The following is a 47,306-nucleotide window of genomic DNA, read 5'->3' on the forward strand; positions in this document are numbered from 1 at the left end:
GGCCTCCTGCGTGATCGGACGTGCTGTGAGCGTCCTGGTCATGTCGAGAACTTTTCTTCGAGCCGTAGCTCGGCAATCCGTTCGACCTGACGGCAGGCCTCGGCAAACTCGGTGTCGCGGTCGCTGTTGATCCGTTTGTGAAACGCGTCGAGGATCGTCGCCTTGGTGTTGTCTTTGACAGCGATGATGAACGGAAACCCGAATTTCTGTGTGTAGGTTTCATTCAACTCGGTAAACGTGGCGCGCTCTTCATCGGTCAGCATATCAAGTCCGGCCCCCGCCTGTTCGGCAGTGCTCTCAGCCGTCAGTCGACCAGCGGCGGCCAATTTCCCGGCAAGGTCCGGGTGCGCATTCAACACGCCCAGCCGTTTGTCATCATCCGCTGACCGGAAAATCCGTGCCAAGGCCGAATGCACGCCCGCGGCCGTGTCATGCGTCGGCCCCAGTTCCAGCGCGTGAGCACCTTCGGCAATCCAAGGGCTGTGTTCAAACACGCCGCCGAATTCAGCCACAAAGGTGTCACGGTCCATGTCGGAAGGTCGTGTTTCACGCACCGGTGGATGCTCCTTTGCCCAGTGTTCGGCAATCTCAAGACGGGTGGCAAACCAGACGCCCCCGTGAGCTTGGAAGTACTCAAGAACACGCTTCAAGGCCGCGATGCGGCTGGGGCGACCGATCAGGCGACAGTGCAGGCCGATTGACATCATTTTAGGCGCACCGCCCAGACCTTCGGCATAAAGCGTGTCAAAGGCGTCTTTCAGCGTCGATTCAAACTGATCGCCATTCGTGAATCCCGCCTGAATCGCAAAGCGCATGTCGTTGCAATCCATTGTGTACGGCACGACCAGCTGATCGCGGTCGCCGTAGCGGACCCAATAGGGCAGATCGTCGGCATAGCTATCAGCGACATAGGCAAACTGGCCTGTTTCGGCGACCAGCCACTCGGTGTTCATCGAACATCGGCCCGTGTACCACCCCTGCGGTGCCGTGCCGGTCACCTCGGTGTGCAGGCGGATTGCCTCGTCAATCTGCGCCTGCTCTTCCTCGGCAGACATGTCCTTGTGCTCGATCCATTTCAGGCCGTGGCTGGCAATCTCCCAGCCCGCGTCCTTCATCGCCTTCACCTGCTCGGGCGCACGGGCAAGCGCAGTTGCGACCCCATAAACGGTAATCGGCGTGTCCTTCAAAAGACGATGCACACGCCAGAACCCTGCGCGCGCGCCGTATTCATAGATGGATTCCATGTTCCAATGGCGCTGACCGGGCCAGGGTTGAGCACCCGTGATTTCGGACAAGAACGCCTCGGATGCGGGATCACCGTGAAGGATGTTGTTTTCGCCGCCCTCTTCGTAGTTCAGGACGATCTGAACAGCGATCTTTGCCCCACCGGGCCAGTTGGCCACAGGGGGTCTCGCGCCGTATCCGGTCAGGTCTCTTGGATATCGGGTCACAGGTCGATCCTTTTCGTTCACCGAGGCATAAACCAAATAATCCCAGATTTTTTTCAAAAAAAACGAAAAGGAGCCTTCGGGCAGACCGGCTTTGTTTCCATCGGAGCTTTTGTCCTAGAAGCGGAGCATTCCTCAGGAGACGCTAACGATGACCGGTTACCTCACCACGCATGTCCTTGATACCGCACGCGGCTGCCCAGCCGAGGGGCTGAAAATCGAGTTGTTCCGTCTTGATGGCACAGGCCGCACGTTGCTGAAAACGCTGCACACAAATGATGACGGCCGCACGGATGAACAAATCCTGCCCGCCGATGCCTTTGAAATCGGGGAATACGAGCTGGTGTTTCACGCGGGCGCTTATCTGGACGCAAGCGGCACCCCACCCGAGGACCCAAGGTTTCTGAACATCATTCCAATCCGCTTCGGGATGTCAGAGCAGTCGCATTACCACGTGCCACTGCTGCTCTCGCCATTCGGGTATTCGACGTATCGCGGCAGCTAAGCCTAGAGCGCCTGATCCGCGGCCTTGATGGTCCGCGCAACGCGGTCGATCATGAACTCCATAAAGAGGCGCGTTTTAGGGTCCTGCCTGCGACGGTGGGTAAAGAGGCACGCCATTTGGATGGGTGCGGGTGGTGAGTTTTCCGCCACAGGCACCAGCGCACCCGACCGCAAATGGTCTGCAATTTCAAAGACCGGCTTCATCACAACCCCATGTCCCGCCAGTGCCCAATCCGTCAGGACATCGCCATCGTCGGACTCGTAATGCCCCGTGACGCGGAACCGTTTGGGTCCCATCGGCGTCATCAGCCGCCAGTGAAATTCAGTGGCCCCCGGAAAGCGCAGGCTCAGACACTCATGTCCATCAGAGACAAGGTCATTGCCGTCCGCAGGCATACCCCGCCGCGCGATATACTCGGGAGCGGCGCATAGGATGCGTTCGACATCCGCAATCTTGCGGATGCGCAGATTGCTGTCCTCGGGTTCTCCCAGAAAAAACGCCAGATCCAAACCTTCGGTCGTCAGATCAACCTTCCTGTCCGTCAGCCGCAGACGCACGCTGACCTCTGGATAGTCCTTGAGGAAATCAGGCACCTGCGGCGCAATCAAACGCCGCCCGACGCCCAGCGGTGCAGCGACGTATAGCGAGCCTTTCAGGTTTTCGGTGATATTGACGATCTGCGCTTCGGCGCTCTCGACAGCTTCGAGGATTTCCGACGCGCCGCGATAGAACGACTTGCCCTGCTCGGTCGGTGCCAGACTGCGTGTGGTGCGTTGAAACAGACGCACGCCCAGATGCTCTTCCAGCTGCGAAATCCGCGAGGACGTGACAGCCGGTGAAATCCGCAGGTCGCGCCCGGCGGCAGACATGCTTCCTAACTCATAGACACGGACAAATGTGCGGATATTGTCGAGATAGGACATTATTCTGATTTTTTTGATGCTGCTTGGTCTTTGGCAGCAATACCAGAACAAACCGCACGCGCCTAGGGTGCCGGAAACGACGAATCTTGGGGGAACCGCATGTACGATCTGGCAATACTTTGGGACTGGATCGCCTTTTCCGTCCGTTGGTTGCACGTCATCACCGCGATGGCCTGGATCGGGGCGTCGTTCTATTTCATCGCGCTCGATCTGATGCTGAAGCCGAACAAGGCCCTGCCAGAAGGCGCGCATGGCGAAGAATGGGAAGTCCACGGCGGCGGCTTTTATCACACCGTCAAATACATGGTCGCTCCTGCCGAGATGCCAGAGCACCTGACATGGCACAAATGGCAGAGCTACACGACATGGCTGTCCGGCGCGGCGCTCTTGATGATCGTTTATTGGGTGGGGGGCGAGCTCTTCCTGCTGGACCCGACCAAGGCCGATCTCGCCCTCTGGCAAGGTATCCTGATTTCAGGCGGGTCGCTGACGATCGGCTGGCTGTTTTATGACCAGATGTGCAAATCCAAGCTGGCCGAGACGCCAACCCTCTTGATGCTTCTCTTGTTCGTGATCCTCGTGATTATGTCCTGGGGCTACAATCAGATCTTCACCGGACGCGCTGCGCTTTTGCATCTGGGCGCGTTCACGGCGACGATCATGACCGCCAACGTGTTCTTTCAGATCATGCCGAACCAGCGGATCGTTGTCGCCGATCTCAAGGCCGGGCGCACGCCCGACGCCAAATACGGCAAGATCGCCAAGGTCCGGTCGACCCACAACAATTACCTGACCTTGCCGGTCGTGTTCCTGATGCTGTCGAACCACTATCCTCTGGCCTTCGCCACCGAATATGCGTGGATCATCGCGAGCTTGATCTTTTTGACCGGCGTCACGATCCGCCACTACTTCAACACCATGCACGCCACCGGCAAGGGACCGCATTGGACGTGGGGTGTCACGGCGCTCTTGATGGTGTTGATTGCGTGGCTGTCGACGGTTCAGACCGGCGAGACATGGGAAGACGCAGAGGCGCGCGCGCTGACGCCTTATGAAGAGAAATACGTGTCAGCGGCGTCGTTCGAAGAGGCGTACGACGTGGTCATCGGCAACTGTTCGATGTGCCATGCCCGCGAACCGGTCTGGGGCAATATGCAATGGGCGCCCAAGGGCGTGTACCTCGAAAGCCCCGGCGACGTCGCCCGTCACGCGGATCAGATCTACTTGCAAGCCGGGGTGAGCCACGCCATGCCTCCTCCGAACGCAATTCAAATGGACGAAGACGCGCGGCGCACATTGGTTGCGTGGGTGCGCGAGGTCCGCAACCAGTAAGGCAACGGTGTCATGCACATCGCATTGATCGGGTTCGGCAGCATTGGCCGCGAACTACATGCCAGGTTTGCGGACACAGAGGGCATGACCCTCTCGGCCCTGACGCGATCCCCCATCACCGACGCACCGCCTGAACTCCGACAGGTCCACAGTTTGAACGCTCTTCTGGAAGGGCGACCGGATCTAGTTGTCGAATGCGCCGGACAAGGCGCTGTCCGCGAATTTGGAGCGACGGTGCTGAATAGCGGCACGCCTCTGTTGATCGCCTCCGTGGGGGCCTTGGCGGACCCGACTCTGGAACGCGACCTCCACACCGCGGCCAAGGCCGGTCGCGCGCAGCTGATCCTGCCCTCCGGCGCCATTGGTGGCCTCGATCTCTTGCGTGCCGTGTCCGCCGAGGGAGACACAACCGTCTCTTACATCGGAACCAAACCGCCCGCCGCATGGAAGGGCACGGCAGCAGAAGACCGGGTTGATCTGGATACCCTCGAACAGCCTTCTGAATTCTTCAGCGGTTGGGGCCGCGAAGCCGTCAGCATATTTCCCAAAAACGCGAATGTCGTGGCGGCGCTTGCGCTTGCCGGGCCGGGATTTGAACGGGTGAAGGTATCGCTCGTGGCTGACCCGTCCGTCTCGGGCAACATCCACAGCTATCAGGTGACCTCGCCTGCCTGCTCTTACGAGATGAAGATCATCGGCGCTCCCAGCAGCGGGAACGCCAAGACATCTTTGACAACCGTCCTCAGCATCGCCGACGAAATCCGTCGCTTCGCGCGCCTGAGTTAATGGAGTGACACTTTAGCCATGACCCATCCCTTGCTGACCGTTGATGACATAGACACTTTCCAAAAGGACGGTGTGGTCCTGATCAAAGGACTGTTCCGCGATCAGGTCGATCTCTTGCGCGCTGGCGTGGAACGCAACATGGCTGAGCCGGGACCCTATGCCGCCGAAAACCTGAAAGAGGGTGAAGGCGGACGCTTCTTTGATGACTATTGCAATTGGGAGCGCATCCCGGAGTTTCGCGAGGCCATTATGGCCTCCCCTGCCGCTCCGGTCGGCGCGGAGCTAATGCAGTCCAAGACGGTGCAGCTTTTCCATGATCATGTTCTGGTCAAGGAACCCGGCACCTCGAAGCCGACGCCATGGCATCAGGACGGGCCCTATTACTTTGTCGAAGGGCGTCAGACGATCAGTTTCTGGTCGCCCCTTGATTCTGTCGAAGACGCAACACTGCGCTGCGTTGCCGGATCACACCTTTGGGACAAGCCCGTGCTGCCAACCCGCTGGCTGGCCGAAACCAGCTTTTATCCAAACGAAGAAGACTACATGCCCGTGCCGGACCCAGACGCAGAGGCGATGGAAATCCGAGAGTTCACCATGGAGCCGGGCGACGCGGTTGCCTTCAACTTCATGATCCTGCACGGCGCACGCGGCAACACGACCGAGAAACGACGACGCGCCTTTTCGCTTCGCCTAGTCGGGGATGACGCCCGATACACAGAACGGCCGGGCCGCACGTCGCCACCGTTTCCGGGGCACGATATGGTCCAAGGGCAGAAGCTGCGCGAAGATTGGTTTCCCACGCTGTTGGATCAATCGGCAGGTGAGTCCGCATGACCTCACAGGTCCTTGCCGGATAGAGATATCCACTCGGAAAACAAATCTGCCTGAAATTTGAGCACACTGCGCGTCGAAGCGACCGATTTTAGATCGATTTCCCTTGAGGTTCCGCGCGTCGAGTTACAGTTAACACACAACTTTGGTCGGGTTAGGAGCGCGCGTGTCCCTTTTTCTCATCGTTGCGGTGCCCTTTTTGGGTGCCTTGCTGCCTGGGTTGATGAATTCGGCGGGTCGAAAGGCCTGTGCCGGGGTCACGTTCATGGTCACACTTGTTGCCTTTGTCGGGTTGTTGTCCCAACTCCCCGCAGTTTTGGCGGGCGAAGTTGTGCAGGCGCGGGTCGAATGGCTGCCCGCGCTTGGGTTGAATGTGAACCTCCACCTTGATGGTCTGGCGTTCTTCTTTGCCGCCCTCATTTTGGGCATCGGTCTTTTGATCATCGCCTATGCCCGCTCTTACCTCGCGCGCGGCGACAATATGGGCGAGTTCTTTACCTACCTGCTCCTGTTCCAAGGCGCGATGGTCGGGATCGTCCTGTCGGACAACATCCTTCTCCTGCTCATCTTCTGGGAAATGACCTCGCTCGCGTCGTTCTTGCTGATTGGCTACTGGAAACACGTGGTCGAAGGTCGCCAAGGCGCACGGATGGCGCTGACGGTCACGGGCATGGGTGGTCTGGCGTTGATCGGTGGTTTGCTGATCCTCGGACAGATTGCCGGGTCCTATGACCTGTCCGTCATCCTTGAAAATCGCGAGGCCATTCAGGCATCGCCGCTTTATGTCCCTGCCCTATTGCTGATCCTCTTGGGCTGTTTCACCAAATCGGCGCAGTTCCCGTTCCATTTCTGGCTGCCCCGCGCGATGGCGGCTCCGACACCTGTGTCGGCCTACCTGCACTCTGCTACCATGGTGAAGGCTGGTATCTTTATGATGGCCCGCCTCTGGCCTGTGTTGTCGGGCACGACCGAGTGGTTCGTGATCGTGACGACGGCGGGCCTGCTGACCATGGTCATTGGGGCGCTGATCGCGCTTTTCAAACACGACCTGAAGGCTTTGCTTGCCTATTCGACCGTGTCGCATCTGGGCCTGATCACCATGCTTCTGGGGACAGGCACGGCCTTTGGCGCGATGGCGGCGATGTTCCACATCCTGAACCACGCGACGTTCAAGGCCGCGCTCTTTATGTCAGCAGGGATCGTCGATCATGAGGCCAAGACACGCGATATTCGTCTGTTGGGCGGTCTGCGCAAACTCATGCCGATCACCTTTGTGATTGCCACCATCGCGGCGTTGTCGATGGCCGGTATCCCCTTTCTCAACGGTTTCTTGTCCAAGGAACAAATGCTGGAAGAAGCAAACCGCACAGTCCTGTTCGGGGCACCCTGGCTGGTGCCTGTTTTGGCGACGGTCGGCTCGCTTTTCTCAGCCGCCTACTGCTTCCGTTTCATCGGTCACACGTTCTTTGGACCAGTCCGCGACGACTATCCTGCAAAGCCGCATGATCCGGGCGCGGGCTTGTGGCTGCCGCCTGCGATCCTTGTCGTTTTGGTGATTGTCATCGGTGTCGCGCCGTTCCTTGCCGAACCTTTCGTGAAACTTGTGACCGCAGACGTCCTAGGCGCGGCTGCAGAGGTGCCAAAAGCTTACTTCAAGATTTGGCACGGGCTGGTGCCTGCCTTGTTCATGTCAATCATCGCTGTTGTTGGCGGGTTCCTGATGTATCTGGTCTTTGCGCCGCTTCTGCGGGCATGGGACGCGACCCCGCGCCCGGATGCCAAACCCATGTTCGATGGCGTCATCGCAGGTGCTGTGGCTCTGGCCCGCGGGCTGATTGCGCCAATCCATGACGGAGCTTTCACACGCTATGCAGCGGTCATGGTCTTGGCGGTTCTGGGGGCCGGTTATTACGCCTTTGGCACGGGTGTTGTCGGCGCGACTGCGCGTGAGATGCAGCCGATGACCCCGATTGCCGTCGGCGGTTGGGCCATGGTCATTGCCGCAACGGCGGTTCTGGTCGTGATGCACCGCTATCGCCTGTTTGCTTTGGTGATGATCGGCATCGTCGGTCTGATGGTGTCGGCTGGCTTTGTCTTCTTCAGCGCGCCTGACCTTGCGATGACCCAGTTCACGGTCGAGGTCGTGACGATCATCCTGCTGCTCTTGGCCTTGAATTTCCTGCCCAAGCGGACCCCGGATGAAAGCGGCGCGCTGCGCCGTATTCGCGATGCAGGCATCGGGATCATTGGAGGGATCGCGGCCACTGCATTGTCGTTTCACTACTTGATGCGGGACGCCATCGAAGGCCCGATTTCGGCCTTCCATGTCGCCAACTCGTACAAAGGCGGCGGCGGCACCAATATGGTCAACGTGATCCTTGTCGATTTCCGGGGCTTTGACACCTATGGCGAGATCATCGTTCTGGGCATCGCAGCCCTGCTGATCTACGCGCTGACGGAAACTCTGTTGAGCGGCCCCGTCCGCGCGCGGCTGCTGAACCGGAAACCGGATCAGGCCTTTGCAGGTGACGCCCATCCGATGATGATGGTGGTCCTGACCCGCGTGATCATGCCCATTGTGCTGATGGTTGGTTTCTACATCTTCCTGCGCGGTCACAATGAACCCGGCGGTGGGTTCATCGCTGGTCTGATCGTGTCGATCGCTGTTGTGATGCAGTACATGGCGTCTGGTTTTGGCTGGACCTCGGCGCGGCTGCGCTATCCCTACCATGGTGTGATTGGCGCGGGTGTGCTGGTCGCGGGCCTAACGGGGATTGGCTCCTGGTTTGTTGGCAAACCGTTCCTGACATCTGATTTCACCTACGTGCGTATTCCGCCTTTCCAAGAATTCGAACTGGCCACAGCCGCGCTGTTTGACGTGGGTGTGTTCCTTGCGGTCGTCGGCGCTGTGATGCTGTCGCTCGAAAGCTTCTCGCGCCTCGCGCGCCGGGTCGACATGGTCGAATCCGAACACCCCATGGAAATCAACCCGGCCCGTGACGATCCAGCAGAAGACCCGCTGAACGAATTACGCAAAGCCAGGACGGAGACAGCATAATGGAGCTTTTGGTTGCCTCTGCCATCGGTGTTCTAACCGCCGGTGGTATCTATCTGGTGCTGCGCCTGCGGACCTTTCCGGTGATCCTCGGGATCTCGCTTTTGACTTATGCGGTGAATGTATTCCTGTTTGCCTCGGGTCGTCTGACCATTGGCGCAGGTCCGATCCTGAACCGCTACGAAGACCTGACCTACGCGGACCCCTTGCCCCAAGCGCTTGTGCTTACGGCCATCGTGATTTCCTTTGGCATGACTGCGGTTGTCGTGATGATCGCGCTCGGCGCGTTTCTTGGTGCGAATGATGACCATGTTGACGACATTGACGACACCGAGGAGAGCGCCCAATGACCCATTGGCTGATTGTCCCCGTTGTTCTGCCGGCACTCATGGCCCCGTTTATCGTCCTGGCCGCGCGCTATCACCTGTCGATCCAGCGTGTGATGTCGGTTGCAACGATGCTGGCGCTTGTTGCTCTGGGTGCGGGCCTGATGTGGCAGACCTCTGACGGCACCGTCCTTTTGTATCAGCTGGGCGACTGGGCCGCGCCATTCGGCATCGTTCTGGTCGGCGACCGGCTGTCGACGATGATGGTGCTTTTGACGGCCATTCTGGCTCTGTTCGTGCTGATCTATGCGATTGGGTCTGGCTGGGACACGCGCGGTAGACACTTCCACGCGCTTTATCAGTTTCAGTTGATGGGCATCCTCGGTGCGTTCCTGACGGGTGACCTGTTCAACCTGTTTGTCTTCTTCGAAGTGCTGTTGATCGCCTCCTATGGCCTGATGATCCACGCGGGCGGCAACGAGCGCCTGAAAGCGGGCGTTCAATATGTGCTCTTTAACTTGCTGGGTTCGACGCTGTTTCTTTTCGCGCTTGGCTCGATCTACGCGGAAACAGGCACGCTCAACATGGCAGATCTGGCAATCCGTGTTCAGGGGCTGGAGCCGGGTGCGGAGACCGCTGGTCTACGCGTGGCTGCTGTCTTGCTGATCCTCGTTTTCGCGATCAAGGCGGCGTTGGTGCCGCTGCATTTCTGGCTGCCGTCGAGCTATGCCGAGGCCCCTGCCCCGGTGGCAGCGCTTTTTGCGATCATGACCAAGGTCGGCGCCTATGCCATCATCCGCGTCTACACGATGGTCTTTCCTGCCGAAATCGAGGCGACAGCAGGGTTGCACGGGACATGGCTTCTGCCGTTGGCACTGGTGTCGGTTGCTGTGGGCGCTCTTGGTATTCTGGCCGCGAAAAAGCTGGATCGCCTTGTGACCTTTGCCGTGATCAGTTCGATGGGCACGGTTCTGGTCGCGGTTGGCATGTTCAGTCAGGTCGGCATCGCTGCCGCGCTTTATTACATGCTGCATTCGACGTTGGCAGCAGCCATCCTGTTCCTTGTCGTCGACCTCACACGTCATGGCCGGGACACATTGCAACTGATCACGCGCGCTCCGGTCGCGGGGGCTGCACTAACGGCGGGTCTGTTCTTTTTCGGCGCAATCGCGATGACGGGTCTGCCGCCGCTTTCGGGCTTTCTGGGCAAGATCATGGTGTTGCAGGCAGGATTTGCCCAACCGGCCGCGGTCTGGATTTTTTCCGTGATCCTCATCTCAAGCCTTGTGAGCGTCGTTGGCTTTGGCCGCGCAGGAAGCACGGTCTATTGGAAGGCCAATATCGTGGAGCCTGACCCGGAGTCCGAGGCCACGGCCCCGTCGGTCATGGCCTATGCGGGCGTTGGTGGCTTGGCCGCTGTCCTGATCCTGCTGACCGTCTTTGCCGGGCAGGTTCACAGCTATACGCAGGCCACATCGGCACAGCTATTCGCGCCGAACACGTATCTAAGCGTTGTGCTTGAGACACCCGGCAAGCTGAGCGATCCGAAGGGAGGAGAATGAGATGGAAAATAGGTCTCTGTTCCAGCGGATTGTACCGCATCCCTTCCTGACGATCCTGTTGGCCATCGTCTGGATTGTGCTTCAGAACCAGTTCTCTTGGGGCATGGCGGTGTTCGGGCTGATCCTTGGCATCATCATTCCCTTTGCCACCGCCCCATGGTGGCCGCTGTCGCCACAATCGTTCCGCATGGGCAAGATGTTTAGCTACGCGGTGATCGTGCTTTGGGACATCATCGTCGCGAATATCGAGGTCGCATGGATCGTTCTGACGGTTCCAAATGAAAAACTGAAACCCGCATGGATTTCGATCCCGCTGACGCTGAAACAGCCAGAGGCGATCACGATGCTGGCCGGGACGATTACGCTGACCCCCGGCACGGTGTCGGCGGATATGTCGAGCGGGGGGCACTCTCTCTTGGTCCATATCCTGCACACAGACGACCCTGATGGTGTCCGCGATGAAATCATGTCGCGCTATCAGGCCCGGCTCGAGGAGATTTTCGCATGATTGATCTTTTCAACCTGCCCGTCGGCGACGGACCCGGCGCGACCTTTCTCGCTTGGTCTGTGGCCATCAGTTTCGCTGTGGTGGTCATATCCCAGATCCTTGCCATGGTGCGGGTGGCGGTCGGACCGGGTTCTGGCGACCGTATCCTTGCGCTTGATACCATGGTGGTGAACGCCATCGCATTGATCGTCCTTTTGGGCATTTCCCAAGGCACTTCGATCTATTTCGAAGCCTCGTTGATCATTGCCATGCTGGGCTTTGTATCCACCGTCGCGCTCGCGCGCTTTATCTTGCGGGGGGACATCATCGAATGACCTGGACTGTGATTGGAACCTACGCGACCGCCATCTGTCTTTTGATCGGCTCTGCCTTTGTCATGGTCGGCACCATCGGGCTTGTGAAGCTGAAAGACAGCATGACCCGCCTGCACGCCCCGACCAAGGTCGGCACCGTCGGTGTCGGTGCCGTGCTCGCGGCATCGATCATCCATAACTTCACCTTCGGGTACGGGTCCTACCATGAGGTCCTGATCATGGCGTTCCTGTTCGTCACTGCGCCCGTGTCAGCGAATTTCATCGCCAAGGTGAACATCCACGAGCGCGAATGCGACACGCCGCCCAAACCCACGGTGGACGAACACTGGGCAACGTTGAAGCCCAACGGCATCGAAAAGATGCCGGATCAGCCCGCACAGCCCAGTAATGGGGGCTAAATTCGAAATGCCTGGCTAGATCGGGTTCGCCTCGGCGAATTTGCGAAAGAACGCCAGAAAAGCCCTGTCGGCATCCTCCGGCGGGGCCTTTCCTTTCATCCAGTCGCGCCACTGCCCTTCGACGTGGTAAATATCGTAGCCAGCGTGGCGCAGGCGGGCGGTCTCATAGGTTTCCGACCGCAGAGACGGCCCTTTGTCATCCAACCACGCTGGACGCGCCTTCACGGTCTCGGTCGTACCTTGGGTCCGTGCCTTGCGGCCGACCTTGCTGAACTGAAGTTCACGCTCGGCGGCGGCCGTGCCGCCAGCATCCTTGGACCACCAGCGCAGCTCAACATGGGTGACGCGGCGCCCCGTCTTGATCGGCTCAATCGCCACGACGTAGTCGCTGAGCGCATTGACCTCGGCCATAGCCGGATCAATCGCGCGCAGCTTGAGGTTGGACCAAGACCCGAGCTTACCCTTGGGCACGCCCAGGACCCCGCGCAAATCCTCAAGGCTGAACTTTTCCGATGACCGCCAACGCAGCTTGCCGCGTTTCTGGATCATCTCGTAGAGCGTCAGCGCGTATTTCGACGACAGCGCAAACATGACCTCACGCTGAAGACGCGCAAAGACGGTGCTGTCCTTGATGATGTTGCGCAGGCGCGGCGGGATTTCATACTCCAGCAGCCCGTCGCGCCGGGTTGTCTCGATGTTGCCGCCCAACAATTGCACCCGCTCAATCGCAGGTTCGCCGTCATGGGTCACGCGCACCTTCACGATGGATGACATCAGCCGCTCAATCGACTCCCCCACCCTGTCGTTGGAATTATGCGACCCGCGCAGATCAGATTTAGCGATGACATGAGTCACCGGCTTGTCGATGGCATCCCAAGCGTTTTCGAGGAGTTGGTTGTAAATGCGCCGGTCAGCCAGCGTCAGCGGCGTGACCTCGACCAGATCGACCAGCTCACCCGGCTTGACCAGCGTTTCCGCATTCGGGCGTGCATCGACGGTACGGATCGGTCTGTCTGCTGGGGCCATGTCGAAATCTCTTACCTGCTCTGGCTTACTTTTGTAGGCTCTTTGGCGTAAGTTATCACGAAGGCAGGTTTCGGTAAATCACCCAAAACGTAAGCCTTACGAATCGGGATCAGGCCCTACCGATTCGCATCTCACTGAGAAGACTAGCCTTTTTCGGCACAAAATTCCCGCTTGATCCCGCACCCGAAAGGTAAGCTTTCAGAGCCCACCCCATCCGTAAGTGCTACCGCCCCAGAACGTATCGCGAGCCATCCCAAGATGTAGGTAAATCCGACCCAATACGTAAGCTTTCAGGAAATTTTCCAAGTAATTTCATGGGCTAACGGGCCTTGAATCAGAACCATATGAACAAGGAACCAAGACGTTTCTGTTTATTTGGTTTTTGAGGGTTTTTGGGTGCAGGTTCGACCCCACGTTTTCAGCGAACACCGTTACTCTTACATATCGGGACGAAGGCGACAGTTTCCTCTAAACATCGGCTTCAATTTGCTAGTGAGCCATCTAGATACCAAAACCTGAAACCCTGATGCGCAGGGTGCGGTTTTTGAGGCGTACTTCCGCAAACTTCGCACTTTACCCCACAAGCGTTTACCAGCATGATTCTCGAAAACGTTTGAGGATCGTAGCACACATGGACAACTCCGCACTGCCACCAGTGACGTTGGAGGATCTGGAAACACTCGCCAACCGCGCTTCGACAGTCATTTCCCGCTTGCGCGAACGGGTCTATGCCCCCGGCGCGGACAAGCAGCTGGACCTGCGTTTCAACATGCGCTCCGCCGCTGAGATGGTTGGACGCAGTGAGAAAGCGATCCGCGATGCCGAGGATGACGGTCGTTTGCCGACCCCGGATAAGGACCCAAAAACCAACCGTCGAACGGGCTATGCCCTGAGCGACATCAACCGCATGCGCGAGTTGTTCGGCACGCAACCGCACCGCGCTGAGACAGACCGGGCGCTGGTGCTGGCGATCCAGAACTTCAAAGGCGGTGTCGGGAAATCGACCGTGGTCTGTCACTTGGCCCAGTATCTGGCCCTGAAAGGCTACCGCGTCTGCGTCATTGATTGCGACAGTCAGGCCAGCACCACCAGTGTCTTTGGCCTGAACCCTGACGTCGATGTCGATGAGGACGAAGACACCCTCTATCCCTTTTTCCGTCATGGTGGGCCGACGTCACTGCACTATGCGCTGCGGGCCACGTATTGGCCCGGTGTGGCGCTGATTCCGGCGAATTTGGGTCTGTATGATGCGGAGTATGAGTTCGCAGCGCGCATGGTGCGAGAACAGACATTTGTCCTAGACCGGCTCCGTTCAGGTATCGACACCATCAGGGATCAGTTTGACGTCATCCTTCTCGATCCGCCCCCTGCCCTCGGGATGCTGTCACTGTCTGTGCTTCGGGCTGCAGATGCGTTGGTGATCCCGGCGCCGCCAAACAACATTGATTTCGGGTCGACCGCGCATTTTCTCAAGATGATGGGCGCAACGCTCCATGAACTCGCAGAAGCCGGCGGTGCGCGTGATTACGCCTTCCTTAAGATTCTCGCCACCAAGATGAATGACAACAAGTCGGCGCATGTGGCGATCAAACGGATGATGGAGGCTGTGTTCCCGATGGACATGATGCAAGCCGTTCTCAAGGACAGCGCCGAAATCGACAATGCCTCGGCCAATCTGTCGACGGTCTATGAAACCACCGGGCCGGGCACTCGAACCGAAACCTATAAACGCTGCCGCGCCTACCTGGACGCTGTGAATCGAGAGATCGAAATCCTGATCCGCAAGACATGGCCCAGCCACCACCCCGCGCTCAGAAAGGAAGGCCTGCTATGAGCAAGAAACACAGTCACCTTTATGACGATGTTCTGGGCGGATTGGATGATGTCCCGGCAGAGCGGCCCTCACAACGCGGCAGTCGGTTTTTGAAGCGGTCCACCACGATTGCCGACCAGTTATCTGGTGAGGTCGAAGAAAAGACCTTGCGCTGGGTCGACCCGGCTGAGTGCAAGATGTGGGCGCGCCACAACCGCGACTACGGGCTTCTGACCGAAGAGAATTGTCGCGATTTGATTGACGGCATCCGTGCCCAAGGGCGTCAGGAATTTGCAGCCATCGTGCGGCCCATCGACGACCCCAACTATAGCTATGAGGTGATCTGTGGCGCGCGACGGCACTTTGCCGTCAGCTGGCTACGGGCCAACACCTACACCCAATTCAAATACCTTATCGATGTTCGCGAGATGAGCGACGAAGAGGCGTTTCGCCTCGCCGATATCGAAAACCGCGATCGCGAAGACATCAGCGATTTTGAACGCGCCATCGACTACGCTGACGCGATTGAACGCTATTATGGCGGCAAGCAGAAGGCGATGGCGGAACGGCTCGAAGTCAGCCCGCCATGGCTGTCCAGATACTTGCAGCTGGCAAAATTGCCTGCCGATATTGTCAACGCGTTTGCAACGATCCGGGACATCAAGGAACGGCACGCGCGCGATCTGAAACCCATCATCTCTGATCCTGAGGCCAATACCCGCGTGCTGGAAGCAGCGCGTGTGCTGGGTGCCGAACAAGCCCGCGCGCGCAGCGGGAAGGGCCGCTTGCTTGATGGCCCAGAGGTGATGAAACGTTTGAAAGCGGCGGCGAGGCCCCCTGCCCCACCCAAACAGGAAGACGGCACGGAATACAGCCGCTCGACCCATGACACGCCCATCCTCGTGCGGCATCGAGGCCGCAAAACAGTGATCGAGTTTGACAGCACCTTGTCGAACGATGCGCTGAGTGCCGCACTTGGTCAGTTTCTGGAAGAGCGTTAAAAAAGTTGCCCATGGGCAATTCAAGGGGTGGCATGACTCGAGTTGCCCATGGGCAACTTTTTCACTGAGCCGCGATGCTTTGCTCAGCCAACGGAATCCACACCGAGAAAACCGCCCCGCCATCGGGATGATTTCGGGCTGTGATCTGCCCGCCTGTGCGCTGGATGATGGCCTGCGAAATCGAGAGGCCTAGACCGGTGCCTTCCGCCTGTTTCGTCGTGAAGAACGGATCGAAGACGGTGTCCAGGGCGTCTTTCGGAATGCCGGGACCGCTGTCGCGCACCTCAAACGACACACCGGCCTGCCCATCTTGCGTTGCTTGCGCCAAGCTCAACGAGAGGTCGCCAGCGCCTTGCATCGCTTGCACAGCGTTAACCAGAAGGTTGATAATCACCTGTTGAATTTCGCCTGTCTCCGCTTCGATTGAGGGAACTTCACGTAGATCGCAATGGATGGCGATATCACCCTTACGCAATTCATGATCAACCAAGAGCAAGCAGTCTTCGATTACGCTCTTTAGGTCGACAGAGGTGAGGCTTTCGTTGAATTCCCCTGGGCGGGCAAAAGTCAAAAGCTTTCCGACAATGGCGCGGATACGGCCAACCTGTTGGTCCACGAGATCAAGCTCTGTCTCAACGGGGTCGGCTTGCGGTCCAAGGACCTCTCGCATGACGTCCACATTGCCCTGAATGACAGCCACCGGATTATTGATTTCATGGGCGACGCCAGCTGTGATTTCGCCAATCGCGGCCAACTTTTCGCTCATGACCAATTGACGATAGGTTTCTTCCAGCTTGGCATTTGTTTCGCGCAACTCGGCGGTGCGTTGATCGACGCGGGTATTCAGCTCATCCGCCCAGGCCCGAAGTTTCTGGTCCCGGTCCTGAACCTGATCCAGAAGGTCGTCGAGGTGGTCCGCGACCTGGCCGATTTCATCGCGCCGCTGCGAATGGCCATTCCGTGCCGATAGATTGCCGTTGCTGACGCGCTGCATCGTGCGCGTCATCTTTTCCAAAGGCGCGAAGACACCGCGCGCCATCCACAGGAAGACAGGGACCGACAGGATCAGAACACCTGCAACAGCCGCGATCATCCAGATCAGCGCCTCACGTTTTGCGGCGGAGAACGGACCTTCGAGGAACCCGACATAAAGCATGCCAACGCGTGTGCCAAAGCTGTCCCGGATCGGAAGGTAGCCGGAAATATACCACTCGTTCACGACAAAGGCGCGGTCGAGCCACGTCTGTCCTTCGTCCAGAACTGCGCCCCGCACAGCCGCCGAGACGCGCGTTCCAAGCGCGCGTACATCTTCGAACAACCGCACGTTGGTCGACACGCGCACGTCGTCCAAAAACAAGGTAGCTGTGCCTTGGTTCTCACCGCCGGTTACGGCGTTCAAATAGACAAGCGCGTTGATCGTATCGATGAAATCCAGATTGCGGTTCAAGAGGATGCCGCCGATCAGAACGCCCCGCGCTGTATCGGTGCGGACAGGGCTCGCGGCGTGGACGACCATGCCGCGGTTTTCCTCCGTGCGGTCGGTGGGAACAGCGGCTGCCGTGTCGATCAGCGCGACACGCGCGCGCTCAGCCAATCCGTCGGCCAGGTCCTCAAGATCCTCGGCGGGAAAAATGTCTATTTCGGTGCGCGATGATCCGTCGAGCGCGGTCGCGATCACAGGCCAACGTGCGGCGGCATCAATCGCGTCCTCGTCCGGCAGGTAGTACAGGAAATCAAGGCCCAGCTCTGCGCGCGTCTGGTCGAAGAACGCAGTTGTCGCCACTTCACCTGTGTTCAGCGCCCGCGCGAAGGACACGGAGTCCGCCACAGAGCGCAGGTCATCACCTGTGCTGACGAGGATTTGGGTCAGGTATTGTTCTGCAATGCGCAGGTCGCTTTCGACCTTGGCGATCAGCAGCTCGTCATAATCCGCCGTCCACCGCGCCATGCCCAGAAGCAAAAGCAACGGCAAAAGCAGCATGACCGGCACAAGGGCCAGCACGAGCAGGCGCAGGCGAACAGTTCTCACGAAAATCGGCCCTCCGGTTTGTACCGTCAGCCTATCCGGGGGAACCGCTTCGGGCAAATCCTGACGCGCGCGGTGCGGAGCCAGCAGCCTTGGGACATTTTGACCGGCGGGTGGCCAAACCCTCGGACAGCTTGGGTCAGGCTGCCCAGTCAGTTGAGAGGTGGCGTTTTCGGGGTGGCATACCGTCGAATGCCGCTGCAAACCTGTGCCCAAAGCACGAAACGGAGTTCGGTGATGACCGACCTTTGGAGCGGTCTGAGCCAAGCCTTCTGGCTGGTCGTGACCGCCGACGCAGAACTGGCTGAGATTGCGCTGCGCAGTCTGCACGTGACGCTGACAGCGTTGGTGCTGGGCTGTGCGATTGCGATGCCGTTGGCGGCTCTGCTGGCGGTGCGTCGGTTCCGTTGGCGGCGCACGGTGATCGCCGTGTTGAATGCTCTGATGGGGTTGCCACCCGTTGTTGTCGGTCTCGTGGTCTACATCCTGTTGTCACGATCCGGGCCATTCGGGGTCTTTGGGCTTCTTTTTACGCCGACGGCCATGATCATCGCTCAGATGGTGATCATCATTCCTCTGATCGCCAGCATCGCGCATCAGTCCTTGCGCGATTTGTGGCAGGATTATCATGACCTGCTGATTTCCATGAATGTCACGCAGTGGCAAAAGATCCGCACGTTGCTGTGGGATGCGCGGCGCGCGCTGTTGACGGCGGCCTTGGCGGGGTTTGGGCGTGGTATCGGAGAGGTTGGCGCGATCATGATCGTCGGCGGCAACATCGATAACGCGACGCGTGTTTTGACGACAGCCATCGCGCTTGAGACCGGAAAGGGTGACTTTGCCTTGGCTCTAGCCCTAGGGATCGTTTTGATCGGCCTGACCATTGCGGTGAATCTGTGCATCCATTGGCTGGGCCAAACCGAACGGGAGGGCCGGTGGTGAGCAGCCTGTTTCCCCTGACCGTCGAAGGCGCGGAAACGCGCCGCCGTGGAAAGACATTGGTTGGGCCTGTGTCGATGACGCTGACCGGGGCAGGGGCCACGGTTGTGGTCGGGCCGAACGGAGCCGGTAAGACGACGTTGCTGCGACTGCTGCACGGCGCGGCGCGCCTGAATGCCGGGTCAATCCGCTGGGCCGTTCCGACAGAGCAGGCACAAGAGGCGCAGGCCTTTGTCTTTCAGCGGCCTGTCATGCTGCGGCGAAGCGTGGTGGAAAACCTGATCTATCCACTGCGCCTTCGCGGCACGCCCCGCAAAGCCGCAGCTGCCGAGGCCGAGGCGTGGGCGGCGCGCGTGGGATTGTCTGACATGCTGCATCGTCCGGCGACCGTCCTGTCCGGCGGAGAGCAGCAAAAGCTGGCGATCGCCCGGGCTTTGATCATCAAACCGCAGGTCGTGTTTCTCGATGAACCGTGCGCATCACTGGATGGGCGCGCCACCGCCGAGATCGAGTCGATCCTGCAGGACACCAAAGCCGCCGGGACCCATCTGATCCTGTCGACACATGACATGGGGCAGGCGCGCCGGCTTGCTGATGAGGTGGTGTTCATGCTGCATGGTCGCGTACATGAGACCTCCGCAGCCGCGGCGTTCTTTGATGCGCCGGAAACTGCCCCGGCGCGGGCCTTCTTGAATGGAGATATCGTTACATGATCCGCATCGTTAGTGTAGTTTTTGTCTTACTTTTCGGGACGGCTGCCCAGGCCACGGATGTGATGCGCATGGCGGTGACAACGTCATTTCATAACTCTGGTCTGGCCGAAGTTCTGCTGCCCGAGATCAAGGCGGAGTTGGATATTGAGGTGCAGTTGCTGGTGGTGGGGACAGGCCAGGCGCTGAAACTTGGCCGGGCAGGGGACGTTGATGCAATCCTCGTGCATTCAAAGGCGGCTGAAGAGGCGTTTGTCGCCGAGGGCTATGGGCCTTACCGGCGCGAGATCATGTATAACGATTTCGTCTTTATCGGGCCGTCAGGGGATCCAGCAGGTGTGAAATCGTCTGAGAGCGCCTCAGAGGCTCTTCAGGCGATCTCAGAGGCCCAATCGACGTTTGTCAGCCGTGGGGACGACAGTGGCACCCACAAGAAGGAATTGAGCCTGTGGGAGGCTTCTGGCGCCTCGCCAGAGGGTCGATGGTACAATGCCGTGGGTGCGGGCATGGGCGCGGCGCTGAACACGGCCTCTGGCCTGAATGCCTATATCCTGTCAGATCGGGCCAGCTGGCTTAATTTCGGCAATAAGGGCGATCTGGCGTTGCTCTATGCCGGTGATCCGGTTCTGTTTAACCAGTACGCCTATCTGCCTGTCAGCACCGAGCGCCACCGTCACGTGAAAGGTGATCTGGTGCAGAGCCTGGAAAACTGGCTGGTGTCGGACAAAGCGGCTGAGTTGATCAACGGCTACACCATCGATGGTGAGACCCTGTTTGTGTTCAACGCGGTGAATTAAACGCTCGGTCGGTACGGTAGCGCCGCCCCGTGGGGGCGGAACGGCGCGGCCCGGCGGTGCCGCCGGGCGGTTCATAGACTCAAAGCACAGTGTTAATGCGAATGCCCGTGCGCACCGTCGCCGGTATCTCCATGGATCGCGAACTGATCCAGACCTGCATCCTGCGCTTCGATCATGCGGAAGCTCTCCCTTACACCCGCATCGGTCAGCTCGCGCGCAACGGTCAAAAGCGTGTTTGGATCATGGTCGGCGCAAAGATCGACCATTTGGGCGATTTCTTCGCGTGCGACGGGCAGGGCGGCGTCGGGCGAGGGCGCGCCGTAATAGGTCACGAAATGCTGGGCCAAAAGCGCGGCAAGGGTTTCTAACTCTGCGTCCTCGATCTGGGTGACCGCTACAAACGTCACGCGCCCACCGGTTTCCAGCCCGAACCAGCCGTTGGAAAACGCCTGTCGCGCTTTGCCTGTCAGATCCCCTTCGGTCCAGTTTGAGAACTCGAAACCGCCAGAAATGCACCATTCGCCGGTGCGTGCCGGGTTTGCAAAAACGCGTTGATCGCTCTCGTCGAAATGGATGGCGCGAGCAAGCTTTTGAGGGGCGGTTGTCATGGCGTCTCCAACAGCGTTGTCAGCGGGATTGCGGTGGTATTGTCATCTTTGCGCAGCAGCATGCCAAAATCCTCGTCGACGCCCAGGAATGTGCCGTCCTCGGTGTCTTCGCCGATCCCATGCGCAAGGCCGCGCCATTCGGTGTGCAAGGCGCGTGACCCGTCAGATTCCCAGCGTGTGATCCAGTTCAGCGTGTGCCGCGCCCAGGCCTCAACCAAAAGAGGAGGCTGAACCTCGGCACAGCCTTCGACAAAGAGCGCGGTTTCATCTGGTGTATGGCCGGTCTCGTCGGTTTCAGGCAACAGAGGCAAGACAAACCCGACCACCAGCCAATCCGGCGTTTCGGCCGGATTAGGGTCTGACGCTGCCACCGAGAAACGACCGCAGGAAGCGCCATTGATCCGGATGCCGCCACTCCATTCCAAATGAACGGCCACCTCGGGCGGGGCAAGCGCGCCCAAGGCATTCTGAAATCCGACGCCACATAGGGGCAACATCGTCATCGCTTGCGCCAAGGGAACCTCTGGCGCGAACACCATCGCCGCTTCGATCCGACTGGCACCCAATACGTAAGAGATCAGGCCCGCGTCACATCCCAGCGTTGCGCGCCGCGCCGCATGGCCAAATGCATCTGACTGGACGTCTTCTCCGTACATCAGCGGCGGAAAGCTGGGGGTCATGCGGCCCCCCGTGCAACCAGCGCCTGTGCCACGTCCTGAAACGCCTTGGCCTGTTTGCTTTCAGGCTGGCTGACGGCAATCGGTGCGCCGCCGTCGGCGGCCAGTCGGATCTGCAGGTCCAGAGGCACTTCGGCCAGCAATGGCACGTTCAACTTGGCGGCCTCGGCTGCAACGCCGCCGTGACCAAAGACATGCTCTTCATGGCCACAGTTGCTGCAGATATGTGTGCTCATGTTCTCGATCATGCCAAGGATCGGCACGTTCAATTGCTGGAACATGTCGATGCCCTTACGCGCATCAAGCAGGGCAATATCCTGCGGTGTGCTGACGATGATCGCTCCGTCGACCTGCGCCTTTTGCGCGAGCGTCATCTGGACGTCACCCGTCCCGGGCGGCAGGTCGACCAAAAGCACATCGAGCGCGCCCCATTGCACCTGCATCATCATCTGCTGGAGCGCGCCCATGAGCATCGGCCCACGCCAGACGACTGCCTGATCTTCGTTGGTCATCAGGCCAATCGACATCATCGTGACGCCGTGGTTGCGCATCGGCAGGATGATCTTGCCATCCGGGCTGGCTGGCCGACCAGAAACGCCCAGCATCCGGGGCTGTGACGGCCCGTAAACGTCTGCATCCAACAGACCTACACGACGACCTTGTTGCGCAAGCGCGCAGGCGATGTTGGCCGACACTGTAGATTTCCCGACGCCGCCTTTGCCGGAGGCGATGGCAATTATCCGATCCACGCCGGGGATTTTTTGCGGGCCTTTGGGTTCCGACGGACGGTTTGGTTTCAGGTCCGGGGGCGGGGCCTTGTCTTCGTGCGCGGTCATGATGATCGAGACCTTCTCGACCCCCAGCGCCTTGATCGCCGCTTCGGCGGCGGCTTGCACCTCTCCGTAGGCTTTGGCCTGCGACGGGGCGATTTCCATGACGAAACGTACGCCACCGTCATCAACGTTCAGCGCCCGGACAATCCCTGCGGACATGATGTCAGAGCCCGACACCGGGTCTGTGATCCCTTTCAGCGCGGCTGTGACCGCGTCACGATTTGCCACCTATTAACCCTCGATCTTACCGTTGACTTCGTGGGTCATGCCCAGCTCTTCGATGGTGATGACGGCCTTGACCGCGAATGGCCCTTTTCCGTCCGCGCTGCGCACGGCCTCTTCAATGGCCTGCTGCGACGTGACGCCGACCTGCTTGAGGAACTTGCGCATCGACATGTTGAAATCGTTGGGTGCTTCGTCTGACATTGGTGCTTCCTCTCCCCGTTTTGTCCGAGACCTTGGCTCTATTGACCGCTTCGGCTGGCGGCGCTTACGCTTTGGTCATGATGGTATTGAAACGTGTTCTGCTGTGTTTGGCCTTGATCTGGCCTGGTTTGGCTCTGGCGGATGATCGAGTCGTTGGTCTCTATGCGCCGCCTGAATTGATCGACACGGGCCTGATGAAACACATTCTGCCGCGCTTCAAACTCAAGACGCAAGTGCGCGTTGATCTGGTGGACCCGTCCGCCGCGCAGGTGGTTCTGGGGCCGGATGGCCGGGCGCTGTTTCAGGGCGCTGGCGCGACGTGGCACCTGAGTGTTCCGGGCAAGGGCCACAAAGGCACGGACCGGTTTGCCGACTGGCTGATATCTGAGATTGGGCAAAACACCGTCTTCAGCTTTGCGCCGGACGGTATCGCTGTGTTTGAACCCCCGAGTGAGGTCGTCGCCGAGGTCGAAGAAGTGGTTGTCACCGGCGACGTCGAATGGGGGCATCAGGTGTCGCTGGAGAAATGCACGCGATGCCATGCGGTCGATGCGAACACGGCGTGGTCGTCCATTGGCTCGACCCCCAGTTTTGCCGTGTTGCGCAGTTTTCCGGATTGGGAAAACCGGTTTGGCGCGTTCTACGTTCTGAAACCCCATGCGGCGTTCACGCAGATCGAAGATCTGACCGAGCCGTTCCCCGAGGATCGGCCCAGCCCCATCGCGCCCATCGAGCTGACGATCGACGAACTTTACGCCATGATCGACTATGTCGCGGCGATGGAGGCCGCTGACCTTGGGGCGCCGTTGCAGCATCAGTGATCCTTGCGGTCGCTAAAATAGTCGGCAGTGGTGCGCACCCGTGGGCGGTCTGCGCCGGCGAAGGGGTTGTTTTCCGAATGGAACTGCGCGTTCACGCGGCAGTCGTCACACATCTGGATCATGCGCAGCTTGGCCGGATCGCTGAACATCGAATGGCCCGTCAGTTTTTCGGTGATCCGGTCGATGGCAGATTTTGAGCCGAACAAGGCACCGCATTCCACGCATGGAAAGGGTTCTTCCTCGTTCAGAACCTCTTGGCGCAGTGCTGCGTCCGTCAGGTTCAGGCGAGGATCAAAGGTGATCGCGTCCTCAGGGCAGATATTTGCGCAGAGGCCGCATTGCAGGCAGGCATCCTCTTGGAACCGCAGTTGTGGTTTGTCCTCGTTGTCGCCCAAGGCCCCAGAGGGGCAGAGCGACACGCAGGACAGGCACAGGGTGCAATCGTCCGTGTTCACCACCACGGCGCCATAAGGGGCACCCGCTGGCAAGGCGAGCATGTCTGCCTCTGGATTCAGAGCCTTCGCGGCCTGACGGGTGATCTGGCGGCGCGTTCCCATGGGACGCACAGGGTTGGCGACCGGGGCAGGGGCCTCAGCCCCAAAAAGTGCATCTGACATGGCGTCAGGGTCGGACGTGTCGAGCAGGGACACGCGGCCCTCGCCCGCGATGGCAAAGGCAAGGGTGACTTGCGTTTCCAAGGCGGGTTTGTCTGCGCCGGGGCCGGGCATCACAGTGACCGAGGCAAAGCCCGCGGCAAGTGCTGCCGTGATCTCGGCATGGCCGAACGCGCCGATGGCGGACATTTCCATGGGGATCACATCGGCGGGCAGGCCGCGTCCATGGCGTGCCGACAGGCGGACCATTTCGCCGCCATGCGCATCATGCACTAAGAGCTTTGGCACTACGCCGCCAGCGTCCAAATAGGCCTTGGCGAGCGTCTGAACGCGGCGGAAAGTAAAATCGACAGGCGGGGCGTCGTAGCTGATCGCTCCGGACGGGCAGGCGGCTGAGCACGCGCCGCATCCGGCGCAGATCATCGGGTCAATGCTGACATGATCGCCTGCCGAGGTGATGGCGCCGGTCGGGCACAGGTCAAGGCAATTGGTGCAGGCAGTCTTTTCGGCGCGGGAATGGGCGCAAAGCAACGGCTCTGCCTTGACGTAAAGCGGCTTTTCAAAGGTGCCGATCAGATGCGACGCGGCCATGACGGCGGCAGCAACAGCCGGCGCGTGGGACGGATCGGCCCGCAGGTAGCCTTCGCGTTTTTCATGGGCCGGGAACAACGGATCGGTGCCGCGCAAGTCCAGCAGGATGTCACATTGCGACCGCGCACCGCTCTGCGGCTCTGACAAACTCCGCTCGCGTCCGCCGGGATGGGGCTGTTGCAATTGGTCGATCACCACATCGAATTGACCCAAGGCACCGCTTGCGCGCCGCAATTGCCCAATAACAACATCGTAGTCGCGTGTATCGGGCAGGTCCTTTGCATCGCTTAAAAGGACGGTGACCCCGAGATGATCTTTCAACTGCTCTGCAGCGTGCAAAGCGACATCAGATGGCCCTAAAATCAGGCAAAGTCCCCCTGAAATGACATCTACAGCCTTTTCCAGCGGCGCAGGCAGCAATCCTTCGGCAATCAAGGCGGACATTTTGGGTAGTGTTGGCGCCGTGTCAGAGGTCCAACCGGCCCGGTCGCGCAGGTCGAGGGTCGGCGGCGCAGCCACTCCGAGGTCCTCTGCGAGCGCTTCGAAAACCCGGCTTTCCTGCGCGCAGCAAAAAATCGTGTCGCCCTCTGATCCGCCGTTCAGGGCCTTCGCAGCGCGGTCGATCTGATCCGTGCAGAGCGCCGTACAGGGTTTGCGAACGTCCAATCCGGTGGCTTGTGACAGGGCCTCTGCGTCGATGGTCTGAGACCCTAAACAGTCACATGTTATCAATGTCTTAGCCATGGATTGCTGTCCTCCCCAACGGGCAAATCTGGCGATGTTTTTGCGGTCTACCGGCGACTAGAAAGGCATGGATTCGGGTGGCTGACAATCCGTTAGTTCAGCGGCAACGCCGTCGCGAATCACTCCTTGGACCCCCGTGATTCGGGCGCGGGGTGTGATTGCCCAATTTCTGATGATTATTGTCGGTTTAGACAATTAGACCCAAGCCTCCGGGGTCCGGTCGGGGTGCTGCCCATTTTGTCCGCGTTTCGCAAAAACATTCCGCTAGGTCAGAAAAGCGGTTTGTCCAGCATCGTTTCCATACAAAGGTATACGACAGGAGGAGACGTTCCCGGATGATCCGCAATCCGAAATCCTATGCCACCTGCCCGGTCGGTGTTGTGCTACGGCGCATGCCGGGCGTGACCCGTTGGCAGAAATGGAATTGGAAAGCGACGTCGGTCCTCCCCGGTGCCGGACCCGCCGATTGGCATGAGTTGCGTCGCGACGGCGATGTGACCGAGTTCCACGCGGCGACGCTGGACCTTGAATTGCACGGGGCCGACACCGAGGCCTACGTTCATGGCCTGATGGCCGAGGTGCCGTGCATCTACATCGTGATGCGCGAGGCCGAGGATCGGCCGTTCGACATCCTGCTTGTCACCGCTTCGCCTTACGAGGCGCAGGATTACACCGACAGCGGAGAAGAGATCGTCGAAAAGGTCGCCATGCCTTTGACGCTGCGCGCGCTGATCGAGGACTTTGTCGAAAAGCACCACGAAGAAGAAGTCTTTGTGAAACGCAAGCGCGACAAGAAGCGGATCGATCTTGTGCAGGACGGGATTGGTGATCCGCGGATCGGTGGGCTTGAGGATGTCTATGCCTCGCCCGCACTCAAACGGGGGCGTCTGCATTGAGCGATTTCTGGGCCAGACGAAAAGCTGCCGTTGAGGCGGAAGCCCGTGCCGAGGAACAGGCGCGGGTTGATGCGTCCGAGGCTGAAGCCGAGGCAAAGCTGGCCGAGAAGACCGACGAAGAAATCCTGGCTGAGCTGAACTTGTGCGAGCCGGAGGAGCTGGAGACGCCCGAGGCCGTCCGCGCCTTTATGGACAGCGCGGTGCCGCAACGGTTGAAAACGCGGGCGTTGCGTCGGTTGTGGCGGCTGAATCCTATCCTCGCTAATGTCGATGGGCTGGTCGATTACGGTGAGGACTTCACCGACGCGTCCTGTGTGATCGAGAACCTTCAGACAGCCTATCAAGTCGGCAAAGGCATGCTGGCCCATGTTGAGGCGCTGGCGGAGAAGGAAGCTACGAAAGAGGCGGCTTTGGCTGAGGCGGAAGTCGATGCGGAAGAAGTTGGAACCGAGTACCCGGACCAGCCGCAGGCTGGGTCACGCCCGACCCTCCCGTCGCACCAAGGGTGCGCTTCAAGCGCAACGGGAGGGCGTTCCGGCAATGTGGTTTTTCGTTCGGACGACATCGATGCTTCGGAGGCCGAGGCCAGCACAACTGTTGCAAACGCCCACCCAGGGTCGGGCGCAGCCCAGCCTGCTACTGTTGCACCTGCGCAGTCCCGGCCCCCGAGCCGGGATCTGGTCGAAAGCGCTGCGCAAGAGGTCCCGGATCAGGTCCGGGACTTCGAAGAGAACGACGACGTGCCCGTCCGCGCACCCCGCCGCATGGCATTCACTTTCACCCCAACAACTGCATGAGTGAGGATAAGATGACCGCCGCAGAAGCCATCGACATCGCTCCAGAAGATCGCCAGCGGGCTGATCTTTACAACTTCCTTGGTCTGCTTTTGAGCAACCCGCCGGATGAGCTTCTGATCGCGCAGGTCGCCGGGCTTGCAGGTGATGACAGCGAACTGGGCAAAGCCATCACCACATTGGCGAAACTGGCCAAGCTGTCGAAACCCAAGACGGTGCAGAGCGAATTCAATGCGCTGTTCATCGGTCTGGGTCGTGGGGAACTGCTGCCCTATGCCTCTTATTACCTGACCGGGTTCCTGAATGAGAAACCTCTCGCCACGCTGCGGCAGGACATGGCAGCGCGTGGTCTGGCGCGGGCGGCGAATGTCTTTGAACCCGAAGACAACATCGCCAGCCTGATGGAGATGATGGGCGCGATGATCGTGGGCCGCTTTGGCAGCCCCGCATCGCTGGAAACCCAACGCACCTTTTTCAACCGACATATCGCTCCTTGGGCGTCGCATTTCTTTGCGGACCTCGAAGGCGCGAAAACCTCTGTCTTTTACGCGCCGGTCGGCACCGTTGGTCGCGCGTTCATGGAGGTTGAAACCGAAGCCTTCCGCATGGCGGGCTAAGGCCAGGGGTCCGCACAAGACCCAACCACCGGCGGGCAACCGCCAAACACGAACCGAGAGCCAACCCAATAAAGGAGGATCTCTCATGACCAAGAAGACCGAAGCAGCTGGCAACAGCCGCCGCGATTTTCTGAAGATGGCTGCAACGACGGCGCCTTTGGCGGCGGTCGCGGTGGCACAGGGCACCGCTGCGCAAGCAGAACCTGCCCAGCCTGATCTGTCGTCAGACAAGATGCAGGACACCGCGCATACGCGCGCCTACCTCGCGTCCGTCAAATTCTGACGGCCAAGGTCTAAGCACCGCCTGCCCGGGACCAAGCCCGGACATGCATTCGAGCCCGAGCCGACTGGTTGCGTAACGCCCGACTGGCAAAGGCACATTCACATCACCAAGCGAGCTGGACGCTTAGTCCTGCAAGCAAGGGAGGATTAACATGCTTAGGAAAAAGACCAACGGGGTTGCGAGACGCCCCCAGCGGACCTCGATCCTGTCGGAAGCCGCCAACGCTTCCGTTGACCGTCGCGCATTCCTGCGCGGGTCGGGCCTTGCGATCGGGGGTCTGGCGGCGATTGCCGCGACAGGCGGCACCGTCACGCAGGCCAACGCAGCTGCTTCCGCCGCCTCTGGCGCGGTTGAGCTGAAGAAATCGGTTTGTACGCACTGTTCGGTCGGCTGTACGGTCGTTGCCGAAGTTCAGGACGGCGTCTGGACGGGTCAGGAACCCGGCTGGGACAGCCCGTTCAACCTGGGTGCGCACTGTGCCAAAGGGGCCGCCGTTCGCGAACACGCGCATGGTGAGCGTCGCCTGAAATACCCCATGAAGAAAGAGAACGGCGAATGGGTTCGCATCTCTTGGGAGCAGGCGATCAACGAGATCGGCGACGGTATGATGTCGATCCGGGACGAAAGCGGTCCGGATTCGGTCTATTGGCTGGGCTCTGCGAAGCACAATAACGAGCAAGCGTATCTGTTCCGCAAGTTCGCGGCCTATTGGGGCACGAACAACGTGGATCACCAGGCGCGGATCTGTCATTCAACCACGGTGGCCGGTGTTGCAAACACCTGGGGCTACGGTGCGATGACGAACTCGTACAACGACATCCACAACTCCAAGGCCATCTTCATCATCGGTGGTAACCCTGCCGAGGCGCACCCTGTGTCGCTCTTGCACGTGCTCCGCGCGAAAGAGCAAAACAACGCGCCACTGATTGTCTGTGACCCGCGTTTTACGCGGACCGCGGCCCATGCGGACGAATATGTTCGCTTCCGTCCCGGTACAGACGTTGCATTGGTCTGGGGTATCCTATGGCACATCTTCGACAATGGTTGGGAGGACAAAGAGTTCATCCGCACCCGTGTCTGGGGCATGGACCAGATCAAGGAAGAAGTGGCCAAGTGGAACCCTGAAGAGGTGGAGCGTGTTACCGGCACCCCCGGTTCGCAGTTGCGCCGCGTGGCCCGTACGATGGCCAACAACCGTCCCGGCACCGTGATCTGGTGCATGGGTGGTACTCAGCACACCAACGGCAACAACAACACGCGCGCCTACTGTATCCTTCAGCTTGCGCTGGGGAACATGGGCACGTCGGGTGGCGGCACCAACATCTTCCGCGGCCACGACAACGTGCAAGGTGCCACGGACCTTGGTGTTCTGTCCCACACGCTGCCTGGCTACTATGGCCTGTCGGCAGGGGCATGGGCGCATTGGGCTCGTGTCTGGGACGAAGACCTCGATTGGCTGAAAGGCCAGTTCGCGACGACCACCGGCAAGGACGGCAAGGAAAAAGCCTTGATGAACCTGTCCGGTATTCCGGTGTCGCGCTGGATCGACGGTGTTCTGGAAGATCCCGAAAACACCGATCAGCCAAATCCTGTCCGCGCGATGGTGCTTTGGGGCCATGCTCCGAACTCGCAAACGCGGATGACGGAAATGAAGACGGCGATGGAGAAGCTGGACATGCTGGTCGTGATCGACCCGTTCCCAACTGTCTCTGCCGTGCTCCATGACCGTGAGGATGGCGTCTATCTCTTGCCGGCCTCGACCCAGTTCGAGACCTATGGCTCGGCCACCGCGTCAAACCGGTCGCTGCAGTGGCGTGAGAAAGTCATCGACCCGCTCTTTGAGTCCAAGCCAGATCACGAGATCATCGGCCTGTTCTCGCAAAAGTTCGGTTTCCATGACCGTATCTTCCGCAACATCGCGATCGAAGATGATGGCGTGACGCCAAACATCGAAGACACGACCCGTGAGATCAACGCAGGCATGTGGACGGTGGGTTACACCGGTCAGTCGCCAGAGCGGATCAAGCTGCACATGGCCAACCAGCACACCTTCGACCGCACCACGCTTCAGGCGGTGGGCGGACCTGCCGACGGTGACTACTATGGTCTGCCATGGCCGTGCTGGGGAACTGCCGAGATGAACCATCCCGGTACGCCGAACCTCTATGATATGTCGAAGCCAGTCTCTGAAGGTGGTCTCACCTTCCGTGCGCGCTTTGGCGTTGAGCGAGACGGTGACAACCTTCTGGCCGAAGGGGTCTATTCTGCAGGATCGGAAATTCAGGATGGCTATCCTGAGTTCACGATGCAGATGCTGATGGACCTTGGCTGGGACGGTGATCTGACGGACGAAGAACGCGCCGCAATCGACGCGGTCGCAGGTCCGAAGACCAACTGGAAAACCGACCTGTCGGGCGGCATCCAGCGGGTCGCGATCAAGCACGAATGTGCGCCTTTCGGTAACGCGAAAGCCCGTGCAGTTGTGTGGACCTTCCCGGATCCGGTGCCGCTGCACCGCGAGCCTTTGTACACCAACCGTCGCGATCTGGTCGAAGACTATCCGACATACGAGGACCGTCACGCCTACCGGCTGCCGACCCTCTATGCGTCGATCCAGAAAAACGACTACTCGAAGGACTATCCGATCATCCTCACATCCGGCCGTCTGGTCGAATACGAGGGCGGCGGCGACGAGACACGGTCAAACCCGTGGCTTGCCGAGCTGCAGCAGGACATGTTCGTCGAGATTCACCCGCGTGACGCCAACAACCTTGGGGTTCGTGACGGCGCGCAGGTGTGGGTCGAAGGTCCAGAAGGCGGCAAGGTCAAAGTCATGGCCATGGTCACCGAGCGGGTCGGCGAAGGCGTTGCCTTCATGCCGTTCCACTTTGGCGGTCATTTCCAAGGCGAAGACCAGCGGTCCAAGTATCCGGAAGGCGCTGATCCGTATGTGTTGGGTGAATCCACCAACACGGCTCAGACCTACGGCTATGACTCAGTCACGCAGATGCAAGAGACCAAAGCGACTCTTTGCAAAATCAGCGTAGCGTAAGGAGGAAAGAGAATGGCTAGAGCAAAGTTTCTCTGCGACGCCGAGCGCTGCATTGAATGCAACGCCTGTGTCACGGCCTGTAAGAACGAGCATGAGGTGCCTTGGGGCATCAATCGCCGCCGCGTGGTGACGATTCAGGACGGCAAGCCGGGCGAACGCTCGATCTCTGTCGCCTGTATGCACTGTTCGGATGCGCCGTGTATGGCGGTGTGCCCGGTCGACTGCTTCTATCAAAACGAAGAAGGCGTCGTCCTGCACTCCAAAGACCTCTGCATTGGTTGCGGTTACTGCTTCTATGCGTGCCCCTTCGGCGCGCCGCAGTTCCCGCAGGCGGGCAACTTTGGGTCGCGCGGCAAGATGGACAAATGCACCTTCTGTGCCGGTGGCCCGGAAGAGAACCACTCGACAGCCGAGTTCGCCAAATACGGGCGCAACCGGATTGCCGAGGGGAAGCTGCCCATCTGTGCTGAGATGTGTTCCACCAAGGCCCTGTTGGCGGGTGACGGCGACGTTGTGTCGGCGGTCTACCGCGAGCGTGTGGTCGCGCGCGGCTTCGGCTCGGGCGCATGGGGCTGGGGCACAGCCTATGATCAAAAGGACGGCTAAGGCCTGATCCTTTTTGCCGGGGCCGCATTTGTGGCCCCGGTTGGCCGTGGCGGCGGGGTAAACCCCGCCCTACGCCGTCTCAAATTGATGGCTATCCTTACGGCCACACCCCCATCCGTAGGGCGGGGTTCACCCCGCCAGCTTCATTCTTTCTGGGAGCCTCCCATGACCCGCCTGATCGTCCTGATCACTGCCCTTTTTCTCGCTCTTCCTGTGATGGCTCAGGAGGCCGCGCCTGCCCCTGACCGTTCGGCCACCGGTGGAGCGCAAACACTGGAAGACATCATGGCCCGGCAACGGGGCGAAACCATCGACGACAGTTTCCGCCGCAACAACACGGGCGACGGCAACTCTGCCGCCGATATTGCGGCGCAACTTGGCACTTTGGGCGGGGCATCAGACCCCGATCTGTGGCGCGCGCTGCGTTATGACAGTGCCGAAGTGACAGTTTCTGCTGGGGGCGATGTGGCCAAGACGCTCGTCCAGTCGGGCGGCATGGCTTGGTACGAATTCCGGCAAGGACCGCTGAAGACATATGGCGGCTGGCTCTTGCTGGGTACGATTGGCGCGCTGATCGTGTTCTTTGTTCTCCGCGGTCGCATCCCCGTGGATGGAGAACTGACGGGTCGCACCGTGACGCGGTTCAAAGCGGTCGAACGCTTTGCGCACTGGCTGCTGGCCGGGTCGTTCATCCTGTTGGGCGTCACCGGGCTTTTGGTGCTGTTTGGTCGCAAATTCATCGCGCCGACCTTTGGGCATGAGGTCAACGCCTTCATTCTGACCGGGTCAAAATTCATCCACAACAACGTGTCTTGGGCGTTCATGATCGCTCTGGCCATGGTGTTTGTCTTCTGGGTTGTTCACAACCTTCCAGATCGCACCGACATCAAATGGATTGCGCAGGCAGGCGGCATTGTCGGCAATGCGCACCCGCCAGCGAAAAAGTTCAACGCGGGCCAAAAGGTCATCTTCTGGTCGGTCATCCTTTTGGGCGGCTCCATCAGCCTGTCGGGTCTGTCGCTGTTGTTCCCGTTCGAGCTTCCGCTTTTTGCAAAAACCTTTGCCCTTTTGAATGACACTGGGCTTCCCGAACTTGCCGGTTTTGGCACTTTGCCGACCGCGCTGTCACCGCAAGAAGAGATGCAGTTCGCATCTGCTTGGCACGCCATCGTCAGCTTCGTGCTGATGGCGATCATCATTGCGCATATCTACATCGGCTCTGTCGGGATGGAGGGGGCTTATGATGCCATGGGTTCCGGCGAGGTGGACGAGGCATGGGCGCATCAGCACCATTCGCTTTGGCTGGAAGAGATGAAGGCCAAAGAGAAATCGCCGGACTCCAACGCGACACCTGCCGAGTAACCTGTGCGCGCGCTGTTACTCCTGCTTGCGCTGGCATCCCCGGTTGCGGCGCAGGATTTCACCACGTTCAAAGGCCATGGCGGTCCGATTATGGGGCTGGCCGTGGCACCGGACGGGCAACTGGCCAGCGCATCATTTGATAATGCGCTGGGTCTGTGGTCTGACGGCGAACCGACTTGGCTGGATGGCCATGATGCAGCGGTGACTGCCTTGGCCTTTGACGCCGAAAATAGGCTCTATTCCGGCTCGGATGACTTCTCGGTCCGGGCGTGGGGGCCGGATCAGGTGCTGGGCCAACACAAAGGCAAAGTAACCTCAATCGCTGTGCAGGGCGATCGCGTGGCCAGCGGGTCGTGGGATGGGAGTATCCTGCTCTGGCAGGATGGGGGTGTTTCAGAGCTGGCCTATCCCGGTGCAGGTGTGAATGCGGTCGCCTGGGATGGCGATGCGCTAATAGCCGCGACCTCAGCCGGCGTGATCTGGCGCTATGAAGGGGAAAACCGCCTGCCATTGGCCAAGCACGGATTTGGCGTGAACCGGCTAATTGTTGGCGAAGGCTGGCTGGCCTATGGGGCCGTGGATGGCGGGACGCGGGTCATTGATGTTGTCAGTGGGCAACCGTTCAAGGACTTCACACTTGACCGCCGACCGATCCTGTCGATGGCCTACCACGCGGAAACAGATCAGCTCGCCGTTGGGGACGGTCATGGCTATATCATGATGATAGACACCGAACAGTGGCGGATCGCGCGTGATTTTCGCGCCGCGCGCCAGGGGCCCGTCTGGGCGCTGGCGTTTTCGCCGGATGGGCGGACGATCTATGCAGGCGGGCTGGACGATGTGATCTATGCGTGGCCCGTCGCGCTGCTCGATGAATTTGACGCCGCCATTGATGGCGAGCGCAGCTTCTTGCGCGACGCGGAATCCATGCCCAACGGTGAACGGCAGTTCATGCGCAAATGCTCGATCTGTCATGCGCTGACAGAGGGACCATCCCGCAAGGCGGGGCCGACCCTGCACAAGGTGTTCGGGCGCAGGGCAGGGACCGTGCCGGGGTACACCTATTCGGACGCCCTGACCGGTTCTGACATCATCTGGTCAGACGCCACCATCGACGCGCTTTTTGACGAAGGTCCGGATCACTACATACCCGGATCCAAAATGCCGATGCAGGTCATCGCGAAACCTTCGGATCGCGCCGACCTGATCCAATATCTACAAGACGCCACATCCTAGGAGTGAGGCTATGAAACCCATGATCACAGGCTTTATCGCCATTATCATCATATCGGCCGCGGCATATGTCGTTCTGGGAGAAGCCGGGTTTTCCTCGTCAGAGGTTTATTCAAGCGATAACGTGAGGCTCGACTAAGGAGAATGGTCTTGACCGCGCGCCCGCCCACCAAGCCTGACACCTTCGACAGCACCCTGTCGGGGGCGTCGGTTCTGATTGTCGATGACGAACCGGGGATGCGCAATTTCCTGTCCAAGATCCTTGAGCCGCGCGTCAAACGGCTGGCGCAGGCGGCCTCACCGAAAGAAGCGACCCAGCATCTGGACGAAGCGCATTTTGATCTGGTGGTGCTGGATAACGTGATGCCCGGGACCACGGGTTTGGAGTGGCTGGCGGAGCAGCGCAGGCGCGGGTTTTTCGCGGAGGTGATCCTGATCACAGCCTATGCTGATCTTGAGGTTGCTATCGCGGCTTTGCGGGCCGGGGTCAGTGACTTTGTGCTCAAGCCGTTTCGCGCCAATCAGATTGTCGGTGCAGTGGAGCGCGCGTTGGATCGCAAATTCCTGCGTCGGGACAACACGCTTTTGAAACGGGAACTCAGCGGTGAGGGGGGCAGGGGGCCATTGCTCGGCACGTCGCCCGCGCTGGAGGGCATTCGCAAGCTGTTGATGAAGCTCGCGCCTCTGCCGACGCCGGTTTTGTTCACTGGCGCCAGCGGTACAGGCAAAGAGCTTGCCGCGCGGCACATGCACGCCATGTCGGACCGGGCCGAGAAGCCGTTTGTTGCGGTGAATTGCGCCACGATCGCGCCGGATCGGATTGCACGAGAGCTGTTTGGCGCGGTTGAGGATGACGGGCAGTTGCGCGCCGGTCTGTTCCTTTTGGCCGATGGCGGCACTTTGTTCTTTGACGAGGTCGCCCACATGCCAGAGGCCTTGCAGGCCGCGTTGCTGCGGGTTCTTGAGGATACGCGTATCCGCCCCGTGGGCGCAGAACGCGAGGTGCCGCTCGACCTGCGCCTGTTCTTCGCGACCAATGCCGATCTGCAAAAGGCGGTTGAGGAACGGAAGTTCCGCGCTGACCTGTATCACCGGATCAACGTGGTCGGTGTTCACATGCCCGACCTGTCCGAACGGTCCGAGGATATTGTCGAACTGGCGTCCTATTTCACGGCGCATTTCTCGCAAGCCTTGGGGATGCCACCACTTCAGCTGGACGAGGAAACCCTGCTCAAGCTGCGCCGCTATGCGTGGCCGGGCAATGTCCGAGAGTTGCGGAATCTGGTCGAACGGTCCGTTATCTTGGGGTCCTTCCCGGATGAATTCACGGGCAGCGGTCAGATCACGGGGCCGGAGGCGGTTGAAAACCTCGATCTGGTTGCGCAGCGCCACATCCTGCACATCCTGGATCAGTGCAACGGCAACCGGGCCGAGGCCGCGCGACGTCTTGGGGTGTCGCGCAAAACCATCGACCGCAAGATTGCCAGCTGGGCGGATTAGTCCGCCACAAGCTGCGGTTCACGCCGCCACATGAGAACAAGGACGGTGGCCATGGCCGCCACCTCTGAGACAGCGAAAAAGATGTAATGCGGCTTCAGCGACCCGCCGCCGATGACAAAGGCAGCGGTGACAATGACGGCGACGCTGTTCACGATCCGGCACCATTTGTCTGGCAGGAATTGGGTCGCAACGATCATCACCATCGCGATCTGAAGCATGACCGCTGCGATCAACATCAGGGTTTCAGACAGAGCGACACCTTCGATCGTGCCGTTCATGAGCTGTGGAACCGTGCCGGGTGTATAGATGCTGAGCACATCGGCGAAGGCCATGTTGAGTGCAACAAAGCACCATAGAAATGAAACCGCGATGCGCGTTTGGAATGGCAAGGGCATGTTCAGGGTCCTTTCTAGCGCCGGGCGCTCAATTCGATTGGTCCGGATTGCAGGGTGACAGACGATCCAGGACCGCGTTCACCGTCGCTGCATCCGTGTTACGCGCAACGCTCTGACTGCGCGTGAGGGGCACAAACCGCTGCCGAGGGCCGGTTTGAATCCATGTGCTGACCGTCAGATCGGTTGGCGCATCACCCGTATAGCAGCCGCCCGTGACAGAAATTGCCAAGGAACCCTGACCTTGGACGTCTGAGGCGCGCAACTGTTTGATATCGTTCTGCAGCGTGGCGATGGATCCGGTTTTGTCATCAGGGATACGCGCGAGGAAAACATGCTCGTCCGGTCCGTTGGGTTGAATTTGGCCAGCGTCGGCTGGCACCAATTCAAGCATCACCGCCTGTTCCCGCTGGACGCCGACATCGCTGCCGGTGCCTTGGAAGGACATTTTGAATTCGGCGTCACCATCGCGCAATTGCACGCTGCGGGGGACGCCGACCGCCACAGCAATCGACGCGGGATCGGTTCCGAGTGGATCAAGGTTACGTGCCGCGATCATGCCTGCAGGGGACACGCCACTGCAGGCAGACAGTGCCAGAGCAGCAAGAGACAACACGAGGGCGGAGATATAGGAGGAGGTCATAGAGTGCCTATTGATTGATTCGTGACTAACATTTAATGTAAAACATGAATGATTCATCAAGAGGCAATATATGATTAATCCTCAAAGAGCGCTGCAATCCGCCTCGCGGTTGGCGCATGTCATGACCGTTGGGATCGTGTTTCTTGGGTGTTTGGCGACTGTTGGCCTGTTCTTTGGGCTGAGTGATCTGCAAGCCGCCGGGGCGTTTTTGGCTACGCAAGCAGGTTATGGCGACCACGGCGTGCCGGCTGGGCCGACGTTTGCGCTTATCGGGATTGCGATGGTTCACATTGGTTTGTGGATCACTGTTTTGATCGTGGCGCGGCGGTTGTTTCGCCAGATTTCACTGGGACTACCCGCAGCGGCGGCGCAAACTGCACGGCGCGTTGCGATGTTGCTCTGGATCGTTTTGGCCTGGGGGATCCTGTCGCAAAGCCTTGGGTCCGTTGCCGCGACATGGGGTTATCCAGAAGGCCAGCGCAGCCTTGCCATCGCCATAGGCTCCCCGCAGATATCCGTGGCCTTCGCCGCGTTGATCGCGAGTTTCCTCGCTCACGCTTTCGCGCTAGGCGCAGAATTGTGGCAAGACCATCAGGAGGTGATCTGAATGCCGATTGTTGTGCGGCTTGATGTGGTGCTGGCGCGTCGCAAGATGACCTCGCGGGACCTGGCGGGGCGTATCGGCATCTCAGAGCAAAACCTGTCCTTGCTTCGCTCGGGCAAGGTGCGAGGCGTCCGCTTCAACACGCTTGAGGCCATTTGCAAAGAGCTCGACTGTCAGCCCGGCGACCTCCTGGAGTTTGAACCCGCAGACGCCGACTAGACGGTTCTGAGCAGCAGTTCGAAGAGCAGCATCCCAGCTATGGCCATGGTGACCGCGCTTGCGATCATCGGACTGCCTGCGTTCTCAAGCGCCTCCGGGATCAGTTCAGAGAGCGTCATCCAGATCATGGCCCCGGCGGCCAGCCCCAATCCAAACGGCAGGAAAGGGGCAAAGAAGCTGACGAACATGAAAGCGGGCACCGCCAAAAGCGGCTGGGGCAGGCTGGAAAAGATACTCCACCCAACCGCCTGCCAAACCTTGGCGCCGCGCGGGACAAGGACCAGCGCGATGGCCAGACCCTCGGGGATGTTGTGAACGGCAATCGCTGCGGTGATGAATGTGCCCAGACTGTCTTCGCCCGCATAGGCCACACCGACGCCAATGCCTTCGGCGGCCGAATGCAGGGTCATGATGCCAACAATCATCAGCACCTTCAGAGCATCAGCGCCCTGAATGTCGCCAATCTGAAAGTTGCCATGGCGTTCAATGACGGCATGGGCAATCGCGATAAAGACAAATCCGCCCAACAGACCGCCAATCGTCCGGATCGCGCTGAGGTTTATACCTTCTTGCAACAGGCTGAAGCTAGCCGCCAACATCATCCCAGCGGCGATGCCATTACAGATCGACACGGTCTTGGGCGACATGCTGCGCCAGATCATGAAGGGCAGCGGACCAAGCCCTGTCGCCACGGCTGTCAGAAGCGCTGCGAGAAAAACGATGATGACAGGATCCATGGCTACCTCAATCTGGGCGCGGTGGGGCAGATTGCGTGCCCTTGCTCTGCCACCTTATTTCAAGATTACACAATTTAGAACCATTCTAAATAAGTAAATGCCGCCAATGACGTCTAATCAACCTTATGTTAAGAAGGGCGTCGAGGTGCATGGTTCAGAGCAATAAGCTTTATCAGAAATTCCTGGCAGAAGCCCCGTATTTTCAAATCTTTCCGAATGGAGTTGTCGGTTCTTTGCGGGTGGTGCGTAAGTGCGCTGCAGCCCATATTTTAGGTGTTTTCATCCTGTCAGCAGGAGCACCCGGGAGATCCCATGAGCACCAAGTACTACGCACCGCGCGGCGGGCATCCCGGACAAGAGCAGCTGCTGACGGATCGCGCCATTTTCACCGATGCCTATGCGGTGATCCCCAAAGGCACGATGCGCGATATCGTGACCAGCTTTCTGCCATTTTGGGAGGACACGCGCCTATGGGTGATTGCGCGTCCGATGAGCGGCTTTGCGGAAACTTTCTCGCAATACATCATGGAGGTTCAACCAGGCGGCGGTTCTGACCGCGCCGAGCTTGATCCTGCGGCCGAGGGTGTTCTCTTTGTCGTCGAAGGTACCGCAACGCTTAAGGTCGACGGCGAGAGCCATGAATTGACGCCCGGCGGATATGCGTATCTGCCCCCCTCAAGCGGTTGGACATTGCACAACAAAGGTGACGAGGTTTTGCGGTTTCATTGGATCCGTAAAGCTTATGAAGCGGTCGAAGGGCTGGATGCGCCGGACGTTCTGGTCATGAACGAAAAGGACGTCGAACCCTCGGTCATGCCCGGAACCGAAGGACGCTGGGCCACCACACGGTTCGTCGATCAGACCGATTTGCGGCACGACATGCACGTCACCATCGTGTCGTTCGAACCCGGCGGGGTGATCCCGTTTCTGGAAACCCATGTCATGGAACACGGGCTTTACGTGCTTGAGGGCAAGGCGGTCTACAACCTGAACAATGATTGGGTCGAAGTTGAAGCAGGCGATTACATGTGGTTGCGCGCCTTCTGCCCACAGGCTTGCTATGCGGGCGGCCCGGGCCGGTTCCGCTATCTCCTGTATAAAGACGTGAACCGGCACATGGCCTTGCGCCCCGCGATGACGGGCGTTCCGCAGCCGCAAAGGCTCAGGACTGCGGCGGAGTAAGGCGGCCACCCACCGCAACGGTCAGTGCCTGCGCTGCATCGACCACATGGGTGCTCAGCCGCTCGACCACGTCCGGCTTCATCCGGTGCGTCGGGCCAGAGACCGAAATCCCTGCTGCCGCCTCGCCATTGGCGTCAAAGACCGGCGCAGCGATGCAGACCATTCCTTCGTTCCGTTCTTCACGGTCAATCGACAAGCCGTTCTCGCGGATCGTCGCGAGCTCTTGTTTCAGGGCGTCGTGGTCCGTGATCGTGTGGGGCGTAAAGCCCACCAATCGGCGACTCTTGAGATAGCGTTGCAGCCGATCTTCATCCATCTGCGCGAGAAGCGCCTTGCCGATCCCGGAGGCATGCATGGCCGACAACGTCCCCGGCGGAAAGAACGCGCGGATCGTTTCGTGGGTTTCGACCTGACTGAGAAACAGGACCTGACCTTCCCGTTCCGCGCCCAGGTTTGCCGTCTCGCCGGTATCCTCCATCAATCGCCGCATGATCGGGCGGGCGCGTTCAACCAATGACGTCCGGCGCAGATACTTCGTGCCGATGGTGAAGGCGCGCGCACCAATGTGCCAGACCTGATCAACCGGATCGAATTCGACCAGCCCCCGCGTTTCAAGCGTGACAAGCACACGATATAGCGTCGCTGGAGCCTCACCGAGTTCCTTGGCCAAGTTGGTCAGGGCTTTGCCGGGATGATCGCTGAGATACTCAAAGACATGCATCGCACGATCCAAGGATTTGATCGTGTTTTGGGCCGTTTTGTCGTCCCACCCACGGGGTCGCCCGCGTTGTCTGGGACTCGTATCCTCTGGATTTTGTGTCATCTTCAGCGCCTGCCCGTTGCACATGTGAAATCATATTTCACCATATGAAAAACATAAACTACTGACAAGGCGTGATTTTCTTTCCTGTTGGCACAGGATTTGACCAATTTTCGAAAATATATCGACTCGTGATCGTTACATTTAAAGTCTCGCTAAACCCAAGGAGACCGACATGAGCTTTCAAAATCCTGTTTTCATCCCAGGTCCGACAAACATTCCTGAAAGCCTGCGCAAGGCCTGCGACATGCCGACAATCGACCATCGGTCACCGCTGTTTGGGCAGATTCTGCACCCCGCACGCGCAGGTGTTCGCAAGATTTTGAAGAGCGACAGCGCCGAGATTTTCATCTTCCCATCCTCTGGTACGGGCGGCTGGGAAACTGCTGTGACGAACACCCTATCTGCAGGGGACAAAATCCTTGCCGCGCGCAACGGCATGTTCAGCCACCGCTGGATCGACCTGTGTCAGCGCCACGGCCTCGATGTTCAAATCGTGGACACCCCGTGGGGCGAAGGTCTGCCAGCGGATCGCTATGAAGAGATCCTGACCGCAGACACCAATCACGAGATCAAGGCTGTTCTGGCGACGCATAACGAAACCGCCACAGGCGTGCTCTCCGACATCGCGGCCGTGCGCAGGGCACTCGACGCAGCTAGTCACCCGGCAATGCTCTTTGTCGACGGCGTGTCCTCAATCGCTTCAGTCGACTTCCGGTTTGACGAGTGGGGCGTCGATGTCGCGGTGACCGGATCGCAAAAGGGATTCATGCTGCCTGCCGGGCTGGCCATCGTCGGCTTTAGTGCAAAGGCCATGGAAGCCACGCAAACCGGCACCCTGCCCCGCACGTTCTTTGATGTGCATGACATGCGGAAGGGTTACGCGAACAATGCCTACCCCTACACGCCAGCCGTCGGCTTGATGAACGGACTGAACGAAGCCTGCACGATGCTCTTGAACGAAGGGCTCGAGAACGTCTTTGCACGACACCGCCGCATCGCCGAAGGCGTCCGCGCAGCAGTGGGTGCGTGGGGCATGGAGTTGTGCGCCGCCAACCCTTCGGTGTATTCTGACACGGTCAGCGCCATCCGCACGCCGGATGGGTTCAACGCGACCGACATCGTCACCCATGCCGCCGAAAAATACGGCGTCGCGTTTGGTGTTGGCCTTGGTGAGGTCGCAGGAAAAGTGTTCCGTATTGGCCACCTTGGCAGCCTGACGGATGTCATGGCCCTGTCTGGGATCGCAACCGCCGAAATGTGCATGGCCGATCTTGGCCTTGATATCCAACTCGGCTCCGGCGTTGCGGCTGCTCAGGATTACTACCGCGGTCAAACGGCACAAGAGCAAAGGGATGCCGCATAATGAAGGACCTCGACCTCAATCTGCCCTCCTATCAGGACATGCTCGACGCGCATGAGCGCATCAAGCCGCACATCAATCGGACGCCGGTTTTGCAATCGGCCTATCTGAATGAGCTGTCCGGGGCGGAGCTGTTCTTTAAATGTGAAAACTTCCAGGAGCCGGGCGCTTTCAAGGTGCGTGGTGGCACTAATGCCGTCTTTGGCCTGAGCGATGAGATGGCCGCCAAGGGTGTGTGCACACACAGTTCGGGCAACCATGCGCTGTGTCTGAGCTATGCTGCCGGGCGGCGGGGTATCCCGTGCAACGTGGTCATGCCGCGCACCGCACCCGAGGCCAAGAAAGACGCCGTGCGCCGCTATGGTGGAACGATCACCGAATGCGAACCGTCAACGACATCACGCGAGGCCGTCTTTGCCGAAGTTCAGGCCAAAACCGGCGGCGAATTCGTGCATCCCTACAACGATCCGCGCGTCATCGCGGGCCAGGGGACATGTTCCAAAGAGTTCATGGAACAGGTCGACGGGCTTGAAATGATGGTCGCGCCCATTGGCGGCGGAGGAATGATCTCGGGCACTTGCCTCACGCTTTCGACGCTTGCGCCAGAGGTTCAGATCATCGCTGCCGAGCCGGAACAGGCCGACGACGCTTATCGCAGTTTCAAGGCGGGTCACATCATCGCCGATGATGCCCCTGTCACGATTGCAGATGGTCTCAAGGTGCCGCTGAAAGAACGCACTTGGCACTTTGTCTCGAACCATGTGAGCGAGATCTACACCGCGACCGAAGAAGAGATCATCGACGCGATGAAGATCACCTGGAAATACCTGCGGATCGTCATGGAGCCATCCTGCGCCGTGCCTTTGGCCGTCATCCTGAAGAACAAGGATGCCTTCCGGGGCAAGCGTGTCGGCGTGATCGTCACCGGTGGCAATGTCGACCTCGATAAATTGCCCTGGATGACGACCTAGGGCCTTCCATATTCGCCGTGTTTCCGATAGGAAACCTCCATCCATGATACGAACACTCCACGGCGCAGCCTTCGGGCCACGCAACCGCTATTGATAAGAGGAGACCGCGATGAAAGACCTCAGCAATCTCGACCTTTACGAAGTGGGTTTTGACATTCCAGCCAAGCCCGGCATGGACGAGTCCGAAATTCAAACGCCCTGCCTCGTGCTCGACCTCGACGCGCTGGAGCGCAACATCAAGAAGATGGGCGACTACGCCAAAGATCACGGCATGCGCCACCGCACCCATGGCAAGATGCACAAATCCGTCGATGTGCAGAAGCTCCAGGAAGAGCTGGGCGGCGCATGTGGGGTCTGCTGCCAAAAAGTGTCCGAAGCAGAGGTCTTTGCCCGTGGCGGCATCAAGGATATTCTCGTCTCGAACCAGGTCCGTGATCCGCAAAAGATTGACCGTCTAGCACGCCTGCCTAAGCTGGGCGCGCGCGCCATTTGCTGTGTGGATGATGTGGCCAACGTGGCCGACCTGTCGGCGGCGGCACAGAACCACGGCACACAAATCGAATGCCTCGTGGAAATCGACTGCGGCGCAGGCCGCTGCGGTGTGACCACCACGCCCGAAGTTGTCGAAATCGCCAAGGCCATCGACGCGGCCCCCGGCCTGAAATTCGCGGGTCTGCAGGCCTATCAGGGCGCGATGCAGCACCTTGATGACTACAACGAACGCAAAGCCAAGATCGAAGTCGCTGTGGCTCAGGTCAAAGATGCTGTCGACACGCTCAAGGCCGAAGGTCTGGAATGTGACATCGTCGGCGGTGGCGGCACCGGGTCCTATTACTTCGAGTCGAACTCGGGCGTGTATAACGAGCTGCAGTGCGGGTCTTACGCCTTCATGGACGCCGACTATGGCCGCATCCTCGACAAGGATGGCAAACGCATCGACCGTGGCGAATGGGAAAACGCGATGTTCATCCTGACCTCGGTGATGAGCCACGCCAAAGCGGACAAAGCCATCGTCGACGCCGGCCTCAAGGCCCAGTCCGTCGATAGCGGCCTGCCGGTAATTTATGGCCGTGATGACGTGGAATACGTCAAATGCTCGGACGAGCATGGCGTGGTCATGGACAAAGACGGCGTGCTGAAGGTCAACGACAAGCTCAAGCTGGTGCCGGGCCACTGTGACCCGACCGCAAACGTGCATGACTGGTATGTCGGTGTTCGCAACGGCAAGGTTGAATGTGTCTGGCCTGTGTCTGCACGCGGGCGCGCCTTCTGATCATCGAAGAATGAAACCGTCTGGCCCCCTTCCCGGGGCCGGACAAACCAAAACGACTGCACCCGGAATTTCACAGGGTGCATCCCAATAATTCCGCAGCATGTGACACCGCCCGAGCCGCGCTACGTTTCGTAGCGGGGTCAGAGTTTTGTCTGACGCTGACGAACGATACGACCTGGAGACCAACATGCTGATTGTACCTGAACGCGAAATCGCCGATCTGATGACGCGCGACGCCGCCTTTGACGCCGTGGAAAAGGTGTTTGCTGCCATGGCCGCAGATGACGCCTACAACTTTCCCGTCATTCGCGAGGCAATCGGTCATGAAGATGCGCTCTATGGGTTCAAGGGTGGTTTTGATCGCGCGGGACTGACGCTGGGCCTCAAGGCGGGCGGCTATTGGCCGAACAACTTGGAGAAGCGCGGCCTGATCAACCACCAGTCCACCGTGTTCCTGTTTGACCCGGACACAGGCAAAGCCAAGGCGATGGTGGGCGGCAACTTGCTGACGGCGCTGCGCACGGCGGCTGCATCCTCGGTCTCGATCAAGCATCTGGCGCGGGACGATGCCAAAGTCATGGGCATGATCGGTGCCGGTCATCAGGCGACGTTTCAGCTTCGTGCGGCTCTGGAACAGCGGAGCTTTGAAAAGGTGATCGGCTGGAACTATCACCCCGAGATGTTGCCAAATATCGAAAAGGTCGCGGCTGAGGCTGGCGTTCCGTTCGAAGCCGTCGATCTGCCCGGCATGGTCGAGGCGGATGCGATTATCTCGATCACGTCGACCTTTTCGCCATCCGTCATGGCCGACCACATAAGCGCGGGCACCCACATCGCCTGCATGGGCACAGATACCAAGGGCAAGCAAGAGGTTGAGGCCGCACTGTTGGCGAAGGCCACTGTCTTTACCGACGAAGTCGCGCAATCGATTTCCATCGGTGAAGCACAGCACGCCATCTCCGAGGGTCTGATCAAAGAGGCTGACGTTTCGCAATTGGGCGCGGTCATCAACGGCACCCATCCGGGCCGCAGTTCGGACGATGAGATTACGCTGTTCGACGGGACCGGTGTTGGCCTTCAAGATCTGGCCGTCGCCGCAGCCGTGGTGGATCTTGCTGTTGAAAAAGGCATCGCAATCGAAGTCGATTTCTAAAGACCCTCAGACATCCTGAAACGAAAATGGCCCGGCGTGTTCCGCCGGGCCATTTGTGTTTTTTGCGTGCGGATTATCAGTCCTTGTTCAGCGAACCGGAACCGTGTCCGGCAAGCCCACCTGAGACCTCTTCTGTCGCCTCGCTGGAAAGTTCCTGTGGCAGGATCAGGTTCAGAACCACCGCCAACAGCGCCGCTGGAAGCAGGCCCGACGTCAGCAGAACCTTCATGGTCCCGTCGACATACTGAAGCGCGCCGGGTTCCTGTTGCAGACCCAGACCAACCGACAGCGAGATCGCAAAGATCACCATGTTGCGACGGTTCCAGTCCACGTCAGACAGCATCGAGATACCAGCCGCAACAACCATGCCGAACATCACGATCACGCCGCCGCCCAGAACTTCGATCGGGATCGACGAAATCACGGCACCAACCTTTGGGATCAGGCCCGCAGCGATCAGGAACAGGGCACCGATGGTGACGACATGGCGGCTCATGACGCCGGTCATCGCGATCAGACCCACGTTCTGCGAGAACGAGGTGTTTGGCAGTGCACCAAAGAAACCAGAGATCGCCGTGCCGACACCGTCAGCATAAGTCGCGCCTTGGATTTCTTTGTCTGTCGCTTCGCGGCCAGCACCACCTTTGGTGATCCCGGAGACGTCGCCCACGGTTTCAATCGCCGAGATGAACGCCATCAGGCAGAAGCCGATGATCGCCGCCGCGGTGAATTCGACGCCAAAGTGGAACGGGTTCGGCAAGGCAAATGGTGCCGCACGGCCCACATTACCAAGGTTCACTTCGCCCAAGGCAAAGGCCACTGCATAACCGGCGAGCAGACCGATCAGAACCGCCGACACCGACAACATGCCACGTGCAAAGAACTTCAGTGCCAAGGTCACGACGATCACGACGAGGGCCATGAGCCAGTTGGTCATCGACCCGTATTCCTCGGTGCCAATCGCAGGCACGCCACCCGCAGCATACTGAATACCCACCTTGACCAGTGCGAGACCGATCATCGTGACAACCAGCCCGGTCACCAGTGGCGGCAGAGCAAAGCGGATTTTGCCGATGAACAGACCCAGCGCCGCGTGGAACAGACCGCCGACAATGACGCCGCCCATCACGATGGCGATGGCGTCAACGCCCTTGCCCGCAACCAGCGGGATCATGATCGGAATAAAGGCAAAGGATGTACCCTGCACGATCGGCAGGCCTGCGCCGATCGGACCCAGCGTGATCGTCTGCAACAGCGTTGCGACGCCCGCAAAGAACATCGACATCTGGATCATGTAGATCATTTGCGGAAAGTCAGGCGAGTTCGAGCCAAAGCCGAAACCCGCCGCGCCGCAGATGATGATTGCCGGTGTCACGTTCGAGACGAACATGGCCAAAACGTGCTGAAGCCCAAGCGGAACAGCCTTGGCCAGCGGCGGTGTATAATTTGGGTCCCGGAGTTGTTCCGGCGTCCCGATGGATGCATCTGACATGGTGATAGTCCCTCCCGTTATGATGCTTTTGCCGGTTGTTCGCCCGGCATTTCTTTGGGGTTTTCTTGAATGATGTATGGCGTGTCGAACCAGTGTTCTTCGAGGTTTGGCCCGTCGGTGACCCTGTCGACGACCATGAACAGTCCGGGGTCCGACAAAGGGCACAAGACGCCGTGCCACACGTTACGACCGATATTCACGCCCTGCCCTGCCGTGGCGATGAATGCCTGCGGCACACCTGGTGCGCCGTTGTCATCTTCGGCCAGCACGACAAGGTACGCCCCTTGCTGCATGGGCAAAAACGCCTGACTGCCATGGGGATGGCGCTCCATCATCTCCATGCGGAACGGCAGTGAAAACGACTGTGAGTCAAAGACGCTGATCCCGACATCGCCATCAATGTTCAGCGTGGCACGATCATGGAACCGCCCACACAGACCCTGATTGATCAATTTGTCTGGCTCACCCGACGCCTCGATCAACTCGGCCAGTCCTGCGAT

48 protein-coding genes are annotated in these 47,306 nt (G+C 59.4%); 33 read left to right on the forward strand and 15 right to left on the reverse strand.

Annotated elements, in window-relative coordinates; translation table 11 throughout:
• Nucleotides 1-38: 38 nt before the first annotated feature.
• Nucleotides 39-1,451 (reverse strand): allantoinase PuuE, encoded by a 1,413-nt coding sequence (puuE, locus tag FE702_RS17980; protein ID WP_147127776.1) that lies wholly within the window; start codon nt 1,449-1,451, stop codon nt 39-41.
• A gap of 148 nt (nt 1,452-1,599) precedes the next feature.
• Between puuE and uraH the strand changes: the two genes are divergently transcribed.
• Nucleotides 1,600-1,953 (forward strand): hydroxyisourate hydrolase, encoded by a 354-nt coding sequence (gene uraH, locus FE702_RS17985; protein WP_147127733.1) that lies wholly within the window; start codon nt 1,600-1,602, stop codon nt 1,951-1,953.
• Nucleotides 1,954-1,955: 2 nt separating this feature from the next.
• On the opposite strand, the gene FE702_RS17990 is transcribed toward uraH, so the two are convergent.
• A complete protein-coding gene (locus FE702_RS17990) occupies nt 1,956-2,876 on the reverse strand; it encodes a LysR family transcriptional regulator (RefSeq protein WP_147127734.1) in 921 nt (306 codons plus the stop codon).
• Nucleotides 2,877-2,975: 99 nt separating this feature from the next.
• Between FE702_RS17990 and FE702_RS17995 the strand changes: the two genes are divergently transcribed.
• The 9 genes from FE702_RS17995 (at nt 2,976) to mnhG (ending at nt 11,988) form a co-directional block, all read left to right on the forward strand.
• Nucleotides 2,976-4,208: a urate hydroxylase PuuD gene (locus tag FE702_RS17995; protein ID WP_147127735.1), complete on the forward strand. Its 1,233-nt coding sequence runs from the start codon at nt 2,976-2,978 to the stop codon at nt 4,206-4,208.
• A gap of 12 nt (nt 4,209-4,220) precedes the next feature.
• On the forward strand, nt 4,221-4,994 hold the full coding sequence (locus FE702_RS18000; RefSeq protein WP_147127736.1) for an aspartate dehydrogenase: 774 nt from the start codon (nt 4,221-4,223) through the stop codon (nt 4,992-4,994).
• Nucleotides 4,995-5,012: 18 nt separating this feature from the next.
• Nucleotides 5,013-5,828: a phytanoyl-CoA dioxygenase family protein gene (locus tag FE702_RS18005; protein WP_147127737.1), complete on the forward strand. Its 816-nt coding sequence runs from the start codon at nt 5,013-5,015 to the stop codon at nt 5,826-5,828.
• Nucleotides 5,829-5,991: 163 nt separating this feature from the next.
• Nucleotides 5,992-8,883 (forward strand): monovalent cation/H+ antiporter subunit A, encoded by a 2,892-nt coding sequence (locus FE702_RS18010; protein ID WP_147127738.1) that lies wholly within the window; start codon nt 5,992-5,994, stop codon nt 8,881-8,883.
• The gene (locus FE702_RS18015; protein WP_147127739.1) at nt 8,883-9,230 is read left to right on the forward strand and encodes a Na+/H+ antiporter subunit C; all 348 of its coding nucleotides are present in this window, start codon (nt 8,883-8,885) and stop codon (nt 9,228-9,230) included. Before FE702_RS18010 ends, FE702_RS18015 begins: the two co-directional genes overlap by 1 nt.
• Nucleotides 9,227-10,768, forward strand: coding sequence for a monovalent cation/H+ antiporter subunit D (locus tag FE702_RS18020; protein WP_147127740.1), 1,542 nt, complete (start codon nt 9,227-9,229; stop codon nt 10,766-10,768). The genes FE702_RS18015 and FE702_RS18020 overlap by 4 nt, the downstream gene beginning before the upstream one ends.
• Nucleotide 10,769: 1 nt before the next feature.
• Nucleotides 10,770-11,276 carry a Na+/H+ antiporter subunit E gene (locus tag FE702_RS18025; protein ID WP_147127741.1) on the forward strand — a complete coding sequence of 169 codons (507 nt, stop codon included), beginning with the start codon at nt 10,770-10,772 and terminating at the stop codon, nt 11,274-11,276.
• A complete protein-coding gene (locus FE702_RS18030; protein ID WP_147127742.1) occupies nt 11,273-11,590 on the forward strand; it encodes a K+/H+ antiporter subunit F in 318 nt (105 codons plus the stop codon). The genes FE702_RS18025 and FE702_RS18030 overlap by 4 nt, the downstream gene beginning before the upstream one ends.
• Nucleotides 11,587-11,988, forward strand: coding sequence for a monovalent cation/H(+) antiporter subunit G (gene mnhG, locus FE702_RS18035; protein ID WP_147127743.1), 402 nt, complete (start codon nt 11,587-11,589; stop codon nt 11,986-11,988). Before FE702_RS18030 ends, mnhG begins: the two co-directional genes overlap by 4 nt.
• Nucleotides 11,989-12,003: 15 nt before the next feature.
• On the opposite strand, the gene FE702_RS18040 is transcribed toward mnhG, so the two are convergent.
• Nucleotides 12,004-13,014, reverse strand: a complete 1,011-nt coding sequence (locus tag FE702_RS18040; protein ID WP_147127744.1) for a replication initiation protein — start codon at nt 13,012-13,014, stop codon at nt 12,004-12,006.
• A 631-nt stretch (nt 13,015-13,645) separates the two neighbouring features.
• On the opposite strand from FE702_RS18040, the gene FE702_RS18045 reads away from it, so the two are divergent.
• Both FE702_RS18045 and FE702_RS18050 read left to right on the forward strand, forming a co-directional pair.
• A complete protein-coding gene (locus FE702_RS18045; RefSeq protein ID WP_147127745.1) occupies nt 13,646-14,848 on the forward strand; it encodes an AAA family ATPase in 1,203 nt (400 codons plus the stop codon).
• Nucleotides 14,845-15,828 (forward strand): ParB/RepB/Spo0J family partition protein, encoded by a 984-nt coding sequence (locus FE702_RS18050; RefSeq protein ID WP_147127746.1) that lies wholly within the window; start codon nt 14,845-14,847, stop codon nt 15,826-15,828. The genes FE702_RS18045 and FE702_RS18050 overlap by 4 nt, the downstream gene beginning before the upstream one ends.
• Nucleotides 15,829-15,889: 61 nt before the next feature.
• Here the strand turns inward: FE702_RS18050 and FE702_RS18055 are convergent, their stop codons facing one another.
• Nucleotides 15,890-17,857 carry a sensor histidine kinase gene (locus FE702_RS18055; RefSeq protein WP_147127747.1) on the reverse strand — a complete coding sequence of 656 codons (1,968 nt, stop codon included), beginning with the start codon at nt 17,855-17,857 and terminating at the stop codon, nt 15,890-15,892.
• A 234-nt stretch (nt 17,858-18,091) separates the two neighbouring features.
• On the opposite strand from FE702_RS18055, the gene FE702_RS18060 reads away from it, so the two are divergent.
• The 3 genes from FE702_RS18060 to FE702_RS18070 are packed head-to-tail and all read left to right on the forward strand — an operon-like array spanning nt 18,092 to nt 20,300.
• Nucleotides 18,092-18,796 carry an ABC transporter permease gene (locus FE702_RS18060; protein WP_147127748.1) on the forward strand — a complete coding sequence of 235 codons (705 nt, stop codon included), beginning with the start codon at nt 18,092-18,094 and terminating at the stop codon, nt 18,794-18,796.
• Nucleotides 18,793-19,506 (forward strand): ATP-binding cassette domain-containing protein, encoded by a 714-nt coding sequence (locus FE702_RS18065; protein WP_255449733.1) that lies wholly within the window; start codon nt 18,793-18,795, stop codon nt 19,504-19,506. The genes FE702_RS18060 and FE702_RS18065 overlap by 4 nt, the downstream gene beginning before the upstream one ends.
• On the forward strand, nt 19,503-20,300 hold the full coding sequence (locus tag FE702_RS18070; RefSeq protein WP_147127749.1) for an ABC transporter substrate-binding protein: 798 nt from the start codon (nt 19,503-19,505) through the stop codon (nt 20,298-20,300). Before FE702_RS18065 ends, FE702_RS18070 begins: the two co-directional genes overlap by 4 nt.
• 92 nt (nt 20,301-20,392) lie before the next feature.
• Here the strand turns inward: FE702_RS18070 and FE702_RS18075 are convergent, their stop codons facing one another.
• From FE702_RS18075 to FE702_RS18090, 4 genes are read right to left on the reverse strand one after another with little or no spacing between them, the layout of a single operon-like run.
• Complete coding sequence (locus FE702_RS18075) at nt 20,393-20,908, reverse strand: DUF6505 family protein (RefSeq protein WP_147127750.1); 516 nt, start codon at nt 20,906-20,908, stop codon at nt 20,393-20,395.
• Nucleotides 20,905-21,588, reverse strand: coding sequence for a biotin/lipoate--protein ligase family protein (locus FE702_RS18080; protein WP_147127751.1), 684 nt, complete (start codon nt 21,586-21,588; stop codon nt 20,905-20,907). The genes FE702_RS18075 and FE702_RS18080 overlap by 4 nt, the downstream gene beginning before the upstream one ends.
• Nucleotides 21,585-22,646, reverse strand: coding sequence for an Mrp/NBP35 family ATP-binding protein (locus tag FE702_RS18085; protein ID WP_147127752.1), 1,062 nt, complete (start codon nt 22,644-22,646; stop codon nt 21,585-21,587). The genes FE702_RS18080 and FE702_RS18085 overlap by 4 nt, the downstream gene beginning before the upstream one ends.
• A 3-nt stretch (nt 22,647-22,649) precedes the next feature.
• Nucleotides 22,650-22,844: a DUF6494 family protein gene (locus tag FE702_RS18090; RefSeq protein ID WP_147127753.1), complete on the reverse strand. Its 195-nt coding sequence runs from the start codon at nt 22,842-22,844 to the stop codon at nt 22,650-22,652.
• A 77-nt stretch (nt 22,845-22,921) separates the two neighbouring features.
• Between FE702_RS18090 and FE702_RS18095 the strand changes: the two genes are divergently transcribed.
• Entirely contained in the window at nt 22,922-23,665 is a 744-nt protein-coding gene (locus FE702_RS18095) for a hypothetical protein (RefSeq protein WP_255449734.1), read from the forward strand.
• Here FE702_RS18095 and FE702_RS18100 read toward each other — a convergent pair.
• A complete protein-coding gene (locus FE702_RS18100; RefSeq protein WP_147127754.1) occupies nt 23,659-25,614 on the reverse strand; it encodes a 4Fe-4S binding protein in 1,956 nt (651 codons plus the stop codon). The two genes, FE702_RS18095 and FE702_RS18100, sit on opposite strands and share 7 nt — an antisense overlap.
• A gap of 335 nt (nt 25,615-25,949) precedes the next feature.
• Between FE702_RS18100 and FE702_RS18105 the strand changes: the two genes are divergently transcribed.
• The 10 genes from FE702_RS18105 to FE702_RS18145 all read left to right on the forward strand — a co-directional run bounded on the left by FE702_RS18105 (nt 25,950) and on the right by FE702_RS18145 (nt 35,957).
• The gene (locus FE702_RS18105) at nt 25,950-26,510 is read left to right on the forward strand and encodes a DUF3305 domain-containing protein (RefSeq protein WP_147127755.1); all 561 of its coding nucleotides are present in this window, start codon (nt 25,950-25,952) and stop codon (nt 26,508-26,510) included.
• Nucleotides 26,507-27,307 carry a DUF3306 domain-containing protein gene (locus FE702_RS18980; RefSeq protein ID WP_147127756.1) on the forward strand — a complete coding sequence of 267 codons (801 nt, stop codon included), beginning with the start codon at nt 26,507-26,509 and terminating at the stop codon, nt 27,305-27,307. The genes FE702_RS18105 and FE702_RS18980 overlap by 4 nt, the downstream gene beginning before the upstream one ends.
• Before the next feature lie 11 nt (nt 27,308-27,318).
• Entirely contained in the window at nt 27,319-27,921 is a 603-nt protein-coding gene (locus FE702_RS18115) for a TorD/DmsD family molecular chaperone (RefSeq protein WP_147127779.1), read from the forward strand.
• An 85-nt stretch (nt 27,922-28,006) separates the two neighbouring features.
• The gene (locus FE702_RS18120; RefSeq protein WP_147127757.1) at nt 28,007-28,204 is read left to right on the forward strand and encodes a twin-arginine translocation signal domain-containing protein; all 198 of its coding nucleotides are present in this window, start codon (nt 28,007-28,009) and stop codon (nt 28,202-28,204) included.
• Nucleotides 28,205-28,355: 151 nt separating this feature from the next.
• Nucleotides 28,356-31,256, forward strand: a complete 2,901-nt coding sequence (locus FE702_RS18125; protein ID WP_147127758.1) for a formate dehydrogenase subunit alpha — start codon at nt 28,356-28,358, stop codon at nt 31,254-31,256.
• 12 nt (nt 31,257-31,268) lie between these two features.
• Nucleotides 31,269-31,862 (forward strand): formate dehydrogenase FDH3 subunit beta, encoded by a 594-nt coding sequence (gene fdh3B, locus FE702_RS18130; RefSeq protein WP_147127759.1) that lies wholly within the window; start codon nt 31,269-31,271, stop codon nt 31,860-31,862.
• A gap of 165 nt (nt 31,863-32,027) precedes the next feature.
• Nucleotides 32,028-33,224: a formate dehydrogenase subunit gamma gene (locus tag FE702_RS18135; protein WP_147127760.1), complete on the forward strand. Its 1,197-nt coding sequence runs from the start codon at nt 32,028-32,030 to the stop codon at nt 33,222-33,224.
• A gap of 3 nt (nt 33,225-33,227) precedes the next feature.
• Nucleotides 33,228-34,460 carry a c-type cytochrome gene (locus FE702_RS18140; protein ID WP_147127761.1) on the forward strand — a complete coding sequence of 411 codons (1,233 nt, stop codon included), beginning with the start codon at nt 33,228-33,230 and terminating at the stop codon, nt 34,458-34,460.
• 10 nt (nt 34,461-34,470) lie between these two features.
• Nucleotides 34,471-34,596, forward strand: a complete 126-nt coding sequence (locus tag FE702_RS18935; protein WP_255449735.1) for a hypothetical protein — start codon at nt 34,471-34,473, stop codon at nt 34,594-34,596.
• A gap of 5 nt (nt 34,597-34,601) precedes the next feature.
• Nucleotides 34,602-35,957 carry a sigma-54-dependent transcriptional regulator gene (locus tag FE702_RS18145; protein ID WP_147127762.1) on the forward strand — a complete coding sequence of 452 codons (1,356 nt, stop codon included), beginning with the start codon at nt 34,602-34,604 and terminating at the stop codon, nt 35,955-35,957.
• On the opposite strand, the gene FE702_RS18150 is transcribed toward FE702_RS18145, so the two are convergent.
• Both FE702_RS18150 and FE702_RS18155 read right to left on the reverse strand, forming a co-directional pair.
• Nucleotides 35,954-36,352, reverse strand: a complete 399-nt coding sequence (locus tag FE702_RS18150; RefSeq protein ID WP_147127763.1) for a DUF6326 family protein — start codon at nt 36,350-36,352, stop codon at nt 35,954-35,956. The genes FE702_RS18145 and FE702_RS18150 overlap by 4 nt on opposite strands.
• Nucleotides 36,353-36,380: 28 nt before the next feature.
• The gene (locus FE702_RS18155; protein ID WP_147127764.1) at nt 36,381-36,992 is read right to left on the reverse strand and encodes a hypothetical protein; all 612 of its coding nucleotides are present in this window, start codon (nt 36,990-36,992) and stop codon (nt 36,381-36,383) included.
• Nucleotides 36,993-37,062: 70 nt separating this feature from the next.
• On the opposite strand from FE702_RS18155, the gene FE702_RS18160 reads away from it, so the two are divergent.
• Entirely contained in the window at nt 37,063-37,599 is a 537-nt protein-coding gene (locus FE702_RS18160) for a hypothetical protein (RefSeq protein ID WP_147127765.1), read from the forward strand.
• On the forward strand, nt 37,600-37,815 hold the full coding sequence (locus FE702_RS18165) for a helix-turn-helix domain-containing protein (RefSeq protein WP_147127766.1): 216 nt from the start codon (nt 37,600-37,602) through the stop codon (nt 37,813-37,815).
• On the opposite strand, the gene FE702_RS18170 is transcribed toward FE702_RS18165, so the two are convergent.
• A complete protein-coding gene (locus FE702_RS18170; RefSeq protein ID WP_147127767.1) occupies nt 37,812-38,552 on the reverse strand; it encodes a ZIP family metal transporter in 741 nt (246 codons plus the stop codon). The genes FE702_RS18165 and FE702_RS18170 overlap by 4 nt on opposite strands.
• A 312-nt stretch (nt 38,553-38,864) precedes the next feature.
• Between FE702_RS18170 and FE702_RS18175 the strand changes: the two genes are divergently transcribed.
• Nucleotides 38,865-39,734, forward strand: coding sequence for a bifunctional allantoicase/(S)-ureidoglycine aminohydrolase (locus tag FE702_RS18175; protein ID WP_147127768.1), 870 nt, complete (start codon nt 38,865-38,867; stop codon nt 39,732-39,734).
• On the opposite strand, the gene bhcR is transcribed toward FE702_RS18175, so the two are convergent.
• Nucleotides 39,715-40,557: an HTH-type transcriptional regulator BhcR gene (bhcR, locus tag FE702_RS18180; RefSeq protein ID WP_147127769.1), complete on the reverse strand. Its 843-nt coding sequence runs from the start codon at nt 40,555-40,557 to the stop codon at nt 39,715-39,717. The two genes, FE702_RS18175 and bhcR, sit on opposite strands and share 20 nt — an antisense overlap.
• Before the next feature lie 172 nt (nt 40,558-40,729).
• On the opposite strand from bhcR, the gene bhcA reads away from it, so the two are divergent.
• From bhcA to bhcD, 4 genes are all read left to right on the forward strand, one after another.
• The gene (bhcA, locus tag FE702_RS18185; protein ID WP_147127770.1) at nt 40,730-41,920 is read left to right on the forward strand and encodes an L-aspartate--glyoxylate aminotransferase BhcA; all 1,191 of its coding nucleotides are present in this window, start codon (nt 40,730-40,732) and stop codon (nt 41,918-41,920) included.
• Nucleotides 41,920-42,888 (forward strand): beta-hydroxyaspartate dehydratase BhcB, encoded by a 969-nt coding sequence (bhcB, locus tag FE702_RS18190; protein ID WP_147127771.1) that lies wholly within the window; start codon nt 41,920-41,922, stop codon nt 42,886-42,888. The genes bhcA and bhcB overlap by 1 nt, the downstream gene beginning before the upstream one ends.
• A gap of 109 nt (nt 42,889-42,997) precedes the next feature.
• Nucleotides 42,998-44,161, forward strand: coding sequence for a 3-hydroxy-D-aspartate aldolase BhcC (gene bhcC / locus FE702_RS18195; protein ID WP_147127772.1), 1,164 nt, complete (start codon nt 42,998-43,000; stop codon nt 44,159-44,161).
• 187 nt (nt 44,162-44,348) lie between these two features.
• On the forward strand, nt 44,349-45,314 hold the full coding sequence (gene bhcD / locus FE702_RS18200; protein ID WP_147127773.1) for an iminosuccinate reductase BhcD: 966 nt from the start codon (nt 44,349-44,351) through the stop codon (nt 45,312-45,314).
• Nucleotides 45,315-45,390: 76 nt separating this feature from the next.
• On the opposite strand, the gene FE702_RS18205 is transcribed toward bhcD, so the two are convergent.
• Together FE702_RS18205 and FE702_RS18210 are read right to left on the reverse strand one after the other, a co-directional pair.
• Nucleotides 45,391-46,806 carry a uracil-xanthine permease family protein gene (locus FE702_RS18205; RefSeq protein ID WP_147127774.1) on the reverse strand — a complete coding sequence of 472 codons (1,416 nt, stop codon included), beginning with the start codon at nt 46,804-46,806 and terminating at the stop codon, nt 45,391-45,393.
• A gap of 17 nt (nt 46,807-46,823) precedes the next feature.
• Entirely contained in the window at nt 46,824-47,306 is a 483-nt protein-coding gene (locus FE702_RS18210) for an ureidoglycolate lyase (protein ID WP_147127775.1), read from the reverse strand.

Source organism: Shimia ponticola, assembly GCF_007995215.1.
GTDB classification, from domain to species: Bacteria; Pseudomonadota; Alphaproteobacteria; order Rhodobacterales; family Rhodobacteraceae; genus Shimia_B; species Shimia_B ponticola.

Bases quoted from the DNA above. Each gene is read 5' to 3' on its own strand.
- FE702_RS18135 (WP_147127760.1), top strand. From the start codon at position 32,028: ATGACCCGCCTGATCGTCCTGATCACTGCCCTTTTTCTCGCTCTTCCT.
- FE702_RS18070 (WP_147127749.1), top strand. From the start codon at position 19,503: ATGATCCGCATCGTTAGTGTAGTTTTTGTCTTACTTTTCGGGACGGCT.
- FE702_RS18050 (WP_147127746.1), top strand. From the start codon at position 14,845: ATGAGCAAGAAACACAGTCACCTTTATGACGATGTTCTGGGCGGATTG.
- FE702_RS18095 (WP_255449734.1), top strand. From the start codon at position 22,922: ATGATGGTATTGAAACGTGTTCTGCTGTGTTTGGCCTTGATCTGGCCT.
- fdh3B (WP_147127759.1), top strand. From the start codon at position 31,269: ATGGCTAGAGCAAAGTTTCTCTGCGACGCCGAGCGCTGCATTGAATGC.
- FE702_RS18005 (WP_147127737.1), top strand. From the start codon at position 5,013: ATGACCCATCCCTTGCTGACCGTTGATGACATAGACACTTTCCAAAAG.
- FE702_RS18205 (WP_147127774.1), bottom strand. From the start codon at position 46,806: ATGTCAGATGCATCCATCGGGACGCCGGAACAACTCCGGGACCCAAAT.
- bhcB (WP_147127771.1), top strand. From the start codon at position 41,920: ATGAAGGACCTCGACCTCAATCTGCCCTCCTATCAGGACATGCTCGAC.
- FE702_RS18145 (WP_147127762.1), top strand. From the start codon at position 34,602: ATGGTCTTGACCGCGCGCCCGCCCACCAAGCCTGACACCTTCGACAGC.
- FE702_RS18045 (WP_147127745.1), top strand. From the start codon at position 13,646: ATGGACAACTCCGCACTGCCACCAGTGACGTTGGAGGATCTGGAAACA.
- FE702_RS18150 (WP_147127763.1), bottom strand. From the start codon at position 36,352: ATGCCCTTGCCATTCCAAACGCGCATCGCGGTTTCATTTCTATGGTGC.
- FE702_RS18025 (WP_147127741.1), top strand. From the start codon at position 10,770: ATGGAAAATAGGTCTCTGTTCCAGCGGATTGTACCGCATCCCTTCCTG.
- FE702_RS18155 (WP_147127764.1), bottom strand. From the start codon at position 36,992: ATGACCTCCTCCTATATCTCCGCCCTCGTGTTGTCTCTTGCTGCTCTG.
- FE702_RS18160 (WP_147127765.1), top strand. From the start codon at position 37,063: ATGATTAATCCTCAAAGAGCGCTGCAATCCGCCTCGCGGTTGGCGCAT.
- uraH (WP_147127733.1), top strand. From the start codon at position 1,600: ATGACCGGTTACCTCACCACGCATGTCCTTGATACCGCACGCGGCTGC.
- FE702_RS18060 (WP_147127748.1), top strand. From the start codon at position 18,092: ATGACCGACCTTTGGAGCGGTCTGAGCCAAGCCTTCTGGCTGGTCGTG.
- FE702_RS18935 (WP_255449735.1), top strand. From the start codon at position 34,471: ATGAAACCCATGATCACAGGCTTTATCGCCATTATCATCATATCGGCC.
- FE702_RS18170 (WP_147127767.1), bottom strand. From the start codon at position 38,552: ATGGATCCTGTCATCATCGTTTTTCTCGCAGCGCTTCTGACAGCCGTG.
- FE702_RS18015 (WP_147127739.1), top strand. From the start codon at position 8,883: ATGGAGCTTTTGGTTGCCTCTGCCATCGGTGTTCTAACCGCCGGTGGT.
- FE702_RS18105 (WP_147127755.1), top strand. From the start codon at position 25,950: ATGATCCGCAATCCGAAATCCTATGCCACCTGCCCGGTCGGTGTTGTG.
- FE702_RS18075 (WP_147127750.1), bottom strand. From the start codon at position 20,908: ATGACAACCGCCCCTCAAAAGCTTGCTCGCGCCATCCATTTCGACGAG.
- mnhG (WP_147127743.1), top strand. From the start codon at position 11,587: ATGACCTGGACTGTGATTGGAACCTACGCGACCGCCATCTGTCTTTTG.
- FE702_RS18030 (WP_147127742.1), top strand. From the start codon at position 11,273: ATGATTGATCTTTTCAACCTGCCCGTCGGCGACGGACCCGGCGCGACC.
- FE702_RS18115 (WP_147127779.1), top strand. From the start codon at position 27,319: ATGACCGCCGCAGAAGCCATCGACATCGCTCCAGAAGATCGCCAGCGG.
- FE702_RS17995 (WP_147127735.1), top strand. From the start codon at position 2,976: ATGTACGATCTGGCAATACTTTGGGACTGGATCGCCTTTTCCGTCCGT.
- FE702_RS18090 (WP_147127753.1), bottom strand. From the start codon at position 22,844: ATGTCAGACGAAGCACCCAACGATTTCAACATGTCGATGCGCAAGTTC.
- FE702_RS18125 (WP_147127758.1), top strand. From the start codon at position 28,356: ATGCTTAGGAAAAAGACCAACGGGGTTGCGAGACGCCCCCAGCGGACC.
- FE702_RS18120 (WP_147127757.1), top strand. From the start codon at position 28,007: ATGACCAAGAAGACCGAAGCAGCTGGCAACAGCCGCCGCGATTTTCTG.
- bhcC (WP_147127772.1), top strand. From the start codon at position 42,998: ATGAAAGACCTCAGCAATCTCGACCTTTACGAAGTGGGTTTTGACATT.
- bhcA (WP_147127770.1), top strand. From the start codon at position 40,730: ATGAGCTTTCAAAATCCTGTTTTCATCCCAGGTCCGACAAACATTCCT.
- FE702_RS18100 (WP_147127754.1), bottom strand. From the start codon at position 25,614: ATGGCTAAGACATTGATAACATGTGACTGTTTAGGGTCTCAGACCATC.
- FE702_RS17990 (WP_147127734.1), bottom strand. From the start codon at position 2,876: ATGTCCTATCTCGACAATATCCGCACATTTGTCCGTGTCTATGAGTTA.
- FE702_RS18040 (WP_147127744.1), bottom strand. From the start codon at position 13,014: ATGGCCCCAGCAGACAGACCGATCCGTACCGTCGATGCACGCCCGAAT.
- FE702_RS18080 (WP_147127751.1), bottom strand. From the start codon at position 21,588: ATGACCCCCAGCTTTCCGCCGCTGATGTACGGAGAAGACGTCCAGTCA.
- FE702_RS18175 (WP_147127768.1), top strand. From the start codon at position 38,865: ATGAGCACCAAGTACTACGCACCGCGCGGCGGGCATCCCGGACAAGAG.
- FE702_RS18000 (WP_147127736.1), top strand. From the start codon at position 4,221: ATGCACATCGCATTGATCGGGTTCGGCAGCATTGGCCGCGAACTACAT.
- bhcD (WP_147127773.1), top strand. From the start codon at position 44,349: ATGCTGATTGTACCTGAACGCGAAATCGCCGATCTGATGACGCGCGAC.
- FE702_RS18020 (WP_147127740.1), top strand. From the start codon at position 9,227: ATGACCCATTGGCTGATTGTCCCCGTTGTTCTGCCGGCACTCATGGCC.
- bhcR (WP_147127769.1), bottom strand. From the start codon at position 40,557: ATGACACAAAATCCAGAGGATACGAGTCCCAGACAACGCGGGCGACCC.
- FE702_RS18165 (WP_147127766.1), top strand. From the start codon at position 37,600: ATGCCGATTGTTGTGCGGCTTGATGTGGTGCTGGCGCGTCGCAAGATG.